46 protein-coding genes, 4 pseudogenes and 2 CRISPR repeat arrays are annotated in these 57,671 nt (G+C 71.1%); of the genes and pseudogenes, 27 read left to right on the forward strand and 23 right to left on the reverse strand.

The genetic code is table 11. The features are described from left to right. Nucleotides 1-83, reverse strand: a pseudogene (locus ACIBCM_RS32985) (electron transfer flavoprotein subunit beta); the annotation flags it as partial. A gap of 202 nt (nucleotides 84-285) precedes the next feature. On the opposite strand from ACIBCM_RS32985, the gene ACIBCM_RS32990 reads away from it, so the two are divergent. From ACIBCM_RS32990 to ACIBCM_RS33000, 3 genes are all read left to right on the forward strand, one after another. Continuing rightward, complete coding sequence (locus ACIBCM_RS32990; RefSeq protein ID WP_399249864.1) at nucleotides 286-1,119, forward strand: TetR family transcriptional regulator; 834 nt, start codon at nucleotides 286-288, stop codon at nucleotides 1,117-1,119. 140 nt (nucleotides 1,120-1,259) lie between these two features. Then, entirely contained in the window at nucleotides 1,260-1,643 is a 384-nt protein-coding gene (locus ACIBCM_RS32995; RefSeq protein ID WP_399249753.1) for a Zn-ribbon domain-containing OB-fold protein, read from the forward strand. A gap of 24 nt (nucleotides 1,644-1,667) precedes the next feature. Continuing rightward, a complete protein-coding gene (locus ACIBCM_RS33000; RefSeq protein ID WP_399249754.1) occupies nucleotides 1,668-2,534 on the forward strand; it encodes a 3-hydroxybutyryl-CoA dehydrogenase in 867 nt (288 codons plus the stop codon). 270 nt (nucleotides 2,535-2,804) lie between these two features. Here ACIBCM_RS33000 and ACIBCM_RS33005 read toward each other — a convergent pair whose 3' ends face one another. The 5 genes from ACIBCM_RS33005 to ACIBCM_RS33025 all read right to left on the reverse strand — a co-directional run bounded on the left by ACIBCM_RS33005 (nucleotide 2,805) and on the right by ACIBCM_RS33025 (nucleotide 8,034). Further along, the gene (locus ACIBCM_RS33005; RefSeq protein ID WP_399249756.1) at nucleotides 2,805-3,332 is read right to left on the reverse strand and encodes a hypothetical protein; all 528 of its coding nucleotides are present in this window, start codon (nucleotides 3,330-3,332) and stop codon (nucleotides 2,805-2,807) included. Nucleotides 3,333-3,700: 368 nt separating this feature from the next. Then, on the reverse strand, nucleotides 3,701-5,773 hold the full coding sequence (locus ACIBCM_RS33010) for a hypothetical protein (RefSeq protein WP_399249758.1): 2,073 nt from the start codon (nucleotides 5,771-5,773) through the stop codon (nucleotides 3,701-3,703). Nucleotides 5,774-5,791: 18 nt separating this feature from the next. Beyond that, a complete protein-coding gene (locus ACIBCM_RS33015) occupies nucleotides 5,792-6,241 on the reverse strand; it encodes a hypothetical protein (RefSeq protein WP_399249760.1) in 450 nt (149 codons plus the stop codon). A gap of 565 nt (nucleotides 6,242-6,806) precedes the next feature. Further along, nucleotides 6,807-7,208, reverse strand: coding sequence for an SHOCT domain-containing protein (locus tag ACIBCM_RS33020; protein WP_399249762.1), 402 nt, complete (start codon nucleotides 7,206-7,208; stop codon nucleotides 6,807-6,809). A gap of 328 nt (nucleotides 7,209-7,536) precedes the next feature. Then, the gene (locus ACIBCM_RS33025) at nucleotides 7,537-8,034 is read right to left on the reverse strand and encodes a hypothetical protein (protein WP_399249764.1); all 498 of its coding nucleotides are present in this window, start codon (nucleotides 8,032-8,034) and stop codon (nucleotides 7,537-7,539) included. Between the two features lie 347 nt (nucleotides 8,035-8,381). On the opposite strand from ACIBCM_RS33025, the gene ACIBCM_RS33030 reads away from it, so the two are divergent. Then, the gene (locus ACIBCM_RS33030; protein ID WP_399249766.1) at nucleotides 8,382-11,108 is read left to right on the forward strand and encodes a collagen binding domain-containing protein; all 2,727 of its coding nucleotides are present in this window, start codon (nucleotides 8,382-8,384) and stop codon (nucleotides 11,106-11,108) included. A 622-nt stretch (nucleotides 11,109-11,730) separates the two neighbouring features. Here ACIBCM_RS33030 and ACIBCM_RS33035 read toward each other — a convergent pair. Beyond that, nucleotides 11,731-13,995, reverse strand: coding sequence for an MMPL family transporter (locus tag ACIBCM_RS33035; RefSeq protein ID WP_399249866.1), 2,265 nt, complete (start codon nucleotides 13,993-13,995; stop codon nucleotides 11,731-11,733). 532 nt (nucleotides 13,996-14,527) lie between these two features. Continuing rightward, on the reverse strand, nucleotides 14,528-14,893 hold the full coding sequence (locus tag ACIBCM_RS33040) for a PH domain-containing protein (RefSeq protein WP_399249768.1): 366 nt from the start codon (nucleotides 14,891-14,893) through the stop codon (nucleotides 14,528-14,530). Nucleotides 14,894-15,277: 384 nt separating this feature from the next. On the opposite strand from ACIBCM_RS33040, the gene istB reads away from it, so the two are divergent. The 3 genes and pseudogenes from istB to ACIBCM_RS33055 all read left to right on the forward strand — a co-directional run. Beyond that, complete coding sequence (gene istB / locus ACIBCM_RS33045) at nucleotides 15,278-16,606, forward strand: IS21-like element helper ATPase IstB (protein WP_399249770.1); 1,329 nt, start codon at nucleotides 15,278-15,280, stop codon at nucleotides 16,604-16,606. Nucleotides 16,607-16,996: 390 nt separating this feature from the next. Then, on the forward strand, nucleotides 16,997-17,203 hold the full coding sequence (locus ACIBCM_RS33050) for a DUF397 domain-containing protein (protein WP_399249867.1): 207 nt from the start codon (nucleotides 16,997-16,999) through the stop codon (nucleotides 17,201-17,203). 57 nt (nucleotides 17,204-17,260) lie between these two features. Continuing rightward, nucleotides 17,261-17,401: pseudogene (locus ACIBCM_RS33055) on the forward strand (GNAT family N-acetyltransferase); the annotation flags it as partial. A gap of 86 nt (nucleotides 17,402-17,487) precedes the next feature. Here ACIBCM_RS33055 and ACIBCM_RS33060 read toward each other — a convergent pair. Together ACIBCM_RS33060 and ACIBCM_RS33065 are read right to left on the reverse strand one after the other, a co-directional pair. After that, a complete protein-coding gene (locus ACIBCM_RS33060; protein WP_399249772.1) occupies nucleotides 17,488-17,865 on the reverse strand; it encodes a DUF6193 family natural product biosynthesis protein in 378 nt (125 codons plus the stop codon). Between the two features lie 205 nt (nucleotides 17,866-18,070). After that, nucleotides 18,071-18,820: an NAD(P)H-binding protein gene (locus tag ACIBCM_RS33065; RefSeq protein WP_399249774.1), complete on the reverse strand. Its 750-nt coding sequence runs from the start codon at nucleotides 18,818-18,820 to the stop codon at nucleotides 18,071-18,073. Between ACIBCM_RS33065 and ACIBCM_RS33070 the strand changes: the two genes are divergently transcribed. From ACIBCM_RS33070 to ACIBCM_RS33080, 3 genes are all read left to right on the forward strand, one after another. Beyond that, on the forward strand, nucleotides 18,792-19,361 hold the full coding sequence (locus ACIBCM_RS33070) for a helix-turn-helix transcriptional regulator (protein WP_399249776.1): 570 nt from the start codon (nucleotides 18,792-18,794) through the stop codon (nucleotides 19,359-19,361). The two genes, ACIBCM_RS33065 and ACIBCM_RS33070, sit on opposite strands and share 29 nt — an antisense overlap. A 167-nt stretch (nucleotides 19,362-19,528) precedes the next feature. Beyond that, nucleotides 19,529-19,975, forward strand: coding sequence for a hypothetical protein (locus tag ACIBCM_RS33075; protein ID WP_399249778.1), 447 nt, complete (start codon nucleotides 19,529-19,531; stop codon nucleotides 19,973-19,975). A gap of 337 nt (nucleotides 19,976-20,312) precedes the next feature. Beyond that, complete coding sequence (locus ACIBCM_RS33080) at nucleotides 20,313-21,008, forward strand: pyridoxamine 5'-phosphate oxidase family protein (RefSeq protein ID WP_399249780.1); 696 nt, start codon at nucleotides 20,313-20,315, stop codon at nucleotides 21,006-21,008. 95 nt (nucleotides 21,009-21,103) lie between these two features. On the opposite strand, the gene ACIBCM_RS33085 is transcribed toward ACIBCM_RS33080, so the two are convergent. The 5 genes from ACIBCM_RS33085 to ACIBCM_RS33105 form a co-directional block, all read right to left on the reverse strand. Beyond that, entirely contained in the window at nucleotides 21,104-22,174 is a 1,071-nt protein-coding gene (locus ACIBCM_RS33085; RefSeq protein ID WP_399249782.1) for a hypothetical protein, read from the reverse strand. Nucleotides 22,175-22,447: 273 nt separating this feature from the next. Continuing rightward, nucleotides 22,448-22,867, reverse strand: a complete 420-nt coding sequence (locus ACIBCM_RS33090) for a hypothetical protein (RefSeq protein WP_399249784.1) — start codon at nucleotides 22,865-22,867, stop codon at nucleotides 22,448-22,450. A gap of 12 nt (nucleotides 22,868-22,879) precedes the next feature. Next, nucleotides 22,880-27,520 (reverse strand): putative T7SS-secreted protein, encoded by a 4,641-nt coding sequence (locus ACIBCM_RS33095; protein ID WP_399249786.1) that lies wholly within the window; start codon nucleotides 27,518-27,520, stop codon nucleotides 22,880-22,882. 3 nt (nucleotides 27,521-27,523) lie between these two features. Further along, complete coding sequence (locus ACIBCM_RS33100) at nucleotides 27,524-28,168, reverse strand: hypothetical protein (RefSeq protein ID WP_399249788.1); 645 nt, start codon at nucleotides 28,166-28,168, stop codon at nucleotides 27,524-27,526. Beyond that, a complete protein-coding gene (locus tag ACIBCM_RS33105) occupies nucleotides 28,168-28,653 on the reverse strand; it encodes a hypothetical protein (RefSeq protein ID WP_399249790.1) in 486 nt (161 codons plus the stop codon). Before ACIBCM_RS33105 ends, ACIBCM_RS33100 begins: the two co-directional genes overlap by 1 nt. Nucleotides 28,654-29,585: 932 nt before the next feature. Here ACIBCM_RS33105 and ACIBCM_RS33110 point away from each other — a divergent pair. The 4 genes and pseudogenes from ACIBCM_RS33110 (at nucleotide 29,586) to ACIBCM_RS33125 (ending at nucleotide 34,011) form a co-directional block, all read left to right on the forward strand. After that, complete coding sequence (locus tag ACIBCM_RS33110; protein WP_399249792.1) at nucleotides 29,586-31,220, forward strand: alpha/beta hydrolase; 1,635 nt, start codon at nucleotides 29,586-29,588, stop codon at nucleotides 31,218-31,220. 167 nt (nucleotides 31,221-31,387) lie between these two features. Next, nucleotides 31,388-32,118, forward strand: a pseudogene (locus ACIBCM_RS33115) (ferritin-like domain-containing protein). 225 nt (nucleotides 32,119-32,343) lie between these two features. After that, a complete protein-coding gene (locus ACIBCM_RS33120; protein ID WP_399249794.1) occupies nucleotides 32,344-32,550 on the forward strand; it encodes a hypothetical protein in 207 nt (68 codons plus the stop codon). A 648-nt stretch (nucleotides 32,551-33,198) separates the two neighbouring features. Continuing rightward, nucleotides 33,199-34,011 carry an IS5 family transposase gene (locus ACIBCM_RS33125; RefSeq protein WP_399249796.1) on the forward strand — a complete coding sequence of 271 codons (813 nt, stop codon included), beginning with the start codon at nucleotides 33,199-33,201 and terminating at the stop codon, nucleotides 34,009-34,011. Here ACIBCM_RS33125 and ACIBCM_RS33130 read toward each other — a convergent pair. Next, nucleotides 33,977-34,495, reverse strand: a complete 519-nt coding sequence (locus tag ACIBCM_RS33130) for a hypothetical protein (protein ID WP_399249798.1) — start codon at nucleotides 34,493-34,495, stop codon at nucleotides 33,977-33,979. The genes ACIBCM_RS33125 and ACIBCM_RS33130 overlap by 35 nt on opposite strands. 124 nt (nucleotides 34,496-34,619) lie before the next feature. Further along, nucleotides 34,620-35,196: a CRISPR direct-repeat array (repeat unit 28 nt; unit sequence GGAACACCCCCGCCTACGCGGGGCCGAC). A 423-nt stretch (nucleotides 35,197-35,619) separates the two neighbouring features. Here ACIBCM_RS33130 and cas3 point away from each other — a divergent pair. From cas3 to ACIBCM_RS33190, 12 genes and pseudogenes are all read left to right on the forward strand, one after another. Beyond that, complete coding sequence (cas3, locus tag ACIBCM_RS33135; RefSeq protein WP_399249800.1) at nucleotides 35,620-38,706, forward strand: CRISPR-associated helicase Cas3'; 3,087 nt, start codon at nucleotides 35,620-35,622, stop codon at nucleotides 38,704-38,706. Between the two features lie 234 nt (nucleotides 38,707-38,940). Further along, nucleotides 38,941-40,659, forward strand: coding sequence for a type I-E CRISPR-associated protein Cse1/CasA (gene casA, locus ACIBCM_RS33140; protein ID WP_399249802.1), 1,719 nt, complete (start codon nucleotides 38,941-38,943; stop codon nucleotides 40,657-40,659). Between the two features lie 129 nt (nucleotides 40,660-40,788). Further along, complete coding sequence (gene casB, locus ACIBCM_RS33145) at nucleotides 40,789-41,406, forward strand: type I-E CRISPR-associated protein Cse2/CasB (RefSeq protein ID WP_399249804.1); 618 nt, start codon at nucleotides 40,789-40,791, stop codon at nucleotides 41,404-41,406. Nucleotides 41,407-41,608: 202 nt separating this feature from the next. Beyond that, a complete protein-coding gene (gene cas7e / locus ACIBCM_RS33150; RefSeq protein WP_399249806.1) occupies nucleotides 41,609-42,760 on the forward strand; it encodes a type I-E CRISPR-associated protein Cas7/Cse4/CasC in 1,152 nt (383 codons plus the stop codon). A gap of 149 nt (nucleotides 42,761-42,909) precedes the next feature. Further along, on the forward strand, nucleotides 42,910-43,767 hold the full coding sequence (gene cas5e, locus ACIBCM_RS33155; RefSeq protein ID WP_399249808.1) for a type I-E CRISPR-associated protein Cas5/CasD: 858 nt from the start codon (nucleotides 42,910-42,912) through the stop codon (nucleotides 43,765-43,767). A 5-nt stretch (nucleotides 43,768-43,772) separates the two neighbouring features. Next, nucleotides 43,773-44,603, forward strand: coding sequence for a type I-E CRISPR-associated protein Cas6/Cse3/CasE (gene cas6e, locus ACIBCM_RS33160; RefSeq protein WP_399249810.1), 831 nt, complete (start codon nucleotides 43,773-43,775; stop codon nucleotides 44,601-44,603). 3 nt (nucleotides 44,604-44,606) lie between these two features. Next, a complete protein-coding gene (gene cas1e / locus ACIBCM_RS33165) occupies nucleotides 44,607-45,692 on the forward strand; it encodes a type I-E CRISPR-associated endonuclease Cas1e (protein ID WP_399249812.1) in 1,086 nt (361 codons plus the stop codon). After that, complete coding sequence (cas2e, locus tag ACIBCM_RS33170; RefSeq protein ID WP_399249814.1) at nucleotides 45,689-45,967, forward strand: type I-E CRISPR-associated endoribonuclease Cas2e; 279 nt, start codon at nucleotides 45,689-45,691, stop codon at nucleotides 45,965-45,967. The genes cas1e and cas2e overlap by 4 nt, the downstream gene beginning before the upstream one ends. 83 nt (nucleotides 45,968-46,050) lie before the next feature. Then, nucleotides 46,051-46,687: direct repeats of the CRISPR family, unit length 28 nt; unit sequence GGACCACCCCCGCATGCGCGGGGCCGAC. Nucleotides 46,688-47,436: 749 nt separating this feature from the next. Then, nucleotides 47,437-48,281, forward strand: a pseudogene (locus ACIBCM_RS33175) (response regulator transcription factor). 5 nt (nucleotides 48,282-48,286) lie between these two features. Continuing rightward, complete coding sequence (locus ACIBCM_RS33180) at nucleotides 48,287-49,537, forward strand: sensor histidine kinase (RefSeq protein ID WP_399249816.1); 1,251 nt, start codon at nucleotides 48,287-48,289, stop codon at nucleotides 49,535-49,537. Between the two features lie 118 nt (nucleotides 49,538-49,655). Further along, a complete protein-coding gene (locus ACIBCM_RS33185) occupies nucleotides 49,656-50,801 on the forward strand; it encodes a D-alanyl-D-alanine carboxypeptidase family protein (RefSeq protein WP_399249818.1) in 1,146 nt (381 codons plus the stop codon). A gap of 97 nt (nucleotides 50,802-50,898) precedes the next feature. Next, entirely contained in the window at nucleotides 50,899-51,189 is a 291-nt protein-coding gene (locus ACIBCM_RS33190) for a helix-turn-helix domain-containing protein (RefSeq protein ID WP_399249820.1), read from the forward strand. Nucleotides 51,190-51,283: 94 nt separating this feature from the next. Here the strand turns inward: ACIBCM_RS33190 and ACIBCM_RS33195 are convergent, their stop codons facing one another. From ACIBCM_RS33195 to ACIBCM_RS33220, 6 genes are all read right to left on the reverse strand, one after another. Further along, a complete protein-coding gene (locus tag ACIBCM_RS33195; protein ID WP_399249822.1) occupies nucleotides 51,284-51,742 on the reverse strand; it encodes a type II toxin-antitoxin system VapC family toxin in 459 nt (152 codons plus the stop codon). Then, nucleotides 51,732-52,001, reverse strand: coding sequence for a type II toxin-antitoxin system Phd/YefM family antitoxin (locus ACIBCM_RS33200; protein ID WP_399249824.1), 270 nt, complete (start codon nucleotides 51,999-52,001; stop codon nucleotides 51,732-51,734). Before ACIBCM_RS33200 ends, ACIBCM_RS33195 begins: the two co-directional genes overlap by 11 nt. A 314-nt stretch (nucleotides 52,002-52,315) precedes the next feature. Then, a complete protein-coding gene (locus ACIBCM_RS33205; protein ID WP_399249826.1) occupies nucleotides 52,316-53,110 on the reverse strand; it encodes a hypothetical protein in 795 nt (264 codons plus the stop codon). Nucleotides 53,111-53,485: 375 nt separating this feature from the next. Further along, complete coding sequence (locus tag ACIBCM_RS33210; protein WP_399249828.1) at nucleotides 53,486-53,806, reverse strand: hypothetical protein; 321 nt, start codon at nucleotides 53,804-53,806, stop codon at nucleotides 53,486-53,488. A 5-nt stretch (nucleotides 53,807-53,811) separates the two neighbouring features. Continuing rightward, nucleotides 53,812-54,906: a DUF1152 domain-containing protein gene (locus ACIBCM_RS33215; protein WP_399249830.1), complete on the reverse strand. Its 1,095-nt coding sequence runs from the start codon at nucleotides 54,904-54,906 to the stop codon at nucleotides 53,812-53,814. Between the two features lie 351 nt (nucleotides 54,907-55,257). Next, nucleotides 55,258-55,578, reverse strand: coding sequence for a hypothetical protein (locus ACIBCM_RS33220; protein WP_399249831.1), 321 nt, complete (start codon nucleotides 55,576-55,578; stop codon nucleotides 55,258-55,260). Between the two features lie 295 nt (nucleotides 55,579-55,873). Here ACIBCM_RS33220 and ACIBCM_RS33225 point away from each other — a divergent pair, with 295 nt between their 5' ends. Continuing rightward, nucleotides 55,874-56,047, forward strand: coding sequence for a hypothetical protein (locus tag ACIBCM_RS33225; RefSeq protein ID WP_399249833.1), 174 nt, complete (start codon nucleotides 55,874-55,876; stop codon nucleotides 56,045-56,047). Nucleotides 56,048-56,818: 771 nt separating this feature from the next. Here the strand turns inward: ACIBCM_RS33225 and lepB are convergent. After that, nucleotides 56,819-57,484 (reverse strand): signal peptidase I, encoded by a 666-nt coding sequence (gene lepB, locus ACIBCM_RS33230; protein ID WP_399249835.1) that lies wholly within the window; start codon nucleotides 57,482-57,484, stop codon nucleotides 56,819-56,821. Nucleotides 57,485-57,671 lie beyond the last annotated feature (187 nt).

The raw sequence follows: 57,671 nt of genomic DNA on the forward strand, positions 1-57,671 counted from the left end.
TCCACCGTCAGATCATCCGCGAAACGCCGCTCACCAGAAGCGTCGGGCACATACTTCACACAGACAACGATCCTCAAGCTCACGACGGCTCTCCTACGGATGGAGGGTTGGTCCGGCCGAGACTATGGCACTGGGTACCCTCTGTAAAGGTACCCAGTGCCAAAAGGGCCGGTGCGGTGTTACGTTCCCCGCATGACTGAGGTGCGCAGGCGACGCAAGCCGGAACCCGGCCCCACCGCCGGGACCGGCCCTGCCGGGACAGCCGGCCGGGCCGCGAAGGTGCCCATGCGGGAGGCCCTCGCGGAGGCTGCCTTCCAGCTCTTCCTGGAGCGCGGATTCGAGCGGACCACGGTGGACGACATCGTGGCGCGGGCGGGTGTCGGCCGACGGTCGTTCTTCCGCTACTTCCCGTCGAAGGAGGACGCCGTCTTCCCCGACCACGAGAGCTGTCTGGACGAGATGACCGCCTTCCTGGAGGCGAGGGGCGGCGGCGACGGCGGCGGAAACGGTGAAGGCCGGAGCGTTGGGGAGGGCGGCGGCGATCCGGTGGCGACGGTGTGCGACGCGGCGCGGATCGTGATGCGTATGTACGCCGCGAAGCCCGACTTCTCCGTACAGCGCTACCGCCTCACCCGTGAGGTGCCGGGGCTGCGGACGTACGAGCTGTCGGTCGTACGCCGCTATGAACGCACCCTCGCGAGCCATCTGCGTGCCCGCTACCCGAAGACCACGGACGGGGCGCTGCGTGCGGAGGTGATCGCGTCGGCGGTGGTCGCCGCGCACAACAACGCCCTGCGGGGCTGGCTGCGGTCGGGTGGCGAGGGCGATGTGGCCGCGGCGGTGAACCACGCGCTCGGCCTCGTCCAGCGGGTGTGGGGCGCGGCCCCGGATTCACCCCCGGCGCCGGACCCCTCCGCTCGCCCCGCCCCCGGAACCGGCAAGGGCTCCGGTGCGGGAGGCGAGGGCTCCGGGGCGGTGCCCGTCCCCGGGGCGGAGGACGACCGCGGCCCGGTCGGCACGCTCGCCGAGGACGACGAGGTCATCGTCATGGTCGCCCGCAAGGGCACCCCTGTGTGGCGGGTCGTCCAGGGGATCGAGGCGGCACTCGAAGGCGCCTGAGTTTGACGGGAGTCGACAAAAACCGGCCACCCAAAGATGTGGCACTCAGTACCTATACACCTCGACACTGAGTGTCATATGGTGCGAAGGCGCCAACGCGAGAGCGGGGCGAGTCCGAGCCGAGTGCAGGGGGTCGTGCCATGTCCCAGCCCGGAACCGACACCGTGCCGGAGGTACGGGAAGACGTCGGTCTCATCTATCAGCGGTGCCGCTGGTGCGGTACCGCTTCCTTCCGCAAACTCCTCTGTCCCGTCTGCGCGTCGAGCGATCTGGAATCGGAGCGCAGTACGGGTGAGGGCATCGTCATCAGGTCGGCGGTGGTGCACCGGTACACCCGGATCGCCCGCAACGAGTCCCTGGTCCGCTTCCCCGAGGGCTTTATGTTCCGCTGCCGGGTCATCGGGGCGGCGCCGCATCTGGTCTGGATCGGGGCCCGGGTACGGCCCGTGGCCGCCGCCGATCTCGACGCGGGCGAACTCGTCGTCGAACTGTGCGACACGGTCAGGCATACCGACTGGCGGTGAGAGCCGCGTGAAAGGGCAGGTGCCATGAGGCAGTTCAGCAGAGTGGGCGTCGTGGGCTGCGGCCTCATGGGGGCCGGGATCGCCGAGGTCTGCGCACGGGCCGGACTCGACGTCCTCGTCGCGGAACGCGACGAGGCGGCCCTCGCGGCGGGCCGGGAACGGCTGACCACCTCACTCGACCGGGGGGTGCGCAGCGGCAAGTTCACCGAAGCCGACCGCGAAGCCGCCCTCGGCGGACTGTCGTTCACCCACTCCCTCGCGGACTTCGCCGACCGGGATCTCGTCATCGAGGCGGTCGCCGAGCGGCGCGAGGTGAAGACGGCGGTCTTCAAGGAGCTGGACCAGGTGCTCGGGGCGGGCGCGGTCATCGCCTCCAACACCTCCTCGATCCCCATCACCGATCTGGCCGCGGTCACCGGCAGGCCCCAGAAGGTCGTCGGGGTCCACTTCTTCAACCCCGTGCCGGTGCAGCGGCTGATCGAGATCATCCCCACCCAGCTGACATCCGTCTCCGTGACGGAACGGGTGGTGACCTTCGCAGAGGAGACGCTCGGCAAGACCGCCGTACGCGCCCGGGACCGGGCCGGGTTCGTCGTCAACGCGCTCCTCGTCCCGTATCTCGTCTCCGCCGTGCGCATGCTGGAGTCGGGCGCCGCGTCCGCCGAGGACATCGACAACGGGATGGTCCTCGGCTGCTCCCACCCGATGGGCCCGCTCCGGCTGCTCGACCTCATCGGGCTCGACACCGCGCAGTCGATCGCCGAGTCGATGTACGAGGAGTTCAAGGAGCCGCTGTACGCACCGCCGCCGCTGCTGCGCCGGATGGTCGCGGCGGGCGCGCTGGGCCGTAAGTCGGGCCGCGGGTTCTACACGTACGACACACCCGGCTGACCCGGACCGGGCCGCACCCGCCCCGGGGCCGTGCCGGGGCCTTTCCCCGGGGCGCAGCACACAGCGCCCCGGAGCTGCATTGGACCGGGCGGCCGGTGAACCCTCATGCCCGCCTGCCCGTCCGGGGCCCACACACCCGGGGGTTGTGCCGGGGCCTTTCCCCGGGGCGCAGCACACGGCGGCCCGGAGCTGCATCGGACCGGGCGGCCGGTGAACCCTCATGCCCGCCTGCCCGTCCGGGCCGCACCCGCCCCCGGTAGTGCCGGGCCCTCACCCCCGGGCGCAGCCCGCCGCCGTGGACCACTCCACCAGCGCGGACGCCAGGAACTCGCCCAGTCTGCGCCGCCGTTCCCCCGTGTCCGGGGGGACCTCGTACGACAGGTCGACATGGAGGACGAACCGCATCGGTACGCCCTGCCGCTCACAGGCGATCAGGGCCGCCGCGCCGTCGTCCCCGAGCCGGGAGTCGATCCCGATGCCCGGCTTCCCCGGGTTCTCGAACCGGTTGACCAGACCGCGCGGGTTGTCGAAGGGGTTGAGCCCGGCCGGGACGACATCACCGCTCAGATACACCGCCAGCTCGTCGTCGACGTAGAGCCGGCAGCGCGGGCCGCCGGGCCGGGAGGCGCGGTCCGACTCCCGGTAGGAGCCGCCGGGAGGCAGCAGGGGTCCGAGCGTCCCCGGGGCGACGGGTGTTCCGCAGATCCTCGTGGGGACCGCGTAGCCCCGCTCCGGTCCGGTGCAGACGGCGACGGCGACGGCGGCCAGCGTGCCCGCGGTGGCGGCTCCGGCGGCCACCGCCACGGCGATCCGGCCCCGGCCCCCGCCCGGCCGCCGGACCCGGCCCGGACGGCGCAGCAGCCGAAGACGGCGAGAGCGGTCCTGAGGCCGGGGACGATCCGGAGGCCAGGGGCGGCGGTCTGGACGTAGGTGATGGTCCGGAGGCCAGGGGTGGTCTGGACATAGGCGATGGTCCGGAGGCCGCGGGCCGTCCGTATGCCCGGGACGGTCCGCCGGGAAGAGCCCGCCGGAAGAGGCGGCGCGGTCCGGCGGGGAGAGCCCGCCGGGAGGGGAGGCACCGCCCGGCGGGGGCGGGCCGGCGGGCGGCGAGGGTCCGTCCCGGCGGGAAGCGCGGTCCCGAGGAGAAGGGCCGTCCGGCGGGCGGGTCACTGGTCGCCCGCCAGGCCCTTCGAGCGGGCGTTCCCGTCGTTGGCCGCGCCGTTGATCCGGTCATGGGCCGTGTACGAGCTCTCCGCCAGGCCCGGGTTGATCGTGTGCCACTCCCTGGCGAGCGCCCCGAGCTGCTCCTCGCGCACCTTGAACACCTTCGCGTTGTCCTCGCCCGCCCGGTCGTTGATCCGGCCCTGCTCCTCCAGCTGCCAGGCGTAGGTGATGGCGTCGACGCTGCGCTGGGCCGCGTCCCCGACGACGGGCAGGAAGTTCACGATGCCGCCGCCGATGTGATAGGCCCACTTGGCGTTCCAGGACGGATCGTTCTTGTCGGTGGCGAGGGCCTGGTAGCGGGCCTCCTCCAGGAAGCCGACGGTCTGTCCGGCGCGCAGCAGGGGTTCGTTGCTGCCCCGGTCCTGGTGGATGTCGTGGACCAGTTCGCGGTTGAGGGCCTCGTTGAGCATGCCGTACGCGTTCTGGTCGCGGGAGACCTGTTTGGCCACCTCCAGGAGCTGATCCCGGTCGAGGGGGCTGGTGGTGGCGTCGAGACTGCTGGCGGACCGGTGCACGGCGTCGCCGTGGTTGCCGAGGATCTTCGCCATGTCGTCGCGCAGTTCGGGCGGGAAGTCGTCGCCGGCGCGGGAGAGCTGTTCCAGGGAACGGTCGAGGACCTGGCGGTGCTCCACGGTGTGTTCGGTGAATACCGCGTTCTTGTCGTCGGGGTTCATCCCGGTGGCGGCGGCGACCAGCGCGGAGCCGAGGGCGTCCCGGTTGGCGTGGGGTCCTTCCGTCTTCATACCGTCGGCGAACCAGTCGCGTTCGCCGAGCACCCAGGCGGCGTTGTCCTGTGGCTGAGTGGTGTTGAAGAACTGGGTGGACGCCTCCGGGTTGTGGGCGAGCGCCTTCATGAAGCCGGTCATCGGGTCGCGCCCGAAGTCGTCGTCGGCGTCCTGGAAGTTGAGATGGGTGTCGGCGTTCAGGGGCCCGTGCCAGTACTTCTCCGGCAGGCGCATGTCCTTCTCCGTCGCGACCAGGGCGGTGCCGTAGTCGTTCAGGAACTTCTTGTCGTACACGCCGTCGCGCATCAGATTGCTCATGACCTGGAAGCCGAACGGGCGGGAGCCGCCGTTCAGTTCGAGCGGCTTCGGGCCCAGCTCGATGACGTCCTGCTTCCACTGCCGCATGGCCGGGGAGTCGCTGTGGCTGGCCTGGGCGAGGACCAGGCCCAGATTGCGCTGGGTCTCCGCCAGTTCCCCGCGCCGGGCGTCGGTGACGGCGGGCACCTGGCGGGGATCGGTGAGGCCGGCGTAGAGGCCGAGGGTGCGCTCCGCGCCCAGGCTCGCCGTGAAGCGCTCCGCGAAGACGGGGTTGTCCCGGTTGTCGGCGAGGAGGTCGTTGAGGCGTACGAGTTCGGCGTCGGACATCCGGGGGCCCCGGGACGCCAGACCGATCGCGGTGTCCGCGTCCCTGAAGGACTGGGCGCGGTCCTGGCCGCGGTAGTCGTCCAGCCCGGCGTAGCTGTCGTCGCCGAAGTCGTACGGATGCTTCTCGGTGAGGTCGCGCAGTGCCCGGGCCACGGTCTCGTCGGCGTCGCTCGCGGTTTCCAGGGCGCGGGTGATCCGGTCCCGTACGGCGTCCAGGCTCTGGGCCGACGGGCCGGGGTCGGTGGTGCCGGTGCCGGCACCGGTTCCCCGGCGGTCGGGGTGCACGGAGCGGGCGACGACCCCGTCGGGCCAGATGGTGACCCCGGCGGGCGGGCTGTCCACGATCCGCCGCAGTTCGTCCCGGGCGGACTTCAGGGCGCTGTGTCCGTCCCGCAGGATGTTGCGGACGCTGGTGGCCTCGGTGACCGCGTCCCGGAACTCCTTGGTGGTCTTGTCCACGAACGGCCGGGTGACTCCGGCGTTCTCGCCCTGCCAGCGGGCGGCGTCGGACTTGGCCTTCATGTTGTCGCGCGCCTCGTCGGCCAGCCGTTCCAGCTTGGAGATCATCGCGGTCCAGTCGGTGACGGCCTGGTCCAGTTTGCCCAGCCGTACGTGGAGCACGTCCTCGAACGTCAGATGTGCCATCTCGCGCTCGCCCCCCGCCTAGTGGAAGTACTCGGACAGCCGGGAGGCGGTCATCGGCAGCTTCTCCGTGTTCCTCATCGATGTCTCGATCCGGCGCTCGTCCTCCCCGTGGACCTTGGTGGTGAAGTCGAGATGGTTGGAGATATGGGCGCATGCCTCCAGCAGGGCCTTGACCTGGTTGTCCCAGGCACCGGCGAGCCCCGTCAGCGCGGGGCCCGTGGTGAAGCGGCCCCCGCCCAGCTCACCGGCGGCGCCCCGGGTGGCCTCGGCCGCGTGCTTGCCCGCCGACGCCAGACCGCCGCGCAGCCGGTACGCCGCCCGGCCGATCAGCCCGAGATCGTCCCCCCGGACGAGCAGATCGCCGGAGCCCCCGCCCGGCCCCCGTGGTACGCCCGGCTCGTCGGGGACCCTGTTCAGCCGCATCGCCGCATCGGCCTTGGCCTGTGCCCATTCCGCCTCGAACGACATGGATGTGCCCCCGTGCAGTCTCTGATCGCCTTCTGTGAGATCCGACCGTAGGAGCGGCGGAACGGGGCACGGAGCCGATGAAGGGATCCCTTGCGCGTCACATACGGATCGTTGACGCGATGACGACGTGATAGCGGGGCGGGGGCGGGAGGGGCGCCCGGGCGGGGGCGCCGGGCCGGGGTAACGGGCCCGCACGGGTGTGGGCGCACCGGCCCGGCCCGGGGAGCCGGACCGCCAGGGCCGGTTGCCGGCTCTGCTTCGGCGCGGGGTCCGTGTGTGTCCCGATCCCCCGGGGCCGGGGGAACGGGCATGCCGGCCCGCCTCGTGGCGCGGGCGTGCGGCCGGGCGAATCCGACCCCGTCCGGGCGTGCCGAGTGAGGTAGGGGGCGGGCACAGCGCACCCGGTCGTACGGGCACAGCGCGCCGAGCCGCACGGAGCGGGCCAAGGCGTACGGAGCGGGCAAGGGGTACGGAGCGGGCCGGGCGGTCCGGAGTAGGCCACGGCGTACGGAGCGGGCAAGGCGCGCGCGGCGCCGCAGGAGGTACCGGGCCGCGCGCCCGCGGCTCACGTCAGGATCTTCTCCTTCGCGCGCTGGAACTCCTCGTCCGTGATCGAGCCCTTCTCCTTCAGCTCGGCGAGCTTCGCCAACTGGTCGGCGTGACTGCCACCGGCCCCGCCACCCGTGCCCGCGGTCTGGCGGATGTACGACTGGAACGCGGCCTCGCGCTGTTCGGCGGCGGCGACCTCGCGCTCCCCCATCGATCTGCCGCGGAAGATGACATAGATGAGCACGCCGAGGAAGGGCAGCACGATCACCAGGATCAGCCAGCCCGCCTTGGCCCAGCCGTTCATGGTGTGGTCACGGAAGATATCCGTGATGACCTTGAAGAGCAGGAACAGCCACATGATCCAGAGGAAGAACCAGAGCATGGTCCAGAAGAGGTTGAGGAGAGGGTAGTCGTCCACGGTGGGCTCCCTTCACCGCACCGGTGCTCCGGTGCGGGCTCGCGCGGTACGGGGTGGGTCTTCCGGCGCCGGTCCGCAACGGATACGGACCGGCGGTACGGGCCATGGGCCATCGGTACAGGCCATCGGTACAGGCCATCGGTACGGGCCATCGGGTACGCGTGGGCCGGGGCCCGTTCCGCGTACCCGTGTGTCCGGGGGCGCCGGGCGAACCTGTGTCCAGGGACGGCCGGGCGGACCTGTGTCCTCGGGGGCGCCCGGCGGACCGTACGTCCAGGGGCGCCGGCGGGCCTTCCGCGCCGCCCCACGGACCGTGTCCATCGGCCGCTCAGTACCGGAGCGCGGTGCCGACCTCGGTCTTCACCTGGCCGGAGAGCTTGCGGTTGCTGAGGGCCGTGGCCGTTTTCGATCCGGAGGCGGGTACGCCGGAGACGGTGACCACGGTCGTGTCCTGGAGGTTGCCCTGCTGGTCGCGGTAGTTGACCTGGACGGCGAAGGACTTCGTGGAGTCGGCGGTGTTGCGGACCGTGACCGCGACGGCGGTCTTGCCGTCGCTGCCGGTCCTCGGGGTGCCGAGGGTCACCTCGCCCTTGGCGTCGACGCCGTTCTTGATCTCGCCGAGCTTCTGCCCCGCCGACGCGGTGGCGGAGGCGATGGCCGCCGTCGCCTTGGCGCCCACCGAGTTCACGGCGGACACGGCCTTGGACGTGACGGCACCGGAGGGGCTTTTCTCGTTGGAGCACCCGGCCGCTCCGGCGGCCGTCGCCGTCGCCAGGACCACCGTCGCCGCCGCACTCGCGACGGGCCGCTTCCACCGACCGCTCATGCGACCCGCCTCCTTGCCCTGTTCACGCTCTGCTCTCCGGTCCCGCGCGGAAGTACGCGGGTGGTACGGCCAGTGAATGAGCGGCCGGGGGTCGTCGCACGCCCGTGAACTCCGTACGGATGAATGCGCCCGCAGCCGTGGGGCGACCGGGTGAATCGCCGGGCGAATATTCGAGGGGGCCGGTGCGTACGGCCTCGTGAAAATCAGGTCATAGGTCTGATATCGCCATGTTCATCCATGGCGGTGTCGGAGCCGCACACGAGGAAGCGACGCCGCCGGTCGGCCGGTCCCGTCGCGACGGGGGGAGACCCGGCCGGCTGCTGCGGTCATGGGCCGTGGGGGCCTGTGTGACCCTGCTGGCGTTCGCCGTGCCCGCGGCCGCGGCACAGCAGGAACCGGTGTCCACGGCGGCCGGAGAGACCGCGGGCGGGACGGCGGCCGGAGAGACCGCGGGCGGGACGGCGGGCGGAAGCCCGGGCAAGGCCCCGGGTGAGACGGCGGGTGAGACGGCGGGCGGAGCCGCGGTCAGGGCGGCGACGGGAAAGCTGAGGCTGTGTGCCAACCGGAGCGTGGACGGCGGCCCGTTCACCACCGGCCACACCAGCACCGAGCAGCCGCTACCGCCCGGCCATGTCGCCTACGCGGCGGTCTACGACGCGGGTGTCTCGCCGGGCGAGTTCGCCGGGGAGGTCCACCGGGGCCTTACCGGAGTACCCGCCGCGGCCCGGCTGGCGGAGGGCCTCGAAGACGCCGGAGGGCTGCTCGACCCGGCGAGCGCGAGGCTCCACAACGGCGAACTCCACCGGATCGACGGCGGCTCCTGTACGGATGTGGCGGTGGCCCCGGGCCGTACGTACTACGTCGTCCCGTACGGCAAGGACTACGACGCCGAGGGCCGCTTCCTCGGCTACCGGGACTTCAGCCGGTTCGGGGCCGGGCCGGGCTGGACCCACGGCTACTGGATCGGCGGCGGCTACCCGGCCGGCTCGCACTTCGACGGCTCCGGGCTGTTCGTGACGCCTGCCGGGGACCGCGCCTTCTTCAGTGGCGGCACCGGCGGTCATCTGGGCGGCAGGGTCATGCCCATCACGGTCGAGCCCGGCGGTACCCGCAGGATCTCCACGATCGTCAGGCACTTCTCCGTGACGATCACCAAGAAGAGCGCGCCGGGCGGGAGGGTTCCGGTGGCGAACCGCACCTTCCTGCTCACGGACAGAGGGCTCGGCTCCCATCCGGGCAAGGCCGGCAGGAGTTCCGGCAAGAGTTCCGGCGAGGGCTCCGGCGGGGACTGCTGTACGGCGGTCCACGCCCGGACCACCGGCAGCGACGGCACGCTCTACACCACCGACCCGCTCGCGGGTCGGCGGCTGACGGCGTACGAGTACATCGGCCCGGCCGAATGGGCCGGGGGCCTGCGGGCGGACCACACCGCGCAGGGCGTGCGCCCGCAGGACGTGGCGTACCACCCGGTCACCACGGCGCTCAAGGAATCCCTGCTGAGCGAGCCGTATCTGGAGGAGTACGACAGGGACCTGCTGTCGCGGATCGAGACGGGTGGATTCTTCGCGGGCGGCGGTCCCGTCCTCGACGACGTCGACGGCGGCCCCTACCGGGCGCGGCCGGTCGTCTTCACCGGCTCGCGTTCCCCCGCCCCTGCGATGACCGCCGCCGTCACGGTCACCGGTACGGACACGGCGACCGGCGCGCCGCTTGCGGGCGCGGCCTTCGAACTGTGGCGGGAGACCAACGGCCGGACCGGTCTCCAGACCGGCGGAGCCGACCCCGACACCGGTATCGGGTCACCGTGCACGACCGGACCGGACGGCGTCTGCTCCCTGACGGTGACTCAGGGAACGTACTACTGGAGGCAGTCCGCGGCTCCGGTCGGGTACGACCTCCCGGCCGATCCGGTCCTCCCGCTCACCCTGACAGCCTCCGGCGGGGGCCGGGGCGCCGCTGTCACGGCCCGGTCCGCCAGAACCCCGGTGCCGCCCGTCAGCGGCAGGGTCACCGTCGTGCAGGCGGACGCCGAGTCGGGCGCCAGGCTCGCGGGGGCGGTGTTCGAGCTGTGGCGGGAGACCAACGGCCGGGCGGGTCTCCAGTCCGGCGGAGCCGCTCCGGACGAGAGGACCGGCCCGGACTGCGTCACCGACCGGACCGGCCGGTGCACGCGCACGGTGGGAACCGGCAGGTACTACTGGCGGCAGACCGCGGCCCCCGCCGGGTACGCCCTCCCGGCGGTCCGGGACCTCCCGCTCACGCTGACCGACGAGGGCGCATCGACCGGTGGGAACGCGGGCGCCTCAAACGGTGGGAACGCGGGCGCCGCCACGGGCGCCGGTGTCACCGCCCTGAGCACCAGGATCCCGCCGGCACCCGTCTCGGGTGAGGTACGGGTCGTGATGAAGGACGCCGAGTCGGGAGCGACGCTCGCGGGGGCGGAGTTCGAGCTGTGGCGGGAGACCAACGGCAGGCTCGGTCTCCAGACCACCGGAGGCGCCCCCGACACCGGCGGCCCGGACACCCGGGTGGGCGCCGGGTGCGTCACGGGCGCGGACGGCCGGTGCGCCCGTACGGTGACGGCGGGCACGTACTACTGGTACGGGACGGGGGCACCCGCCGGGTACACGCTGCCCGGCGACCGGGTCGCCGGACCGCTGCCGCTGTTCGCGGTGAACGCCTCCCAGGGCGTCACCGGCACCGCGGAGAGCACCCGGACCGAGGGCGCCGTCATGGTCCGTACGGTCGACGGGGCGAGTGGCCGGACGCTCACGGGTGCGGAGTTCCGGCTGTGGCGGGAGACGAACGGCCGCGCCGGTCTCCGGACGGCGCCGTCCGACGGCATCCGGTCCGACACCTTGGTGCGCCGGGGCTGTTCGATGGACAGCGCGGGCTACTGCGTCTTCGACGAACTGGGTGCCGGCACGTACTGGCTCCAGGAGACCCGTGCGCCGAAGGGGTACGTCCTTCCCGGGAACCCGGTCACCGGACCGTATGTGATCACCGCGGCCGACGCGGACGAGCCGGTCACCGTGAAGATCGCCAACAAGCGCGGCGAGCCCGGAAGGGCATGAGCGAGGGCGGCGAGGCTGATCCCTTTCGCCGGTGTCCCTCGATCGCGCCGGGGGCTCGGACACCCCACAAGGGAGCCCGCGCCCCCGGCGGTTGGCTCACCGCGGGTCTCCTCGGCCGTCCGGGTCCTCGCCCGGGGCCGTACGCGCGTGGCGGTCCGCCCTCACCGTTGGGGTGGTCCATCTGCCGCCGGTTCCCCGGCCGGGCGCGCTCCCGGCCGGGCCGGTCCCGCCGGGCCGACCGCTTCCGACTGCCGGGGCGCTCCCGGCCCTTCGCCGTCTTGGCGGCGGCTCCGACGGAGACCGTCGTACACCTCTCGTCCGTACGCACCCGACCGTACGCCTACGGCCATACACTCCTGAGCCGTACACCCCTCGGCGGACAGCGCACTCCCGTACGACACCGGCTGTACGCCTCGCCGCCGTCCGCCGCCGGGCCGACCGCCCCGAGCACACCTTCTGCGGCCGGGCGCGCTCCTGGCCCGGCCGCTCCCGCCGGGCCGACCGCCCCGGGCACACCGTCTCTGCCCACCCGCCTCCGGGCCGGCCTGGCTCCGGCCACCCGCCTCCGGGGGCCGGCCGGGACCCGTTCGCCCGCCGCCGGCCCGGGCCTCCATCCCGCCGGTCACCGTCGCGAGGGCCGTGACCGCGGTGGGGCCGAGGCCTCGCCCTCCGCCGCCAGGTGCGGCATGATCCGGTCCAGCCACCTCGGCGTCCACCAGGCCCGCCGGCCGAGCAGGGTCATCACGGCGGGCACCAGCAGCAGCCGTACGACCGTCGCGTCGATGAGGACACTCGCCGCGAGCCCCAGACCCAGCATCTTCACCACGATGTTGTCGCTGATGATGAACGACGCGAAGACGCTGACCATGATGAGCGCGGCACAGGTGATGACCCGCGCGGTGATCTCCAGGGCGTGCGCCACACTCGCCCTGGCGTCGCCCGTCCGCAGCCAGGCCTCGTGGATACGGGACAGCAGGAAGATCTCGTAGTCCATGCTGAGCCCGAAGACGATGGCGAACATCATCATCGGCACATAGCTCTCGATGGGCACCTTGCCCGAGACCCCGAGCGCCGGACCACCCCAGCCCCACTGGAAGACGGCCACGACGACGCCGTACGAGGCCGCGATCGACAGCACGTTGAGGACGGCCGCCTTGACCGCGACGAGCAGCCCCCGGAACACGGTCAGGATGACGAGGAAGGCGAGCCCGACCACGACCGCGATGATCAGCGGCAGCCGGGCGGCGACGATGTCGAGGAAGTCGACCTGCGCGGCGGTCGTACCGGTGACATAGCCGTGCGCGCCCGTGCCGGACACCGCCTGCGGCAGGACGTCGTCCTTCAGCCGGTCGACCAGGCCCCTCGTCCGCCCGTCCTGCGGACGGGCGACGGAGTACGCGGTGCCGACGAGCGCGGCACCGTCGGCGGTCGGCTTGAGGGGGGTGACGGCGGCCGCGTCCGGCACGTCCGTCAGCGCAGTGCGGAGCCGGTCCGCCAGCCGGGGCCGGTCGGCCGGCGGTACGGAGGTCTGGTCGACGACGATGGTCAGCGGACCGTTCGAACCGGGCCCGAAGGCCGACGACATGAGGTCGAACGCCCGCCGGTCGGTGAAGGACGTCGGATCCGCGCCGTCGTCGATGTGCCCGAGCTGGATGAAGAAGACGGGGAACGCGAGGACCGCGAGTACGACCACACCGCTGATCAGATACCGCCAGGGGCGCCGTTCCACCCGCCGGGCGTACCGGTGCCAGCCGCCTTGCGCCTCCTCGCCGGGCCCGGCGTCCGTCTCGGCGATCGGGGTGCGCACCCGCAGTCTGTCGATGTGCCGTCCGATCAGGCCGAGGACGGCCGGGACGAGGGTGATCGCCCCGAGGACGGCCGTGACGACGGTGACGGCGGCGGCCAGCCCGAGTTTGCCGATGAAGCCGATCCCGGAGACCCACAGCCCGGTCAGCGCGATGATGACGGTGCAGCCGGAGAGCAGGACCGCGTGGCCGCTGGTGGCGGTGGCTTTTCCGGCGGCGGTCACCGTGTCCTCGCCGTTCATCAGGTTCTGGCGGTGCCGGGTGACCAGGAACAGCGCGTAGTCGATGCCGACGCCGAGACCGATCATCGTGGCGAGCGTGGGCGAGACGGTGGCGAAGGTGAAGGCGGCGGCCAGCAGTCCCAGCAGGGCCAGTCCGCCGACGACACAGAGCAGCGCGCTCACCAGCGGCAGCACGGCGGCCACCACACTGCCGAACCCGATCAGCAGGACCAGGATCGCCACCGCGAACCCGATGGCCTCACTGGCCCGGTCGTTGGTCCTGGGCCGGGCGAGTTCGCCGAGCGACCCGCCGTACTCCACCTGGACGCCCGAGGCCCGCAGCGGCTCGACGGCCGAGTCCACCCCGTCGAGGTACCCCGACCCCAGTCTGGACGGCTGCACCGAGAAACGGACGGTGATGTACGCGGTCCTGCCGTCGGTGGAGAGCGGTCCGGTGTCGGGGGTGCCGGGCGGGGTGGGCGGCGCGGTGAGCGGATTCTGCGCGGACAGGACGTCCGGCAGCTTCTGGAGAGCGGCGACGGCGGCCGCGACCTCGCCGCTCTCGGCGCCGAGCGGTCCGGTCGCGCTGTGCAGCACCACCTGGCTGCTGTAGCCGCCCGCGGCCGGCTCGTGCGCCTGGAGGACGTCGAGGCCGTCCTGCGACTGGGTGCCGGGGAGGGAGAAGTCGTCGGAGTACTCGCCGCCGTAGGTGTGGTGCAGCACCTGGAGTACGGCGAGGGCGGCCAGCCACAGCACGATGACGAGCAGCCACCGGCGGGCGCACCACTCGCCCGTACGGCGCAGGGTGCCCTTGCGCGGCGGGGCCGTACCGGAGCCGTTCCGGGGTGGCGGCATGGGCATGGACACGCGTACTCCCGAACGGCCGGGGCTCGGACACCTCGCAGTCAAGGCCGCCCGGGGCTCGGCGGCATGCCGGGACGGGCCGTTGGGGCGCGGGCTGTCGGGGCGCGGGCCGTTCGCGTGAGCCGCGGGGGTTGCCTGGGGCGTGGGGAGCCGCGGGGGTTGCCTGGGGCGTGGGGAGTCGCGAGGGTTGCCTGGGGTGCGGGTGAGCCGGTCGGGGTGCGGGTGGCGTGAGTTGTCGGGGTTGCCCGGGGTGCGGGTGCGTCGGCTGAGGTTTCAGGGGTCGTGGGGGTCGCCTGGGGTGCGGGTGAGCCGCCCGGGCGCGGGTGGGCAGAACCGTCCGGCGCACGTCCGGCGCACCCTCGCCCCCTCCGGCGCACCCCGGCCCCGGACCCGCGCCCTGACCCGGGGCGCGGGCACCCGTAACCCCGGCCCCGCCTCCCGGCCCGGGCACGCGCCCCGCCCCCGGAACGCGCCCCGGTTGCGTACCCCCGCGCCGCCCGAGTCCCGCGACTCCCCGAGTCCAGGCCCGCTACCGCGCCACGAACTGCGTGAGGATGGCCTGCACCTCGTAGATGTCGACCCCCTTGGTAAAGGTCTTCTGCACCGGTACGGAGTTCCCGGACACCCAGATCTTCAGCTCAGCGTCCAGATCGAAGGTCCCGGCCGTCTCGACGGCGAAGTGCGTGATGCTCTTGTAGGGGATCGAGTGGTACTCGACCTTCTTGCCGGTGATCCCCTGCTTGTCGACCAGGAGCAGCCTGCGGTCGGTGAACAGGATGGTGTCCCGGATCAGCAGATACGCCGCGAACACCTGCTCGCCCTGGCCGAGCAGCCGCGCGTACTCCTGTGCCGCCGCCGCAGGATCGATCGGGTGCGCGTTTCCGAACAGAGCCATGTAAGCCCCCCTGAAGTCGATGAAGTCTGACGATATGGTCACTCTAACCGGAGTGTTCCGGCCATCTGCCGGGCACCGGCGGGAGTCCTTACCCGCCCCGCCGGCGCCGACCGGTCCGCGGTCTCCCGGGACCCGCGTCCACGGCCTCCCGAGGTCCGCGCCCCCTCGGCCCCGGGGTCCGGACCCGGCCCCGGGCGCGGGACGTCCGGACCGCCGCCCCCAAGGGTCGGATACGCCCCTCGTCATGGTGTCCGGATCCGCCGATCGGCTCCGGCCCGGTGGGGTCCCACCCGTACCGGGTCCGTGACGCCTTCCCCGCCCCGGCCGTTGAAGGCGTGTACACGGGCTGTGCCCGTCCGCCGCCAAGCCACCCTTGGAGAGCCGTTGCTCGGTCACGCCACGCCCGCGTCGCCCAAACCGGACATCAGGAGCTACGCGGCTCCCTCGCTCGGATACGCCCTCTTCGCCACCCGCTGGCTCCAGGCCCCGCTCTACTTCGGGCTGGTGGCCGCCCAGGGCGTCTATGTCTACAAGTTCTTCAACGAGTTGCTGCATCTCGTACAGCACGTGGTCTCCGGACAGGCGGACGAGACACACGTCATGCTCGCCGTGCTGAAGCTCGTCGACGTCGTGATGATCGCCAACCTGCTGATCATGGTGATCGTCGGCGGTTACGAGACCTTCGTCTCGCGCATCGGACTTCAGGGCCACCGGGACCAGCCCGAGTGGCTGTCGCACGTCAACTCCAATGTGCTGAAGGTGAAACTGGCGACCGCCATCGTCGGTATCTCGTCGGTCCATCTGCTCCAGATGTTCGTCGACGTCGACCACACCGCCCAGCACTCGCTGCTGTGGGGGACGGTGATCCATATGGCGTTCATCCTCTCGGCCGCGATCCTCGCGTATATGTCGGGCCCGATGGAGTCCCTCGCTCACTCGGCCCACGCGGCCTCCTTCGGGGGCCCGCGCGGCGGGGGACCGGACCGGACCGCGGAGGACGAGGAGTTCAGGGCCTCCAACGCACCCACGGCGCTGCGGGAGTTCATCCCCGCGCAGGACACGGGTGCCGGCCGGGAGAACTCCGGGAACTCCGGGAACTCCGGGGCCGAGTCGCGTGTGCGCGCCGCGGGTTTCCCCACCCGTAAGTCGCTGGAGGAGTTCGACGCCGACCGCCAGCGGCCCGGCGACAGCGAGACCGTCACCCGCCTGTCCACCATGGACTTCGTCACCGCCCACCGCAACGCACTCCTCATCGGCCCGCCCGGCACCGGCAAGACCCATCTGGCCATCGCGCTCGGCATGCGGGCCTGCCGCACCGGTCACGAGGTCCGCTTCGCCACCGCCACCGAGTGGGTCGCGCGTCTCGGCGAGGCGCACCACACCGGCCGGCTGTCCGAGGAACTGGCGGAACTCGACCGCTGCGCCCTGCTGGTCATCGACGAGATCGGCTACGTCCCCTTCGAACCCGAGGCGACCAACCTTCTGTTCCGGCTGGTCTCCCACCGCTACGAGCGCGCCTCCGTCATCGTCACCAGCGACAAGCCGCTCTCCCGGTGGACCGAGGTCCTCGGTGACTCACCCGTCACCCTGGCCCTGATCGACCGCGTCGCCCACCACGCGGACATCGTCAGCCTCAAGGGCGACAGTTACCGGCTGCGCGGCCATGGCGTGGACCACGGGTTCGCCACCGCGGACCCGGCCGCCGGACGGTGATTTACGGCCTCCTTCGGATCCCGCCGTCATCGGAGGCGTCCGCCGGCCCCGGCGGAACCCCTCGCACGGGGCGGGGCGTCCGTACGGCGCGCGGGGCCCGGGCGGGCGGCACGCCTGTGTGCCTTCGGGCCGGTTTGGGGGAACGGGGCTCGCCGACACCCGCCGGGCGAGGGCGGAACATTGCGGCAGCGAACACCCGGGGACAGTGGTGGGCGAGCCCGGAAACCGTGTCTCAATAAGGGCGGTGGGCGCCGGGCGCGGGTACCGGGCGGGCCCGGACTTCGCAATCCTTGATCCCGGTGGGCCGGTCGGCACACGTCCGGACCGCCTCAGGAATCCACCGAAGTCCGTAACAAACTAGCCAAAGGTAGCGGAGCCATCAACACTCACATTCCGGCCACTGAGACGGCCACCGAAGACGCCTGGTTCAAGTCCTCGTACAGCAGCGGCGCGGGCAACAGCTGTGTCGAGATCGCCGACCTGACCGATCGGGTCGGCATCCGTGACTCGAAGGACAAACAGGGCGCCGCCCTTGTCGTTCCGGCGGCCTCCTGGGCCCGGTTCGTGGCCTTCGCGAGCGAGTCCGCGGTCGGCTGACCGGGCGGGTGAACCAAGGGCCAGGCCGTCGGGCCTGGCCCATTTCTCTGCCCGGAAGCCGGCGCCTTCTGGGTGCCGCCGGAGGCGCGGGCGACGGCCGTTCCCGACGCGGAGACCATCGAGACGGCCGCCAAGCACACACCCCGGAAGCCGCACTGGTATCTGGCGCTGATCGGCGCCGACCCGGCCGCCGAGGGCCACAACGCATTCCCGCGCCCGGCAGGAACAGACGGCAGGCCGACCGCCGCCCCTGGAGCTCCAGGAATCACCTTCGGGGCCTGCCCTCACTCGGCCCCTGCGGATTTCTGGTCCTCCATCAGACGAACCATGCATGCCAACGCCGCCGCCGGATCAGAGGTTTCAAGCACTGTATGGTCCAGTCCCCATGGATGCGTCATCACGACAAAGCCCCTGGTCGACGCGGCGATCGCCGGGAACGGCTCCACGGTGTAGTCACGGAAGTCACCCGTCGCCGACACATGCAGCTCGTTCATGCTGGTCCACACGAACAGCCTCCGCAGCACCGGCTCCTCCGCCGCCAATTGCAACACGGCCCACATGGCAGGACTGGCCCAGTCCCCAGGCCGATGCGGCGGTCGCCAAGCTTCCAACGTCCCCTGCCACGTTCTGTCGCACTCGCTGTCCCTACCTGAGATCGCCATGCCCCGACCATCGAGCCGGTCCTTGCCCGCTGTCAACGCCGGGCACTGCGGGAGATCAGCGACCTGCGCGAGTGCTCTCCCGACCACATACGTCTACCCGTCGTCACAGACTGTGCTCCCGCCTGACATGAGATGAGCGGGCTGTGGAGCCTCAAGCTCGCTTGGCTGGCCCGCCAGCGCTCCGCCTCGTAGAGGCCGAGGTCAGTTACTCGGCGCTACGGCTCCGGGCTCCGACGCGCCACGCGTCGACCGACGCTTTCACATACTCGGTGAAGTCGCGCGGCTCCCGGCCGAGCGCGCGCCGCACTCCGTCGGAGAGATGGGCGTCCATTCCGCGCCGGATCGGGCCCACCGCCTCCGCGAAGTCCTCCGCCTCGGCTGCCGCCCATCCCTGACCGGTCAGTTCGGCGACGAACTCATCGTGGGACAGCGGGACATAGCGCAGGTCGCGGCCGGTGGCCGCGGAGATCTCGGCGGCGGCCTCGGCGATGGTCAGGGCCCGGGGGCCGGAGAGTTCGTACGTCTGCCCGCTGTGGCCCTCCCCGGTGAGCGCCTCGACCGCCACCGCGGCGATGTCCTCGGTATCGACGAAGGAAGCCGCGCCGTCCCCGGCAGGCAGCCTCAGCTCACCGGCGAGGACCGCGTCCAGGAAGATGCCCTCGCTGAAGTTCTGCGCGAACCAGGCGGGTCGCAGGATCGTCCACGCGACACCGCCGTCGCGCACGGCACTCTTACCGTCGATATGGGTGGCACCGGCGATGTTGGCCTCGCCGGAGTACCCCGGCACATCCACACCGCGTCCCGACAGCAGCACGACGCGCTCGACGCCGAGTTCGGCGGCGCGCTCGACGAAGGGGCGGGTGAGGAGTTCCCCGTCGTACGGCACGAGGAACACCGCCTTCACACCCTCCAGCGCCGCGTCCCAGGTGGCGCGGCCAGTCGAATCGCGGTTCACCGGAGCGCGACCCCACCCGGACCGGAGTCCCGGCGCCGACCGTCACCGCCCGCTGCTGGACCTGGTCGACGAGGAGGTCGCCGGCGACCGGCCCGCCCAGCAGGTCATGCGCGACCGGCTGCTGGACCTGCTGCTCCTCTCCACGCTGCGGACCTGGTTCGACCAGTCCGAAGCGCACGCGCCCGCGTGGTACCGCGCGGTGGACGACCCGGCGGTGGGCCAGGCCCTGCGGCTGCTCCACGGCGATCCGGCCCGCCCCTGGACCGTGGCGAAGCTCGCGGCAGAGTCGGGGCTGTCCCGCGCCGCGCTCGCCCGCCGCTTCACGGCACAGGTCGGTGAACCACCGATGACCTACCTCGCCTCCTGGCGTATCGACCTGGCGGCCGACCTGCTGCGCGAGACGGACGCCACGGTCGGCTCCGTCGCCCGGCAGGTCGGCTACGCCAACACCTTCGCGCTCAGTGTCGCCTTCAAGCGTCTCCGCGGTATCACCCCGACCGAGCACCGCGCCGCACCGCCGCCCCCGGAGCTCGGACGCTGAGCGTCGTACGGAGCCGGTGCCGTCCGCGACGCCGTGACCGTGTGCTCCCCATCCGCGACACTCACGGAGTCATAGAGCCACGGAGCCACAGAGGGCCGTGGCCGTGGGGCGGCCTCCGGCACGGTCGTGAGCGGTGGGCTGTCGGTGCCGGGTGCGAGGATCACCGCATGGTGATGTGCGACTACTTCTCGGCGTCCGACGACGACGCGGCCGTCTCCGTCCTCGACGAGTACGGCGGACCGGGCATGGCGGGGTTCGACGCGGTACCGCTGAAGGGGATCGACCCGGTCGTCGTGATGGCCCAGCTCGAAGCGATCCTGACCGGCTGCACCTATGACGAAGCGCTGGACCGCCCCCGCTCGGGGCAGCTGCTCTCCTCCCCGGAGGCGGAGAGCGCGTTCATCGTGAGTGTGTCCGACACCCTCCAGGAGGCGCTGGCGGGGGCCGCGGGCGCCACCCTCGCCGAGGCCGCGGGGCCGTGGTCCGAGACCGATGAACTCCGGTCGTCGGAGATCGCCCCTGAAACCGCGGCCGAGGTGCTGGTTCTGCTGTCGGAGCTGGCCGGTCGCGCCCGGTCGGCCGGTCACCGTCTGTACTGCTGGTGGGCTCTGTGAGGTAGATGTGCTGTTACGGAACGGAGGGGAGCGGCTCTCGGCGAGATCCGGACGGAGGTATCGGAACCACTGCGCAAATGATTCCGTACCTCATGAGGGTCCTGGCAACTGATTCCGCTGATCTGTGGCGAAACGGCCGCGATATCGGTAGCGTGCAACGAAGTCGGGCGCCGGTCCCGAAGGCCGGGCGAGGTCTCCGGCCGCGTCGGTTCCGGCTCCGGATCCCGTGACCGCCGACCTGTGACCACCGGATCCCCGGCCACCGAACACGGCAGCGTCCGAACCTCGAATCCCGAACCCCGGCACCTGCCTCCCGGGGCCCGTCGCAGGAGCCGATATGCAGCAGAGCCCGCGCCCGACCCCGCTGTCCGGGACCGAACGCACCCGCCACCGCCGTCTGCGGGAGCAGGGGCGCGACGACCGTGCCGCCCTGGACGCGATCCTGGGCGCCGGGTTTCTGTGCCACCTCGGCGTGGTCGTCGACGGACACCCCATGGTCGTGCCGACCGTCTACGGCACCGACGGGCACAGCCTCTACCTCCACGGTTCGGTCGCCAGCCGCAGCCTGGTCGCCTCGCCGGACGCGACGGTGTGCGTCACGGTCACCCATGTCGACGGACTCGTCCTCGCCCGCTCGGTGTTCGAGCACGGGGTGAACTACCGCAGCGCCATGATCTACGGCACCCCCCGCCTCGTCACCGACCCGGAGGAGAAACTCACCGGCCTGGCCCGCCTCACCGAGCACGCCACCCCGGGCCAGTGGGACTACGCCCGCCGCCCGAGCCGCAAGGAACTGGCCGCCACCGCGCTGCTCGCCCTGTCCCTGGACGAGGCCTCCGTCAAGATCCGCACCGGCCCCCCGGACGACGGCGACGGCCCCGACGCCGCCCTCGGCATCTGGGCGGGCACCCTCCCCATGACCCTGTCCTTCGGCGAACCCGTACCCGACCCCGTACTCCCCGAGGGCATCGACACGCCACCCCACATCGCCTCCCGCGCGGGTACTCCGGCGACCCTCCTCCCCGAAGCCTGAGCCCCGCCGCCCCACGAGCCGCCCCTTCCACGAGCCGACCGCCGAACGGGGGGACGACCGCCGAGCCGTCCACCGCCCGCCGGGTCACGCGCGTTCTACCCGGCGTCGTGGTCCCGCCAGGGCAGTACCCGGACCTCCGCGACGGGCCACGCCGCCTCCTCGGCGTCGGGCGCCCGGTTCAGGAACTCCCTCTGCTGATCCCGGTACCAGAGCGTCTGCTTCGCGTGCAGCACCGGCGCCGACAGCCGCCCCACGCCCGGGAAACAGGCGCCGACGACATACGCGAGGGCCAGGGCCGCCTCGGCGTCGCAGCGCGGATCGCCGGGATGGTCGTACGGCGTCCGGCCGGAGCCGTGCGGTACGCCGTACCACTCGGTCACGGCCTCCAGGGAGCGCCCGCCCAGGCGGGTGCGGTCGGCGCGCCGGTCCAGTACGAGGGGGTCGCAGACCGGTGTGATGCCGTGCGGGGCGCGATCGGCGAGAGAGGCGAGCCCATGGCGCCGCAGCTCCGCCTCCAGGGAGGTCAGTACGAAGGGGGCGAACCAGGCCACCAGTGGTTCCCCCGAGGCGAACTGCCCGGTCAGCACCTCCGCCAGCTCCTCCAGCGCCCGGGCCGCCGGAACGCCCTCCGCCCGAGCCCGCTCCACCGTGAGGCGATGGTTCTTGCGCGGTGAGACGGACACCGCCTCGGGGCCGGGGTCGACCAGCCACCACCGGGCGGGCCCGTCGGTGACCCGTACCGCGGCACCGAGAATCCGGTCGACGCCGTACCGGTTGCCCGTGGTGGCGATGTCGAGCGCCATCAGGCGCCCTCGGTGCCAGCCGGGGTTCCCGCCCCTCGGGGGCGGCGCTGCCTCGCGGACGTGCTCGCGGTGGGCCACCCGCCACTTCCCGTGCCCGTGCCCGGGCAGGGCGAGCACCAGGACGCCGGTGCGGGCCGCCACGGACCCGCCGCACGCCTCGCACTCCCCTTCCCGCTCGTTCACCCGCAACGCGTCGACGTCCGAGGTCATACCACCCGGCTCGGCTTCCGGCGCATGCTCCGGGTGATACGTCACCCAGCTCCCCGAACGGCTCCGCAGCAGCACCCCGGCCCCGGCCGCCACCGCGCCCGCACACCGTACGCAGGCCGCTTCCCGCCAGTTCACCCGCGCCGGTCCCGGCATGAGCCCACCTCGCTCCCGTGCTCGCCCGTGAGGCTACCGAGGATCCGGGCACGCCTCACCGGGTCCGCCTCACCCGCCCGGCCCGGCCCGGGCCACCTTCGCCGGGTCCGCCTCACCGGTACGGCGTGCACGGGACTCCTGGACCTCCGGGCCTCAGCAGCCCTCAGTGGCTCAGGAGACCTCAGGAGACCTCAGGAACCCCCGGCCGCATTCAGGCGCGCCCTGCGGGACGACCCCTCACGGGAAAACCTCACGGGAATCTCACGGGAACCCTCAGGAGAACGAGAAGCGGCCCAGCGCCGTTTCCAGTTCCTCGTGGGTCCGGCCCGTGCGGTAGAACAACTCCCGTTCTCCGAACGCCGTGAAAGCCAGCCCGGCCATCGCTCTCCACAACTGCCCCGTCCGGGGCGGGACCCGGACCTCCAGCAGCCGCTCGTCGGCGCCCGGCTCAAGGACGGGAGGCGCCGAGGGAGGAAGCGCCGGATCGGCCGAGAAGCCGACGGCGGTGATGTCCTCGGCCTTCAGCCGTTGCTTCAGCTCACGCAGCGCCGCGCGTGTGGCGGCGAGTTCGCCGGGACCGCAGCCGATGTCGGCGAGGGTCTCGTCGCGCAGTTCCATCGCCTGGTGGAGCAACTGCATCAGCGCCCCCGTCTCGTCCGAGGACAGGCGCGCCGTCCCTACGTCCCCCGACACGTCCGTACCCCATCATTCGAGAACATCGTCGAACCAGGCCTTTCCGCCTCGTGGTGTGAAGACGGTACCGCCGTCGCCGTCCTCGATGACCACGACTTCCTTGTCCGGATCCCAGTATCCGACCCGCCCGTTTCTGAGGTCGTACCGTACCTCCACATTCGGCACATCGCCGTTGATCACCCCGTCCACGTAGTACCTGATCGCCTCGGGGTGCACGCCCCGCACATAGTGCGTGCCGTTTCCGTCCGGGCGGATCGCCTCCTCGTTCGCGTGCCTCGCGATCTCCTCGGCGAGCGGGTCCGCGGGCGGATAGTCCGGAGTGAGCCCGAAGGGATCCGCCCAGGTGAGCGGATTGACGACATAGGTGACCGGGTTGGGGGCCGGGACGAGGCCGAGGGGGTCGGGGGAGAAGTACCGGGCGGTCTCGGGGTCGTAGGTGCGGAAGTAGTTGTAGTGCAGCCCGGTTTCGGGGTCGTAGTACTGGCCGGGGAAGCGCAGAGGTGTGTACGCGGTGCTGGACGCCGCCCAGGTGGTGGAGCCCCAGAGGGTGGCACGGGTGCGCCAGGCGACGTCGCCGTTCTCGTCGACCAGTTCCGTCGGTGTGCCGACGAGATCGCTGACGATGGCGAAGAAGCGCTCGTCGACGGCCCCCTGACCGTCGGTCTCGTGGATGCGTTCCGTCTGGGTCAGGGGGTGCAGCCCGTCGTGGTCCCAGGTGAGGCTGACCGAGTGCCGGGGGTGGTCGGGGGAGGCGGTGGTCTGTTCGCAGAGGGTGGAGCCGTCCCAGGTGAAGTCGGTGCGCTCGACGGCGGTGGAACCGTCGGGGCCCATACGCGTCTTCGCGATACGGCGGCCCAGGGGGTCGTATGCGTACTGCCACCGGGTGCCGTCGGGGGTGGTGACGGCGCTCAGCCGGTCTTCGGAGTCCCACTCGTAGCGCCAGATGTCGGGCCTGCGGGACAGCCGGGTCTTCCGGCGGAGCGTGACGCGGCCGAGGGCGTCGTGTTCGTAGCGGACGTTCCCGGCGCGCGTGATCGTGGTGCCGCTGTACGTGCGGGGGCCGGTGGCCTCGTGGCCCGGGTGGGTGGACGGCCACTCGGCGGTGGTCTGGTTGCCCGCCTCGTCGTAGGTGTAGCGCTCGGACCAGCCCGCCGCGTGGACGGCCGTGACGCGTCCCGCGCCGTCGAGGTCGAAGGTGCGGGTGCCGCGCAGATGGTCCTCGATACCGGTGACACAGCCGTCGGCCCGGTAGGCGTACGCGCGGCGGGAGACCGTTTCCCCCGAAGGCCCGGCCAGATGCTGGGACGCCGTACGCCCCACCTCGTCGAACACCTGCGTCAGGGTGAGGGATTCACCGATCAGACGGACCGTCTCCCGGCCGGCGGCGTCGTGCTCGAAGTCCAGGGTGCGGCCGGAGGCGGTGAGCCGGGTCGGGTTGCCCGTCGCGTCGTACTCCCACGTGCTGACCGCCCCCGACGGCGTGGTGCGGCTGATGCGGCGGCCGAGGACGTCATAGGTGTAGCTGGTCCGCCGGCCGTTGACGGTCTCCGAACGCAGCCGGCCGTGACGGTCCCGCAGCAGCGTGAGCACGCTGTCGGCGTTCTCCGCCCGGGCGAGTCGCCCGCTGTGGTCGTAGACGTACGTCGTGGCCCGCCCGTCCGCCTCCTTGCGGACCACCCGCCCGGCTCGATCACGCTCGAAGACGGTCGTACGGCCGAGGGCGTCGGTACGGGAGCCGAGCCGTCCCGCCGCGTCATAGGCGTAGGTGAGGGTCCGGCCGTCGAAGTCCGTCTCCCGCACCGGGTTGCCCGCCGGATCGTAGGCGTAACTCCAGGTCAGACCGGCCGGGTTGTGCACACTGACGAGGCGCAGCTCGGCGTCGTGACGGAACTCGTGGCGAGCGCCGTCCGGGCCGGTGCGGGCGGTCATCAGGTCGAAGTGGGAGTACTCGAACCGGGTGGTCAGGCCCATGGGGTCGGTATGGCTTGTGCAGTTGCCCTCACCGTCGTAGGTCCACGACTCCCCGGTGCCGTCCGGGAAGACGCGCCGGGTGAGCCTGCCCTCGGCCGTCCGCTCCAGCCGGGTCGTCGCGCCGAGCGGGTCCGTGACGGCGATCGGCCGTCCGTACGCGTCCCGTTCGTAGCGGGTGATCCCGCCGAGCGGATCCGTGACCTCGACGGGCAGTCCGGCGCGGTCGCAGCGGACGGCGGTACGGTGGCCGAGCGGATCGGTGACCGAGGTCAGCCTGCCGAGGCCGTCGTAGGTGAAGCGGGTGGTCCGGCCGGTGGACTCCGTCACCGAGGTGCGGTTGCCGCGCTCGTCGTAGGTGTGGCGCCGGACCCGGCCGTCCGCGCCGGTCTCCTTCACGGGCAGACCCAGGCCGTTGAACTCCGTCCGCGATTCACGCCCGTCGGGGCCGGTGATCCGGACGATCCGGCCGTTCTCGTCGTACGCGAACCCGGTGCGGTGCCCGAGCGGGTCGGTCCGGGACAGCAGACGGCCGCGCCGGTCGCGTTCGAAGCGGGTGGTGGCACCGAGCGGGTCGGTGCTCGCGACGATCTGACAGTCCCTGTCGACGGTGAACCGGCGGACATGGCCTTCGCCCGTGGTCGTCGTGGTCGTGCGCAGCCCGGTCGCCGGGTCGGGCTCGCCGTAGGAGAGCCGCAGGGTCATATGACCGGCCTCCCCGCCTTCGGCGATCACCCGGTCCCGGTCGTCGTACGCGTAGTCGTAGCGGCGCCGGTTGGAGTCGATCCAGGCGGTGACCCGGTGACGGTCGTCGTACTCGAAGGTGAGGGTGCCGCCGGACGGCCCGGTGACCTCGGTGAGGTCGCCGTCCGTGTAGCCGTACGCCATCAGCGGCAGGACCGCCCCGCCGTCCGCGGGCGCCAGCGCCAGGGCACTCACCCGGCCGTCGGTGACCGTCAGCGCCAGCCGGTGGCCCGCGGAGTGGGCGAGCGCCAGGGGACTCCCGTCGTCGGTCCGGTCGACGGTGATGGTGTGGCCGTTGCGGTCACTGACCTGTACGAGCCAGGCGTCGCCGTCCTCGCCGGGATCGGCCCCGGGCGGTGCGGCGAAGTGGCGTACCAGACCGGTGGCCGGGTCGGTGACCGTGTAGTCGCCCGTCCCGTCGCGGTCCAGCGGTGAGAGCGCCGCACCGGACTCCGGCAGGGTCGGCACCCCCGGAACGGGATGCGGATAGGTCAGCAGAAGCCCGTCCGCGGTGACATGGACGACCCCCCGCGCGTCGATCTCCAGACGCTCGTCGACGGTGGACGACCAGGAGGGCCCGAAGAGGCGGCCGGCGGTGTAACCGGACTCCACCCGGCGGGTGAAGACGAGCGGCAGCGCGCCCGGCAGGGAGGCGTCCGTCTGCGGCAGGAACATCCGCCCGGAGGCCAGGTCCACCGGGTCGGTGCCCGTCGTGACCCGGCGGCCGTCGGAGCGGTCGTACGTACCGTTCCCGGCCTCGTCGGCACCCCTGCGCGCCCGGTTGGCGTCGACGGCGAGGTCGGCGGCCTCCCCGGCCACCCGGACACCCTTGACGGCCGCGCCGGCGCCTCCGGTGGCGGCGGTCAGCAGCGCGTCGGGCGCCAGCCGGCCGAAGCCCTCCGCCGGGTCCTTCATAAAGCCGTCGACGATCTGCTTGCCCGCGCCCCAGGGGTCGTTCGCGACCTGGACCAGACCCGCGCCCATGTTGTTCAGCGCGAGGCCGTACTCCGCGGGGTGCGTGATGTTGTACGCGTCCATCGGATTGACGCTGCGTACGAAGGAGAGCAGATCGGCCGTGCCCTTGATGATGCCGCCCCCGAGGTGCGTCTGCATCACCTCCAGCTCGGCCATGCCGTCCTGGAACTGCTGCGCGTACGACGGCTTCGGCGGGGCCGTGTCCCGGGCCGCCCGCACCGCGGAGCGCGCCGTCTCCGCGGCCGTGTTGCGCTGTCTGCGGGCCTCCGCCAGGATCTGCTGCGCCTCCTCCATCCGGGCCTTGCCCGGATCGGTGAACGCGCCCGGCTTGGGCGGCAGTGTGGCGGGATCGCGCTGGTCGGCGGGCTTGGCGTTGTACGCGTCGGCCGCCTTGTTGTAGGTGTCGACCTGGGACTTGTGCGCGTTCAGCGCGTCCTCGGACGCCTTGGTGCCCGCCTTCCACTTGTCGATCGCGAGCTGCGCCTGACCCTGCGCCCACTCCACCGTCGACGCGAAGGTCTCCAGCGCGCCGGCCGCCTTCCCGAACGCCTCGGAGCCCTTGACCCACTTCGGCGGCTCGATCGCCACGGTCGAGCGGAAGGCGTCGGCCGCCTGCCCCTTCAACGCCGAGGAGTCCAGGCCCTTCAACCCCATGGCGACCTTGTTGAAGGACCGCTGGAGATCCTTCAGATTCGTCGCCGTACTCCGCAGCTTGGACGGGGAGCCGTAGACCAGCTTCGTCTTGTCCTCGCTCTGGCCGAGGTCCATCTCGTCGACCTCGGCACCCATCCGGTTCGCCAGCGAGCGCGACTGCTCACGCACCCAGTCCGCGCCGGAGTCCCAGCCCACGTCCTCCAGCCGGTCGGCGGTCCAGTCCCCGGCGTCCTCGACCCGGTCGCCGACCCACTCGGTCGCGTCCTCGACCTTGTCCTCGATCACATCCGGTACGAAGTCCCCGATGCCCACCGGTCAGTTCCCCCCGCCGTCGTTCTGCTGCTGCCGGGCCCGCTCCTCCGGAGACGGCCCGAACGTCTCGTCGACGGCCCGGTCGAAGTCCCCCTGGTCCACGCCGATGAGATCGTTGAGCGCGCTCGTGCGCTGACCGCCCATACCCTCGGTCACCAGGGCCCGGCCGGTGTCCTTCCAGGTCTGCTCCGCCTCCTCACCCGCCCGCCGGAACGACTCCTGGCTGTAGTCGGGGTTCAGATAGTCCGGGGTGAACACATCGCCCCAGCCCTGTTTGACGACCTCCTCCTCGGAGGCGTGGGGATTGCCGACGACGGAGTTCACGGCGACCTTCAGCGTGCCCTGGACGTACTGGTCCTCCTCCCAGAGCAGCCCCGCCGCGAGGCCCAGTTTCGCCGCGATGGTGTTGGCGTCCTGGATCAGGGCCCGTACGCCCCACTCCCAGCGCTCGCAGTAGTCCTCGAAGTCGGTGGAGAGGCCGTGGTGACCGGCCTCCATCCCCGTCATCGAGAGGTCCGAGAACCCCTTGCCGAGGACCGAGCCCGTACCGGTGCCGGAGTCCCGCAGTTCCGACACCGCGTCCCGCAGACCTTGGGTGATCAGCCGCACGCTCGCCTTGCTGACGTTCAGATCCTCCGCGCCACCCATCAGCCCCGCCCCCCGTGCGGCTCATCGGCGTCGACGGCGACCGCGTCGGGCACGATGCCCTTCACCGGTGGAAACACCATCGATCCGTCCGGATCGGCGATATCGACGGCGATCCCGGCGGGTTCGCCCATCGCCGGGATGATCTCGTCCAGCAGCCGTGCCCCGCGCAGGGCGGCGTACTCCCATGACCGCACGGCACCTGCCGGGCCGTGTCCGTGCCCGTGGTTCTGGCCGCGTCCGTAGTCGTCGGGGGCGGCGCCCTCGGTGCCCTGGTGAGCCAGCGCGAACCGGGCCAGCGCGCCCTCGTCGGTGAACCCGCAGATCCACCGCACCCCGCCGGACCGGGCGGTCCAGAGCCCTCCGCCGTCCAGTGGTACCAGGAGCAGGGTCCGTCTCAACTCCCCGACGAGCGCCCGGGGATCACCGCTCCCCGCCCGCTGTTCGGCGATCCGCCCCTGAAGCCCGGCTCCCGTGCCTGCGCCCACCGGGGATCCCCCTCCGCGTTGCACCCGTGCAGTACTAGCACCGTAGAACACGGTCCGCTGGACTGGCCAGTCATCTCCAAGTCGGTTACGGACAGGGCACATACGGCTGCCGTGGGGCCGGTTGCCCGTCCTGACCGGGCGCGCTCCGGACCTCATGCACGGCCCCCCGGAGAGCTTGACCGGGGGCCGGAGCACCGAACGCGCGCTGGAATGAACATTCCATCCAGCGGGCCGGACCCTCCATGCGCGGGGACCACGGGTTCCGACCCCTGGTCTCCATCCGCAGGGGCAACTGCCGTGCGGAATGGGGACTTGTCAGGCAAAGGGCGGGACAGCATCGTCAGGGACTGAGTTCGCCCGGCCGGCGGATTGACGGGGGCGTCCGCCTCAACCGCGTCACCGGCAAAGCTCACTTCGGGCCACTCCAACAGCCGGGTGCCCGGGCATATGGCCGACCGCGTCGGAGAACTGACGGGGACGGACGGGCGGCCGTGCCCCGTCCGTCGTGGTGCCGTCTGTCGTGGTCGCGCCCGTCGTGGTCCTGTCTGCCGTGGTGCCGTCTGTCGTGGTCGCGCCCGTCGTGGTCCTGTCTGCCGTGGTCCGGGTCCGTCGTGGTCGCGCCCGCCGTGGTCCGGCCGCCGTCGTCGCCCGTCACCGGCCGGAGGCCCGGCCCGTGCCATCGGATCCGGTCCCGTACCGGAGTCCGGGCGGCCGCCGCCGGACACCGTCGCCGACAGGCCGCCGTCACCACCGCCTCCGCCCCATCGGCGTAAGCCGTTCCGCCTCCGCCCCACCGGCGTAAGCCGTTCCGCATTCGGCCGTCGCCGGATTGCGCGGCCCCCCGGATCACGGTGGTGTGGATGCGGATGCGTGCCGGCGCCCAGGACATCGGCGCATCCGACACCCGACCCATGAAGGAGGAGGGATGGCGTATGCGCATATCCGGATTCCCACCCGCCCGCCGCCATTACACGGCGGCCGCCCTCGCGGCAGCGGTGATCTGCTCGACGGTGTTCGCCGAGCCGTACTTCGCTCCCGCCGGAGGCAGGCCGGCTCCCGCGGGGCCCGTACCGCGGCTGAACTGGCGGCCCTGTTCCGCCGGCAGCCCGTTCGACTGCGCGACCGCGACGGTGCCGCTGGACTACGCCGACCCCGGTGGCCGGACCATCGATCTGGCGGTGATCAAACGGAAGGCGACCGGGCCCGGGCGGCGTATCGGCACGCTGTTCTTCAACCCCGGAGGCCCGGGCGGGCCCGGAACGGTGCAGATGCCGGACCGGTACGAGTTCTTCCCGCGAGAGGTGCGGGAGCGGTTCGACATCGTCAGCTGGGATCCGCGCGGGATAGGCAACAGCACCGCGGTCCGCTGCTTCGACACCCCTGAGGCGGCCGACGTCTGGGCCTCCGGCAAACCGGCGGGCTTCCCCGTGGGCGAGCAGCAGCGGGCGGCCTGGATCGCCGCCTACGCCGAACTGGGCCGGCTCTGCGAGAAGCGGGACCCGGAACTGCTGCGCCATGTGTCGACCGCCGACACCGCACGCGACCTCGACGGGCTCCGCCAGGCGGTGGGCGAGCCGCAGCTCAACTACCTGGGGACCTCCTACGGGTCGTTCCTGGGCGCCACCTACGCCAATCTCTTCCCCGGCAAGGTCCGCGCCATGACCCTCGACAGCAATATCGACCCCCGGGCATGGACGGACAACGGCTCGGACATCGACCCCGCGCTTCCGACTTTCCTGCGCATGGGCACGGACGTCGGCGCCGCCGAGGTCCTGGACCGGTTCCTCACGCTGTGCGGCTCCACCACGACGGACCGCTGCGCGTTCTCCGCGGGCAGCCCGAAAGCGACCCGGGACAAGTTCGACCGGCTGATGCGGCGCCTGCGGGACCGTCCGGTGGGCGCCTGGACCTACGCCAAGACGGTCGCCGACACGGTGAACGGCCTCTACACCGTCCACCCCGGGTGGACGGAACTCGCCGGCAGACTGCAGGAGCTGTGGCGGGGCCGCGTCCCGGGACCGCCCCCGCCCTCGACCTCCCCGGTCCCGGTCCCGGTTCCGTATCTGGGCGAGGAGCAGGCGGGTGCCGTGTTCTGCTCCGACAGCCCCAATCCACAGGACGTCGAGGTGTATCACCGGGCGGAGGAGATCGCCGCCGCCCGTGCGGGGGACGCCGGTCGCTTCTGGGCCTGGGCCTCGGAGCCGTGCGCCACCTGGCCCGCCCGGCCCGCCAACCGCTACACCGGCCCCTGGGACAGACTCACGTCACCCACCGTCCTGGTGGTCAACCCGCTCTACGATCCCGCCACCGCCTACCCGAACGCGCAGGCCATGGTCCGGGAACTGGTCAACGCGCGTCTGCTCACCCTCAACGGGTACGGGCACACCGCGCTGGGCAATCCCAGCAGCTGTGTCCAGGAGTACGAGAGCCGTTACTTCATCGACGGCACCCTCCCGCCGGCCGGCACGGTGTGCGACCAGGACACCGCTCCGTTCCCCTCGCCCGGCCCGCCCGGCGGCCAAGACGCGCCCGCCGTCCGGCCCGTGGTGCCGGGGGCGGTGTCCTGAGCCGGCCCCGCGTACACACCCCGCCTCCCGTCGCCGGGCGGGCGGCGGTCCGCGCGGGCTGCGACCAGGCGTGATATCCGCTCCGGTGGAACGGCTGAATTCCCGTTGACGTCCCCCTCTCCAGGGCACGGTGGCGTGCCCTGGACGGACGGGGAGACGGGGAACAGGTGCCTGGGGACGGATTCGCCACGTGGACACGACGGTTCGAGGACGAGCGCGAGCGCCGGAACACCCAGGGCGACCCCGACTGGGGCCGGGGCGCGACCCTGCATCCGGCGGTCTGGCGCAGCATCCAGCGCTTCCAGGTGGGTGAGGACGGTGACGGCGCCAACCTCATCCCCAAGGCCGACGAGGCCGGGGACCCCGACTACGCGCGAGCGGTCCGGCTGTTCGTCGCCGAGGAACAGAACCACGCCCGCGTTCTCGCGCTGCTCCTGTCCACGGGTGGCGTGCCCACGCTGAACAGCCACTGGACCGACGAGGTCTTCCTGCGGCTGCGGCGCCTGATGGGCCTGCGTACGGAACTGCTGGTGCTGATGATCGCGGAAGTGGTGGCGCTGCGTTTCTACCGGGCCCTGCGGGACGGCGCCGACGACTCGCTCACCTCGGAGGTGGCGGGCCGGATCCTGGCGGACGAGGAGCGCCACGTCCCGTTCCACTGCGAGCGCCTGCACGCCGCGTTCGCGGAACTGCCCCGCCCCCTGCGCCGCCCGCTGACGGCCGGATGGCGGCTCCTTCTCCTCGCGGTCTCCGCCGTCGTCGCCGTCGACCACGGCCCGGCCCTGCGCAGGCTCGGCGTCGGGCGCCTGCGTTTCCTGGGCGACGTCATGGCCTCGTCCGGCACGGTGGTCTCCGAGATCCTCGCGCCCGCCGGGACGTGTGGTCGAACGCGGCCTGATTACCGACGGTGAACCTCCGCTCCGGGTGAACCCCTGCTCCGGGTGTGCGCCTGCACCGGGTGAACCCCTGCTCCCGGTCCGGCGGCCGGGGTCCGGTGCGAACACTGCTGGAACCCGATGAGCGTTGTCCCAGGTCACGGCGGATATCTCGCCCAGCCGCCGCGGGGACCGCCGTGAGTACGGGTACTCATGTGCGAACGGTGGGCGCGGCATATTTTCGCCCTATGTCCGACATCCCGACGAGGCAGCCGTCCACCGCCGGCAGAGGCGGCCGGTGCTGCTGCCTGATCTTCGCCGTCCTCCCCCTCGTCTGGTTCATCGCCGCCCCCGTCCTGCCGGAGGACGTGTTCTGGTTCCCGTTCTGGCTGGCGTCCGCGGTGTGGAGCGGACCCGACGGCCACGGCGGCATCGGCACACTGTTCGGCCAGTAGCGGTGCCCGCCGCGTTACGGCGGGAACCCCGGCGCGAACCGGGGGCGCCCGTCTCGCTTCGCCCCTGTGCCTGTCATCGCGGGGAACACCCCGCCGGGGCGGGGCCGACCCCCTGATGCCGAGCCGTGGCCACACCTCAGCCGGAACACCCCCGCCTACGCGGGGCCGACAGCGCGGTCGGGCGCTCGGGGTCGTACGCCAGCGGAACACCCCCGCCTGCGCGGGGCCGACACACCCACCCCCGTCCCGGCTGTGCAGGAGCGGGGAACACCCCCGCCTACGCGGGGCCGACCTCGGCGTACCCCAAGCCGCCAGCCTCACCTGCGGAACACCCCCGCCTACGCGGGGCCGACGGACGTGGGCGGCGGCCGTTTTGCTCAGTGGCCGTTGTCCTTTCGAGCGTGTGGTCGTTCGTGATCGAACAGGGTGCTGGATCGGGTGGTTTGGCTGCCGTGGGCGCATGCAGGAAGGGCCTCTTGGTAGCTCGCGGTTGTTGAAGCCGGCGAGGAACAAGAGGCCCTGGTGTCGCAGTTTTGCGTAGTCACGTCTTCGGAGTCCAGTTCGTCCACCCTCGGGTGTGACTGTCTCGCCCACAGGTTCGGGAACGCGGCTGATCGTCCGGGCCGGGAGCCCCGCTACGGCTCGGACATGAGCGATGTGGAGTGGGCGGTGGTCCGGCAGGCGTTCCCGACGCCGGCGTGGATGGAGAGCCGGGGCGGGCGGCCTGAGGGCTACTGCCACCGTCAGATACTCGACGCGGTCCGCTACCTGGTCGACAACGGCATCAAGTGGCGTTCCATGCCTGCGGACTTCCCGCCCTGGGACCGCGTCTACGCGTTCTTCCGCCGCTGGCGCGATCACGGCCTGATCCGTGAACTCCACGAACGGCTCCGCGACCAGGTGCGCCGCGCGGAGGGCCGGGACACCGGGCCGACGGCGGCCGTCGTGGACTCGCAGTCGGTGAAGGCGGACGCCACCGTCAAGGGTGCTTCACGGGGTTACGACGGCGGGAAGAAGATCAACGGCCGCAAGCGGCACCTGGTCACGGACTGCCTCGGCCTGGTGCTGACGGTGCTGGTGACACCGGCGTCAACGACGGACCGGGACGCCGCCCGCACGATGCTGCCCGCCCTGCGGGAGGACTTCCGGAAACTGCGGCTGGTCTGGGCCGACGGCGGCTACACCGGCCACCTCGTCGACTGGGCCGCCCGGAAACTCGGTCTCGTCCTGGAGGTGGTCAGACGCGGCGACGACACCAGCGGCTTCCTCGTGCTGCCCCGCCGCTGGGTCGTCGAGCGCACGTTCGCCTGGCTCATGCGCAGCCGGCGCCTGGCCCGCGACTACGAGACCCTCCAGACCAGCAGCGAAGCCCTGATCCTCTGGTCGATGACCATGGTGATGAGCCGCCGCCTCGCCCGCCGCACCACTACACGGCACCAGGCTTTGGCACGGGCAGTGTGAACCGGCCCGGCCTCTGCTCGACCAGCCAGCCCCGCTCCACCAACCGCTTCAGCCTGCCACGCGCACCCTCGACCCGGGCCGGCGGGCCGGTGTCCCAGCCCAGTGCAACCGCCGCCTGCCGCGCGGTCAGACTGTCGCCGCCCGTCTCCTCGAAGACGGCCATGATGTGCCGGTAGTCCGGGCCAAGGACCCTGATCGACACCCCGTCCGCTTTGCGGGCCACCGTCCTGCTCGGCCCGGTCCCCGACGCAGGCTCCTCCACGGCAGTCCCGGCCACTCCCGGCCCGGGGACCACCGCCGTGGTGGTCCCGTCCTGCTCGGTCAGCGCCTCGAGATACTGCTCCAGGCCGATCACCCGATGGTTCAGCACCTCTTCCGCCTCCGCCAGTGCCGCCCGCACCAGCTCGAACTCGGCCCGCAGCTCCTCCACCCGCACCAGAGCGGCCTTCTCACGGCGCTCGAGCACCGCCCGCATCGACGGCATCCGCCACCTCCACACCACGGGAACGAACACGACGGCCGAAGACTGCCTCAACAACCCGGACATCACACCTGACCAGCGGAAACCCACACGTCAGATCCGGAAAGACAACAGCTTCTCAGGCCCTGGAACACCCCCGCCTACGCGGGGCCGACGGTGCCGAACGCCTCCACCAGGGCGGCGTCCACGGAACACCCCCGCCTACGCGGGGCCGACTCCAGCGAGCCGAGGAGCAGGCCGGCCTGCCGGGGAACACCCCCGCCTACGCGGGGCCGACGCAAGGACCTTCTGCGCGGTGGACGCCGCCACCGGAACACCCCCGCCTACGCGGGGCCGACCTCCGTGCTGGCAGCCTCGGCCCGGCGTAGCAGGGAACACCCCCGCCTACGCGGGGCCGACCCGACTTCGCACGAGAACTCCGCCGAGATGACCGGAACACCCCCGCCTACGCGGGGCCGACCCGGTCAGCGTCCGCGTCTGGTCGTAGGTCTGCGGAACACCCCCGCCTACGCGGGGCCGACGGGGAGACACTCCTGCCCCGTCCATGCGGGCACGGAACACCCCCGCCTACGCGGGGCCGACTCGCCCGGAAGCCCCTCGCCGGCCTTTTCCAGAGGAACACCCCCGCCTACGCGGGGCCGACAGCGCGGGGGCGCCTCGGGCAGCTCGCCGCTGGGGAACACCCCCGCCTACGCGGGGCCGACACTTGCTGACCTGGGGTTCTTTCAGCGATCTGCGGCCATTTCATTTAGTTGGCGCAGATAGCCACGGCTGCCCTTCCGACTCGCGCGGCGAGGATGGAGCATCACCAGGGTCATAACCGTGGAGGCCCTATGTGTGAAGAAGATCGATCTGTCTCCCATGGTCCCGACGTTACCCGTTCCCGCGCAGCCTGCGGTTGCGTCGCAGGAAGCGACGGGAAGCGACCAGCTCAACGCTATGTGCCGGGCGCGCAGTTGAGCGGCAGGCACCCGGCTCACGTGGCGCGCAACGACTTCTGTCGGGATTGAGGCCCGCGTACCCCGGCTCATGATGTGGTCAAACAAGATCAAAACCTATCAAAGTGTCGGCGTTGTCAGTGGGGCACTCTAGGCTGCCGATCAGTTCATCAAGGGGGGAGAGACACCATGGCGGAAGCCCAGTTACGGCCCAGTGGCAGTGGCAGTGGCGACGGCATTGACGCTCTCGGCGTGCTGTGGGGCAAGTCCGAGGACAAGGCCGGCGGGACGATGAACCTCCTGCTGTCGCATCTGCTCGATACGGCAGCGGTCGCCGAGTGCATCTGGGACGGGTTTCTGGCGCCGTCCACGAAGTGGATGGTCGACGACGTCGCCGGCGGGGCGGGCAAGGGGCGGCGGTTCTTCGCGTGGCTGTGCGGGATCCACGACTGCGGCAAGGCGACCCCTGCTTTTCAGCGGATGTGGCCGAAGGGCGCGCAGGCGGTCCGCGCGGCCGGGCTGGAGTGGCACGAACCCACCCTTGCCAGGGCAAGGCTCAAGTGGCGCCATGACAGGGCGGGCGCGTTCGTCTTGCGTACGGTCCTCGGGGATGCCGGCTGGAGCGACGAGCAGATGAGCTGGCTGTGGCCCCTGGTGGCCGGTCACCACGGTGCGTTCCCCGATGAGAGTGCCACGTACGAACCCCGGGGCAGCAGGGGGCAGAACATCGGTGGCCCTCGCTGGCGGCGGGCGCAAGCGGACCTGGTCGAACGCTTCGGCGCGGAACTCGGCTTCGGTGACGTCCTACAGGTCGAGCCGGTACGGGCGCCGTCCCGGGCGGCCCAGCTGCATCTGAGTGGGCTCATCGTGATGGCGGACTGGATCGCCAGTGACGAGAAGCACTTCATCGGTCTGGACACCTTGGCGATGGTGAATATCGCCAAGGCCCGGGAGCGGGCCGGTGCCGCCTGGGGGAAGCTCCGCCTCCGTGGCGGTTGGGGGCGACTGGCGGAGCCGGGGCCGGAGACGTTTGGTGACCGGTTCGGGCACGGCCCCCGCCTCTCGCAGGCTTTGGTCATGGACGCAGCGCGGCGCATGGAAGCCCCCGGGCTTCTGGTGGTCGAGGCGCCGATGGGGGAAGGCAAGACCAAGGCCGCTTTGATGGCGGCCGAGATCCTGGCCGCCAAGTTCGGCGCGGACGGCGTCTTCGTGGGGATGCCGACCCAGTCCACCAGCGACCCGATGTTCGGACAGGTCAGATCGTGGGTCGGCGGCATCGACGAGGAACTGGCCGGCCAGGTCGCGTTGCTGCACGGCAAGCGCATGTTCAACAAGGAATGGCGTGACCTTCTCGGCGAGACCGGAGGCGGGGACGATCCGGAAGCCCGGTACGGCGGGATCGACGAGTACGGCGAATGCGGGGACGACGATCTGTACGGCCCCGGGGTGGCCGCCTTCCACGGAGGTTCCGCTCAGCCGGTGGCCCGCGGCCCGGCCGAGTGGTTCCTCGGCGCCAAGCGCGGACTGCTGTGCCCTTTTGTGGTGGGCACGATCGACCAGTTGCTGTTCGCTGCGACCCGTACCAAGCATGTGATGCTCCGGATGGCGGGCCTGGCGGGCAAGGTCGTGGTGCTGGACGAGGTGCACGCCGCAGATGTCTATATGTCGCAGTTCCTGGTGGAGGGCCTGCGGTGGCTCGGCCAGGCCGGGACGCCCGTAGTGCTGCTGTCGGCGACGCTGCCTCCCAGCCAGCGCCAGGAGCTGATCGATGCCTATCTCGCCGGTGCGGCCGGCCGCGAGGAGTTCACGGCCGAGGGGCTTCCTGATCCCGGGGGCTATCCCTCGGTGACCTCGGCATGGCAGTCACCTGATGGCTCCGGGCCCCGCTTCGACGTGACGTCGTGCGACTCCTGGCGCGCTTCCCTCGACGTCGCACTGGAGTTCCTGCCGGAGCGGGTGCCCGCAGCGAGATCTCGACGGGAGCAGAGGGAACAGGCTCGGGATGTGGCCGATACAAAGGAGCAGAAGGAGCAGGCGCGGCAAGAGGCCGACGCATCGGTCGCTGCCTTTCTCGGCACCGCCCTTGCTGCCAACGGATGCGCCTTGGTCATTCGTAACACCGTCGAGCGAGCGCAAGCTCTCTACACCACGTTGTGCGCCCAATTCGGCGATGACGACGTGCTGTTGTTGCATGGACGGATCGCCGTGGGGCCTCGGGCGGACCGGATCGAGGAGTGTCTACGGCGGCTCGGCCCTCCGAGGGCGGCGGAGAAGCCGAAGGGCCCCCGACCCCGGCTGATCGTGGTGGCCACACAGATAGCGGAGCAGTCCTTCGATGTCGACGCCGACATCCTCATCACGGACGTGGCCCCGATCGACCTCCTGCTCCAACGCATCGGGCGTCTGCACCGCCATGACGGCGTTGTCCGCCCCGAGGGACTTCCTGACCCACGTGTGGTGATCACCGGATTCGACGGCCGGGACGCTGAGGACGATGGGGGAAACGACGGCGAGGGAAACGACGACGTCGCGGCGACCGCGGGTGTCACCCGTACCACTGGAGTCTTCCACCATCAGTCCCCGCGCTTCCTCGGCGCCTCCGAGGCCATCTATGGACGGCATCTGCTGCTGCGTACCGCCGCTCTGTTGTCCCAAGCCGTCGACGACAAAGGGAAATGGAGCGTTCCCGGTCAGGTGCCCGAGCTGGTCGCGGCGGGCTACGGGACCCCGGACGACATACTGCCGGCGACATGGCGCGAGGACGCGGCGGCGGCGCGGCGGCGGTGGGAGGCCGAGGAACGGGAACGAGCCGAGAAGGCCGCCGACTTCGTCCTGACCCGCCGAGGTGACAGGGAAGGCGGCACCCTCGCGGGACTGCATTTCGCCCGCCTGCCCGGCGGCGGCCGGGACAAGGACCTGGACGCCGTCGTCCGCGACGGCGAGTTCAGCGCGGAGGTCGTTCTCGTGATCCAGGACGGCACCACGTACCGCACCCTGCGGGGCCGGAGCCTGACGGTCAACGGTGACGTCCCCGACGAACTGCTGGACGAGGTGCTCGGCGGTACGGTGCGGCTGCCGGCCAAACTGTCGGAGGAGGCCGTACGAGGGCTGGGCCCGCTGCCCGGCTGGCTCGGACATCCGAGGCTGAGATACAGCCCGGCTCTCGTCCTGGACTCCGGGCGTGGTGCCGTTCTCGGCGAGCGGCGGCTGCACTACGACGACAAGCTGGGGCTGGTGGAAGGCGTGGCCGCCGAGGCCCGATCCGCCGCGGGATAGGGGGTGCGCGGGGCGGTGGGGACAGTTCCCGCACCGACCCGCTGTCCCCCGCTCGGAGCGGGGCCGATCCGTCGGACAGACGGAAAAGCGGAGCATCCCCGTCGGTGCGAACGGTGCGAACACCTTGATCGCGAGGGGCCTCGGTCATCTTCTCATTTCCCCTGCACGGGAGGTGAGGGTGTGCGACGCTATCGCCGAACGACGTAGACGTAAAAGCTTTGGGGGATACGCAAGTTGTTCAATCTGCTGGATGAACCTTGGCTGTCCGTGCGTCCCGCGGACGATGTCGTGGGGGACGGCGGAGAAGCCGGCAGTGTGCGGGCGGTCGGCTTACGCCGACTGCTCCTGGACGCCGACCGGTTCCAGGATCTCGTGGTCGAACTGCCCACACAGAAGCCCGCGATCTTCCGTCAGCTGCTGCTCCCCGTCGTCGTGGACGCGCTCGGGCGCCCGGCGAACGCCACCGAGTGGATCGCGATGTTCCGGGCCGGTGCCTTCACCGAGGAGCAGCGGCAGCGACTGACCGCCTATCTCGACACATACGGGCACCTCTTCGACCTGTTCGATCCCGTCGATCCCTTCGCGCAGGTCGCCGGTCTCCACACGGCGAAGGGCGAGACCAAGGGATCCGCCCTGCTGGTGGCGACCGCCGCCACCGGAAACAATGTGCCCCTGTTCTCGTCCCGTACCGAGGGCGATCCACTGGAGCTGACTCCGGCACAGGCCGCCCACTGGCTGCTCCACACGCACTGCTGGGACACCGCCGCCATCAAGACGGGTGTCGTCGGTGATCCGCAGGCGAAGTCGGGGAAGACGACCGGAAATCCGGTGGGTCCGCTGGGACAGCTCGGCGTCATCATGCCCATGGGACGGACCGTCTACGAGACCCTTCTGCTCAACATCCCCTTCGATCAGGCGTTGTTGTCGGACGACCGCCCCCAGTGGCGCCGCCGCGCGAGGGAGGGCGAGGTCGAGGACACCCTCTCGTGCGCCCTGCCCGCCTGGCAGACCCGAGCCGCTCGCGGCCTGCTCGACGTATGGACGTGGCAGTCGCGCCGGATCCGCCTGATTCCCGAGGAGACTCCGGCCGGGCCGCGGGTCACCCGGGTCGTCGTCGCCGCGGGGGACCGGCTCACCAGCACCCCCCTCAGCGATCCGCACACGGCGTGGAACACGGACCGCCCCGCTTCCCGCGCGAGGAAGGGGGCCAAGGGCGGATCGGGAAACACACCTCGCCCTCGACGCCATCAGCCGGGGCGGGCCGCCTGGCGTGGACTGGAAGCCCTGCTGGCCATCGAAAAGGACAGCCGGGACGACGACGCGACCGCCGCGCGGTCCGGCTTCCAGACCAGTGTCCTGCTGGGCAGGCTCCGCGCGATCGGCGCACGTATGCCGCAGGCGTACCCGCTCCAGGTCGAGCTGACCGGGATCACGTACGGCAACCAGTCCGCCGTCATCGAGGACGTCTTCTTCGACGAGATCCCGCTTCCGATCACCGCTCTGGATCCGGAGGGAATCGTCTACGACTCCCTGCTCGGGGCCGTAGGACAGGCGGAGAACCTCGCCACCGCCGTCAACCACCTCTCCGGAGATCTCCGCAGGGCAGCCGGCAGTGAGCCGATTCCCTGGGACAAGGGGCAGCGCCCGGGGGACACGCTGCTGCACGCGCTCGATCCCGTGGTACGGCGGCTGCTGGCGGGTCTCCGCGACGTCGGCGAGGACTTCGACCGCTCGGAGCGCGGTCTTGAGGCGTGGGAGCTGAAGGCCGAGCGGATGACCTGGGAAGTGGCGGAACAGATCTTCTCCACCGCGGCGCCCGGGCTGTTCACCGGACGCACGGTGGTCAAGGACGGCAAGGAACAGGTCTACCGGCTCAGTACGGCCGAGCGTGCCTTCCGGAAACGACTCGACACGATTCTCACCCGCCGTGCCGCTGGGCGCGGCAAGGGCTGACGCCCCTCGTCCGGGCCCGGCACGGCCCGCGATGTACGGCCGCGCCCTCCCCGGCCGCGCCCGGTGGCCGCCCTGCCACCTCACGACCGACCGCCCCGCTCCATCGAATCTCACCGAAGGGGGACCGCCGTGTCCACCACCGCGCAGCCGGACCCCGCTGCACCCACCGCCGCCCGCCGTCGCTACTGGACCCGGCGAGTGGACGGCAGCGGCAACTGGCGTACCGATCACGCGAGCGGAACCGCGATGCGGTCACCGGGGGAGGACCTGGCCGCCATGCGCGCCGGGCTGGGGCGCGAGGCCGGGGCGGTCCCCGAACTCTGGCGCTTCTACACCAGCCCGATCGACGGACGGGTCACACCGGAACTGGAAGCCGAGCACGCGGCCCTCTCGCTCTACGGTCTTCATCAGCAGAGCCAGAGCCGGCCCATGCACCGGCCCGGGATCTCCATGGGTGCGGCACTGCGCACCCTGCACCACAGCCAGCGGTTCAGTGAGGAAGCCGTGGACCGGCGGGTGGCGGCCACGGTCCACACCACGTCCGTCTCCGCACTGGTCTACCGGCTGCGCGGACTGATCACGCAACTCCGTGCCGTGGAACAGCCGGTGGACTACGACCAGTTGCTCCTGGACATCCAGCGCTGGAAGTCCCCCGGCTCCCGGCAGCAGGTCCGCCGCGGCTGGGGTCTCGCGTACCACGCCTGGGGCGCCCGCCCGGGCAACGGCGCCTCGCCGAAGGACTCGTAACGACCGCCCCTGTGCCGAGGGGCTCGCACCTCCCGTTCCCGTGCTGAAGGGCTCGTCACTCCCGCTCCCGCGCCGACAGGCTCGTCACTCCCGCTCCGACCGTCACCCGATTCGTCGTTCAAGGCGGCTCGCCGAAGCAGCGTCCGGCAGTACCGGACCGTCGGCGCACCACACCCGCCGACCCCATCCACCGGAGGACCCCATGGCGCTGCCCGCGTCCCGTACGTATATCGACATCCACATTCTCCAGACAGTGCCGCCGGCCAACCTCAACCGCGATGACCAGGGCAATCCCAAGGAGGCGTACTTCGGCGGGGTACGCCGTTCCCGGGTCTCGTCCCAGGCGTGGAAGCGCGCCACCCGCACGCACTTCGCCGAGCGGATCCCCGAGCAGGACCTGGCGACCCGTACCCGGCGTATCGGTGCCGCACTCACCGAACTGATCACCGACGGCACCGGCCTGGACGACGAGGCGGCGGCCCGTCTGGCGAGCGCCCTGCTGGCGCGGCTGAAGATCAGTGCCGGGAAGAAGGAGGGAGACACCGCCTACCTCTTCTTCTACGGACGACGACAGCTCGCGGCGGTCGCCGCGCTGGTTCGGGAGCGTGCGGCGGAGCTCTCCGCTCTGGACGACGACCAGCTGGCGGAAGAGATCAAACTGATGCCGGTGCAGGAGCAGTTCAGCACCGGACACCCCATGGACGTCGCGCTCTTCGGACGTATGGTGGCGGACATCCCCGCCCTGAACGTGGACGCGGCCACACAGGTCGCCCACGCCCTGTCGACCCATGCGGTCGAGCTGGAGTTCGACTACTTCACGGCGGTTGACGACGAGCAGACGGAGGAAGAGACGGGCGCCGGCATGATCGGCACCATCGGATTCAACTCCGCCACGCTCTATCGCTATGCCACCGTGGGCCTTCACCAGCTCCGGGAGAACCTCACGGACGACGAGGCGGCCGTCACCGCCGTCGAGGAGTTCGTGACCTCGTTCGCCCGGTCCATGCCCACCGGCTACGGCAACTCCTTCGCACACCGCACGCTACCCAGCCTGGTCGTCGTCGCGGTGCGCCCCGACCAGCCGGTCAATCTCGTCTCCGCCTTCGAAGAACCGGTCAGCGTCTCGGCGGGCCTCGCGGAGGCATCCGCGCGGAACCTGGCACGTGAACACGGCAGGGCGATGCGCTGCTGGGGTGACGCACCGGCCTACACCGGACTCTGCCACACCTTCGCCGAGGCGGGTGACACGGCTGAGCTGCTCAAGACCACGTTCGGCGAACCCCTCGCCTTCCCGCAGCTCCTGCACGGCCTGCGGAGCCATCTCACCGACACCCTCAAGCAGGCCGCCCGATGACCTCCCCCACCCCCGGCCCTCCCGCCGGCGAGGGCACCGGGCACCCCTCGGACCTGGGCGCTGGCTCTACGTCCGGGCCGGGCGCCGGACGTTCCTCGGACCTGGGCGCTGGCTCTACGTCCGGGCCGGGCGTCGGCCTCGCGCCCTGCGTGGGCGCCGAACCGGCGTCCGGCCCGGAGGTCGGCAGCGACGCCGTACTTCTGCTGCGCCTTGCCGGGCCGCTCCAGTCCTGGGGCACCCGCAGTGCCTTCAACCGCCGGGAGACCAGCCCGGAGCCCACCAAGTCGGGCGTCATCGGTCTCCTCGCCGCCGCGTCGGGTCTCGCCCGCGAGGACCCGCTCGGGGAACTGCTGCCGCTGCGGCTCGGCATCCGCGTCGATCAGCCGGGAACCCTGCTGCGGGACTATCACACCGTCAGCGACTACCGGGGGCGGGCGCTGCCCCAGTCCGGTGTCAGCGCCAAGGGAGTCCAGAAGCCGACGTCTCCGGCCAAACACACGCATGTGACGACCCGCTACTACCTCCAGGACGCGGTCTTCCTCGCCGCGGTGGCCGGTCCGCGCGCCGTGCTGAGCGCGCTGGACCTGGCCGTACGGGCCCCTGCTTTCCCGCTCGCGCTGGGCCGCCGCTCCTGCCCGCCCAGCCAGCCGGTCTCCCTCGGCCTGCGGGGACCGGGCCTTGAGGAGGCGCTGACGGAGGAGCCCTGGCTGGTGTCCCGGCGGAGCCGTGAACAGTACGCGTCCCGGCTCGGCCGTGAGCGAGGGCTCGGGCGTCCGCTGTACCCGGCCCGCATCGACTGCTCGGTCACCCTGGAGGATCCCGACGGCGACGATGTCGCCCACGACGCACCGGTCTCCTTCGACCCGTACGCCCGCAGCTTCACCAGCCGACGTGTCCGACACCGTTGGCTGAGCATCCCGACCGGCTTTCCGAACGCCGAAGACGACTCCCCCGACAGCCCGGACGACGAAGCCGGACACGACCCCTTCGCCCTGTTGGGCTGGTGAGCGCCATGACCTATCTTTCCCGGATCCGCATCAACCCCCTCCGCGCCGAGAGCCGGAAGCTGCTGTCCAACCCGCGCGCCATGCACGGCGCCGTGATGGGAGGCATTCCCGGCCCACAAAACAGCGAGCGCGTCCTGTGGAGGCTGGACGCGGACGATCCGCGCCGACCGCACCTGTACGTCCTCACCCGGTCCAAGCCGGACTGGACCCATGTGATCGAACAGGCCGGCTGGCCCGCCGCCGAAGGTGACCACGCGGCGATCCGTGACTACGCCCCGCTCCTCGCCCGGATCGCGACCGGCAGGGAGTTCGCGTTCCGCCTGACGGCCAGCCCGGTCCAGAACACACAGTCGCCGCAGACCCCCACTCCCGCCCAGGCCGCGCGTATCGCCGCCAGCACGGACCACAAGCGGGTACGAGGGTTCCGGATCGGCCACCGCACCGCCGCCGCCCAGCTCGACTGGTTCCTCAGCCGTACCGAACGCTGGGGTTTCGCCATCCCCGCGTCCCGGACGGATCCCCCCGCTCCGGGCCTCGAACAGCCCACGTCCGCAGGTCTCCGGCCCGCCCCGGAATCGCCCTCTGAGCGGGAAACGCCGCCGGCGAGGATTCCGGACCCACTGCGAGAGGTACGCATCACGGCCCGGCACCGCCACTCCTTCCAGAAGAACGGCAAGGGGGCCGGTGTCACCTTCCGGAGCGCCACCTTCGAGGGGCGTCTTCGCGTCACCGACCCCGCGCTGTTCACCGCTCGCCTCCTCGGCGGGATCGGCCCGTCGAAGGCATACGGCTGCGGACTGCTCACCCTCGCTCCCCTCCCCGGCGGGAAGGGCTGAGCCATGGCCGACATCTGGTGGAAAGCCGAACCGCACGACCTCCATCGCATCGGCGACCGCGTGTCCAGTGTCTACGTGGAGCGAAGCCACCTCGACCGCGACGAGAACGCCGTCGTCGTCATCAACAAGCGTGAAACGGTCCGTATCCCGGCCGCCATGATCGCCGTCATGCTGCTGGGCCCGGGTACACGCGTCACCCACGGCGCCATGCGCCTGCTCGCCGACTCCGGCACCGCGGTCTGCTGGGTCGGTGAACAAGGTGTACGGATGTACGCGTCGGGCCTCGGCCCCAGCCGCGGTGCCGGCCTGCTCCACCGGCAGGCGTGGCTGGTCACCCGTCCCAAGGAGCGACTCGGAGTCGCCCGTGCCATGTACGGCATGCGATTCCCCGGCGAGGACGTCTCCCGTGCCACCATGCAGCAGCTTCGCGGCCGCGAAGGTGCTCGTATCCGCAAGCTCTACCAGCAACACTCCCGCCGTACCGGCGTCCGCTGGGACGGCCGCGTCTACAAAGCCGGAGACGCGTTCGCGGCGGGTGACGACCTCAATCGCCTGCTCTCCGCGGCCAACGCCGCCCTCTACGGCATCTGCCACGCCGTCATCGTCGGACTCGGTGCCAGCCCGGGACTCGGCTTTGTCCATACAGGCTCAGCGATCTCGTTCGTTCTGGACATCGCCGACCTCTACAAGGCCGAGTACACGATTCCCCTCGCCTTCGACCTCACCGCCCGAGGACTCACCGACGAACGGGACGCTCGTATCGGCCTTCGCGATCAGATGGCCGAGACGAAGCTGCTCAGTCGTATCGTGACCGACGTCAAGAGTCTCCTGAACCCACCCGGCGCGGATTTCGACACCCCGGAGACCAGCGAACTCTGGGACGAGCGCCTCGGTTCGGTCTCCGCTGGCGTCAACTGGGCTGCCGATGCGCCTGCACCGGGAGACAGCGATGACCAGGAGCCCTCTGGGGCCACCGCTTCCCTCACCCCTGCCGATATGGGGGAACGTCATATCGCCGTCATCGGGCCCGAATTCAAGGAATCCACACCTCCACAAGAGCCGGAGCAACCGCCGGAGCCGCCCGGATGACCGTCATCGTCCTGATCGCCGCACCCGACGGCCTTCGCGGCCATCTCACCCGGTGGATGGTCGAGGTGAACGCCGGTGTCTTCGTCGGCAACCCCAGCCGCCGTATCCGCGACCGGCTCTGGGAACTCCTCGCCACCCGCATCGGCGACGGCCAAGCCGTCCTTGTCGAACCCGCATCCAACGAGCAGGGCTGGGCCGTTCGCACCGCGGGCCGCGACCGCTGGCGCCCCGTCGACCTTGAGGGCCTGATCCTCTCGGCCCGCAACCGCCGCTGACCATCACTCCGGCCGGACCCTGCTCGCATGGCTGAGCCATGTAATTCCCATGCGGGTGCCGCTCCTCGGCTCGATCCGGCCGAGGGGCGCCGTCGCATGCGCGGGGCCGACTGCACGAACGATGCGTTGTACGGGCCGACCGGGGGACCACCCCGCATGCGCGGGGCCGACGCCGTACCCGGAGGCCGCCGCGACGGCGAGCGCGGACCACCCCCGCATGCGCGGGGCCGACCGCCTGCCTCATCCACTGAGCATGTCGAACTTCGGACCACCCCCGCATGCGCGGGGCCGACCCGGCCGGGGTCGACGACCTGACCCTCGCCGACGGACCACCCCCGCATGCGCGGGGCCGACCGGGGGTTACCGGCCACGGGCGCCTCCTGCTACGGACCACCCCCGCATGCGCGGGGCCGACACCGAAGGCCGCCTGCGCACGCTGTCCGGCCGGGGACCACCCCCGCATGCGCGGGGCCGACTTACCGGCACCCCCCTTCCTCGTCGTACGCCGCGGACCACCCCCGCATGCGCGGGGCCGACCTGCTGTACTTCGGCGGCAGCAGGGTGAACCCCGGACCACCCCCGCATGCGCGGGGCCGACTTCTGCGCGGCCGGGGTGTACTGCGCGTCGAAGGGACCACCCCCGCATGCGCGGGGCCGACCCGGCGCCCCTGACCGCTGGTGGACTGGATCAGGGACCACCCCCGCATGCGCGGGGCCGACACTTGTTGACCTGCGGTTTTGTCAGCGGTCAGGCGCTGGTTTGTTCAGTTGATTTCGAGGGCCAAGGCTGCTGGCCCACCTCGTAAGGCGGTGGGTGAGGACCTCAAGGGGCATGGTCTGTATGACCTCCGTGGAGGCGTGTGGCTGAACTACCGTATGCGAACGCAGTTGTGCCGGCGCAGTCCTGGCCGATCTCGTTACGGAGGGTGTGCCGCTTCAGCGACGCCTTGATCCGGGCACAGGCCGTGCGGGCCTGGTCGGACCGCACGCGATCGATTTCGCTCAAGGGGCCCGGACCCCGGCCTCCGGGTACGACGGCGGGGTCTGCCCCGGGAGGGCGGGCTCGGGCATCCCATAGGGACTCCGGAGACGGCTGGGCTCCGCCGTGTATCGGTATGTGGCGGGCGGTCCACCCCCGCTCGTGTGGGCCGCGCTCGGTCCACCCGTACTGGCGCGTGCCCGTACGTACACATGCCCGTACGTGCCCGCACGCCGACACCCACCTGAAACAGAGCTGCGCGGCAGCGGAAACACCCCCATGACCGGCTGGAAGCGCAGCTGCCGGAGGCTGTGGACGTACGTACCCGGTCCCGGTGTACGGGATGTGGGGAGACCTGTGCTGTGCCGAGCCCTCCGAAGGCTTCCGAGCCCCACAGACGCGGAGCCGGCCACCCTGCACGAGCACTCGCCACCTCGTGCGGCACCCGCCGCACCGCCGCCCGCCCGTCTGATTACGATGCGAGCAACGAATGCCCCTATATGACCAGGTAGGAAACGTGTCGGAAGCCCGGGTCCCGGACCCTGTCAGCGTGCTGGTCGTCGAGGACGACGCCCCCATCCGCCGGGCCGTCCAACTGGCCCTGGAACGTTACGGCTACCAGGTCGCGGTGGCCGGCGACGGGCTCAGCGGCCTGGAGGCATTCCGTGCGGGCGGACACGACCTGCTGATCCTCGACGTGATGCTGCCCGAGCTCGACGGGATCGGCCTGTGCCACCGGATCCGCGAGGAGAGCCTGGTCCCGATCCTGATGATGTCCGCGCGCGGCGACGCCCTCAACGTGGTCGCGGGTCTGGAGGCGGCGCCGACGACTATGTGATCAAGCCGGTCGACACGGCAGTCCTGGTCGCCCGGATCCGTACTCTGCTGCGCCGCGCCACCTTCCAGCCGCCCCAGCCGACCCAACCGCCCGCTACCGGACCGGCGCAGCCCGTCGTTCCCACCACCGGCACCACCAGCACCACCGGCACCACCGGCACCGTCAGGACCGTCGGAACCGGCCGGACCACCGACCGACCCTCCTCCGACGGACTGCTGGTCTTCGGGGACCTGACCGTGGACACCCTCGGCATCGAGGTGCGCCGGGCCGGGCGGACCGTCCCGCTGACACCCACCGAACTGCGCCTGCTCCTGGAGTTCGCCGCCGCCCCCGGAGTGGTCCTCGACCGCCGCCGTCTGCTGCGGGACGTCTGGGACTACGGCTGGGAGGGCGACACCCGCGTCGTGGACCTGTGCGTACTCCGGCTGCGCAAGAAGATCGGCACCACCCGTATCGAGACCGTCCGCGGCTTCGGCTACAAACTCGTCCGCGACTGACCGCCGTGGGATTCCTCGACCCCCACGCCCTGCGCTGGAAGATCGCCGCGCTGACCGCCGCCGCCTGCTGCGCGGTCGCGGCCGTGATCGGCGTCCTCGTCCACACGGAGACCCGGGACCGGGGGATGGATGTGGGGCGCGACCGGGTCGTCACCCTCCTGTCGGCGGCCGAGAAGGAGTACAGCCGTACGGGGAAGGCCCTTGAGGTCAGATCGCTGGACGAACTGCCCGGGCCGCTGGCGCGGGACCTGGCCGACGAGGCGAGGAGGGGCGGACGGTACGGCATCTGGTACGACGCCAAGGGCCCGAACTGGCACTGGATGTGGGGCGCGGTGGCCGTCGGCGACCGCGCACTGGTCGTACGGACCGACATGGTCGTCGAGGTACGCAGCCTTCAGCTTCTGGACCGCAGCATCGTCACGTCCGTACTCGCGGCCCTCGCCGTCGTCGTCCCGCTCACCGCCCTGGCCACGGAGCCGATCAACCGGCGTCTGCGTCGCGGGGCCCGTACCGCCCGCGTGATCGCCGACGGCGACCTCGACGCCCGCATCGGCCGTACCGGACGGGCCCGCGACGAGATCACCGAGATGTCGGCGGCCGTCGACGAGATGGCCGGGGCCCTTCAGCGCAAGCTGGAGAGCGAGCAGCGCTTCACCGCCGATGTCGCGCACGAACTGCGTACCCCGCTGATGGGTCTGGTCACCGCGGCAGGACTGCTTCCGGAGGGCGACGAGCCGGCCGAGCTGGTACGGGATCGGGTGCGGGCACTGAACGCGCTGGTGGAGGACCTGCTGGAGATCTCCCGCCTCGACGCGGGTGCCGAGCGGGCACGCCTCGACATGGTGCCGCTCGGTGAGCTGGTCGCCGATGTGGTGCGGCGTACGGGGACGGACACCCGGGTCACCGCCGGGGACGCCCCGGGGGTGGAGACCGACCCGCGCCGGGTGGAGCGGATCGTGGTCAATCTCATCACCAACGCCCACCGGCACGGCGCCGCTCCCGTCGAGGTCACCGTCACCGGTACGCGGATCGTCGTACGGGATTACGGGCCCGGTTTCCCGGCCGCGCTGCTCGACCGGGGCCCGCAGCGCTTCCGTACCGGCGCGAGCGAGCGGGGGCGCGGGCACGGGCTGGGGCTGACCGTCGCGCAGGGGCAGGCGGGGGTCCTCGGGGCCCGCTTGACGTTCGCGAACGCCCCGGACGGGGGCGCAGTCGCCACCCTCGAACTGACCCCCGGCGCTGCCCGAAGCGTCTGAAACGGAACCGAAACGCAGTCACGCGGCGGCGGAAACAGCGTCGCACCGGTCCGGAAGAACGACTCGTCGAAGGTGATCCAGGTACGGGAACCGCATCCGTCTTCCTGGAGGTGCCCTCATGTTCGCCGACCGCCGCCCCGGCCGCCCGCCCTCCCGCCCTGACCCGGGCCCGGCCGCTCACTCCGACTCCGGTCCGGCCTCCCGCCACCCCTTCCGTTCCGGCTTCCGCCCTGCCTTCCGTTCCGGGCTCAACCGCACGTTCCGCTCCGGCCTTCGCCGTACCTTCCGTCACTCCGTCCTCGTCCCCCTGTCCGCCGCCACCTTGCTCGCGACCGGCACGGGTGCCTGGTACGCCTACGGGGGCGACGGCCCGCCCGACCCGGGCACCGCCACGGTGGCTCCCGTGGCCCCCGTGGCGGAGCGGATGAACCTGCCCTGGCCCAGCGAGGGCCAGTCGAGCGTGGAGGTCGAGGGGATCGGCAGCCTCGGCACCACGGGCAAGCAGTCCCCGGTTCCGATCGCCAGCGTCACCAAGGTCATGACCGCCTACGTGATCCTGAGGAACCACCCGATGCGGGCCGGTGCGCCCGGCGCGAGGCTGGTCGCCGACCAGCAGGCCGCAGACGAGTCGTACTCGTCGGCCGAGTCGACCTTTCCGGTGCTGGCCGGGCGCGAGTACACCCAGCGCCAGCTGATGGAATTCATGATGGTGGCCTCCGCCAACAACGTGGCCCGTCTGCTGGCCCGCTGGGACGCGGGCAGCCAGGAGGCGTTCGTCGAGAAGATGAACAGGACCGCGGCCGGACTCGGCATGACCCACACCACCTACACCGGGGCGAGCGGCATCGAAACCAGTACGAAGAGCACCGCGGCCGACCAGCTGAAGCTGGCTCGCGCCGCCATGAAGGACCCTGCCTTCCGCCAGATCGTGGCCACCCCCACCATCACGGCCCCGGGTGTCGGCGTACCGACCCGCAACACCAACAAGCTCCTCGGCCGGGACGGGGTCATCGGCCTGAAGACCGGCTCCTCGACCCCTGCGGGCGGCAACCTGCTGTGGGCCACCACTCAGGAGATCGCGGGCACCCCCCGGCTGATCCTCGGTGTCGTCCTGCACCAGCGCGCCGACACCAACCCCGCCACGGGCAGCGCCGCCGCCCATGAGGCCAGCCGCACCCTGATCAGCGCGGTCCGCGACGTTCTCCCACCCGCCGTCGCCCAGGCCCCCCGCCCCCGGAAGCCGCCGCACCCCTCCACGGGGTGAGACACGGCCCCGCAAGGGCAGAGCAGGGTTGCTACGCGATGGGGGCCTACTGCCGGCTTGTGCCGCAGGACCTCGGGAGCGGCTTCTGAGCGGTTGGATGACGCCGGAGTCGGACGGGCTGTTGGTGCGCACTCCGGACGATCGGGAACTGGCTCTACCAGGAGAGTTGGTCCGCGTGCTTCTGGCCTCGGCCCGCGAGCCGGCCCGCGGGCATGCCGTAACAGTCCAGGCATCCGAGGTGCGGTTGTCGCCCACTGAGGTCGCTGAGCTTCTCCGCTTGTCTCGGCCGTTCGTCGGCCGCTTGCTCGACGCCGGCGACATTCCCTCGACGAACCTGCCCGGCAGCGGTCACCGAGTGGTTCGTCTTGAGCACTGCTCACCGCTGTGAGCGGCATGTAGTGGCACGGCCGACCACTACGGGCTCTTTCTGGTGCGAGGGATGTCCGGTCTTCCTTCGGCCGTGACGCCGGCATCCATGTCATTCACCGGTCGTGGAGCACAGTCGGCCGAGTGACGGGGACGATGGTGAGAAGGCTCTCCAGCCCCTTGAAGTCGTCGGGGTTCGTTGTGAAAAGGGGCAGGTCCGCGGCGATCGCGATCGCCGCGATCATCAAGTCGGCCACTCGGCGCCGGGGCTTGCGGCCCGCCCCGATCACGGCTGCGCACACCCTGCCGTAGATACGGGCTGCCTCAGCGTCGAACGGAAGGGGGTCGAATTCATTCTCGGCGCGCTGAAGGATGTCCAGTCGAGCTGCGCGTTCGGCGTACTCGTCGTAGTCGTCCTGTTCCTCGTTCCGCCGCACTTCGTGGGGTCCGGCAGAGAGCTCCGCGAGAGTGATGGCGCTGATCGCCACCTCCGCGGGCAGCTCTTCCGGGTCTACCCACCTGCGCAGGATGATGATGTTGGTGTCGAGCAGGCCCTGCTGATGTTCAGCGGGCATAGGGATCGTCCGGCTCCTGCTCGGCGGTGGCACGCTGATCAGCTCGGAAGGCATCGAGGGAGATATCGGACGCGGTGCGGGACATCGCCGCGAACTCGCCGCGAGGGACAAACCGCCGACGCCGCCGGAGGGGGATGAGTTCACCGATCTGGTGGCCGTCCCGGGTGACGGTGAAGGACTGCCCTCCCTGAACAGCGTCCATGATCTCTTTCGACCGATGACGCAGATCGCGCTGAGTGATCTCATGCTGGGCTGCCATGGCTACACGATAGCCCTATGTGCTATCAGGTGCTACACCGTGGCACGGCTCACGCGCGGCAGACAGGACAAGGCGAATCCGGACTGCACGGGCGCCCCGGGCGACGATCTGGTCCCGTGACCGGGGTGGCCCTCGGCAGGCGACGAGAACTGTCCTTGACCTCCTCTGGCCCTCTGACCAGGGCCTTTGTTCATGAAGCGGGTGACGGGAATCGAACTTGCGCTCTGAGCTTGGGAAACTGCGGGCATTTACCGCCAGTTCGATCGCTGACCTGGACGAACGGCGAGGGATGACCTCGTCGGTTCCGGCAGCGTTCACCGTGATCCCCCGCTGTTGCCCCTCTCGATCCGGTGCGGTTGTGGTCCGGCTGTTGAGACATGGCGACGAGGTCGTTGCTCGCGGCGGACGCACTCAGCCGGGCAGAGGGTGGACCTCGGAAGGGGCTCGGACGGCGTCTGCCCGAGTTGGATGTACGCGGCGCCCGAGGCGTCGGTGGTCAGCGCGTCGATCCACACGGCGGTTGTTGGTCGCTCGGACAGTGGGCTGTGCAGCTCGGCCTCGACGGGTGTTCCGAAGGGGGTGCCTTCGAGCGTGGCGAGGGCGGTCCGTGTGCCGTCGGGGTGGAGCTCTGTTTCCTCGATGGTCATCCACCAGTGAAGCTCTGCCTCTGCCCGGAGTCGCTTGCCGTGCTTCTGGTGGGCGAGCAGAGCGCTGCGTCGGCCGCGGATGTGGCGGGCGATGGCGCAGCAGAGCGGGATGCCGGTGCCGTAGGAAGTGTCCACCCGCTCGTAGCCGGTGAGCGGGAAGTAGGCCAGCGTATCTTCGAGGAGCCCGAGGGCTGCCTCCTTGATGCGCGGCCGCCGGCCGTGCTCGATGAGATCCAACAGGACCGGGGTGGCGGCGTAGGCGGCCGGAAACACCATGCCGGCGTGGCCCCTGACGAAGCCGCCATTGGCGAGGGCGGCTGCCGCGCTGCCTGTCTCGTTGGCGGTGGTCGACGTCGTCAGCAGCCGGAGGGCATGAGCGACGCCCTCCGGGTCGTCCCACTGCTGCTGCGTCGGGTTGGGTATCGCGGACCAGTTCACGGCATTGACGGCGTCGAGTGACACCCTCGCATTCTGCCGGAGCGTGCTACGGGTTGGGAGGGCAGGTCGTGGCCCGGTGACCCGGACCGTGATCGGTCCGGGGCCTTTGCTCCGGTATCCGTGGTTCCCCGCACGATGTCGCGCAACTGCGGCACAACTGTGTGCGATTGGTGGGGGTGGAGCTGCCATGGGGCGAGAGATCGGGCCCCTAGGCTCTCCGCGACCGGGCGGTCCCTGGACCTGCCCCGTAAAAGCCCGATGTGGCCCCGGCCCTGGAGGCGCGCCCCATGGCGGCTGCCTGAAGTCGCGGAGGCGAGGGCCCCGGCCACGTACTCGCTCGGCCGCTGGGGTCGGCCCGTGCCGTGCGCGGGCCCTTGAACGCGTAGAGACAGTTGTCGCTCAGGTTGAGTCCGGGCTGTTCTCCAGCACGATCACGGCCATGCGGCGGAGTCGCTCGTAGTACTGGGCTTCGCGTGTGTCGATGAGCATGGGCAGGACCTTGTCGAGTTCTGCGGCGCAGTTGCGCAGTGTCCTGCGGCGGTTCTCGTCGAGGCGGTTTCCGTTGTTCTGCCATGTCGACACGCAGCCGGCGGTGTCCGCGTCCAGCATCACCATGTCGATCCCCGCCGACTCTGCTCCGCGCAGCCTGTCGGGGAAGTCCGCGCGCATGTGTTCCTTCCACAGGCGCGCCACGGTTTCGTAGGGATTGATCCGGCTCATGGGCATCATTCTGTGCCGGGGATGTGCCAGAGCGGGGGCGCGTACTGCTCCGGGTGGGTCCTGAGAAGCAGGTCCTTCAGGGCGTCGCGTTGGGTACCGGGGAGGTTGAGGGCTTCGGTGAGGTGGCGGAAGGTGGTGTGGCTGATGTGTCGTGAGCGGGCGCGGTGTTCGAACTCGGCCACCTCGCTCAGGACAGCGTCCCAATCCAGCGGCGCAGGTGCTCTGGTGCTGAGCCGCAGCGCCTTGTCGCGTTCGTAGTCGATCTCCGAGAAGCCGCAGATCTCCCGGCTGAGGGCTTCGGCCTCAGTGAGGGTGGCTGTTGCCGCGATGGCGTGGGCGAGCCGGTTGCGGGTGAAGGTGGCGTCGAGGTCGACTTCGTGGACCGTGGGGCCTTCGTCGGTGAGGGGGACGGGAAGTCCTGCGTCACGGACCTCGCACAGCCCCCGGATGCCTCGGGCCGTGGCCGCGAGCATGGCCGTTGCCTCGGAGGGATGCCATTCCAGAACCCCGTCGACGGGGTCGATGTGTTCGGGTGCCAGGGTGAGGATGTTGCGGCCGAGCAAGGGGCGGAGGGTTCCGGCCGGCAGTTCGCCGTCGAGTCCGGGGCCTGCGACCAGGAGCCGTACGGGTGCGTCGAGTTGGCAGCAGGCGGCGAGGGTGAGGGCGTCGCCGAGCGGGCTGCGGAGGGTGGGTTCGTCGCCGTGGGCGAGGATGTCGCCGCCGACGTCCAGGAGGTCGATGGACTCGGGCTCAAGGTGCTCGACCAGCGAGGTGAGTTGAACCGCGATGCCCTGGGCTCCGTAGCGGGGATCGATCAGGGTGATCGTCTGCGGGATCTCCCGTGCCAGGCGGGGGAGTGTGGAGCCTGCTGGGGCGACGGGTTCGGTGTCGGCCGTGACCGCCGGTACGTGAGGGGTCAGGGGGCGGAGTCCGGTGAAGTCGTCCGGGCTCCGGGGCCCGGGTACCGGGTCGACCAGCAGGCGGTCCCACGCGTACGTGAGGATGACCGCCGGTTCCCCGGTGCCGTACAGGGCGGCGTCGAGCATCGAGGCGGCGACCGCGTCGCCCCCGCCGCCCGCTGCCACGATCAACCGCGTCACCGGGACAGAGTACGGGAGGCGGCGTTGCCCCGACTGCGACGACACCGGCCCGGGGAGGGGGCGTATGCGGGGCAAACACAAAGTTCGTACGCATGCCTTGGTGCGGGCGATGGACGGTGAAGGTCTCCGAACCGGTCACGGCCGTTGGGGGCAGCGCCGTACGGCCGGCTACCGGACGATCTGGTGCGGGACACCTGGGACGGGTCTGGACAACAATGCAGGTCACGGCCTCCGACCAGGGCCTTTGCCGGTGGAGCGGGTGACGAGAATCGAAGTCACGCTCTGAGCTGGGGAATCACCGTTGCTCGTAGAGAAAGGCACGGTCGGGGTCCGAGGTGCCGAGGACCGTCCTCACCCCCCGACCACCCACCGGATGGCCGCGATCGCGCCCAGAAGGATCGGCGGAACAAGCCACCAGGGACCCATCGCACGACGGATCGACGGCAGAAGAGTGATCAGCAGGGCGAACCCGCTCGTGGCGATGGCGAGGACGCAGGACAGGTTGATCCCGGCCTGTGCTTCGTCGTCCCAGCTTCCCGAGGGCCGGATGGTGAGGGCCGTGTACACGAACCATGCGGCGATCGCGTGGAGGAGTGCCAGGGGGACCGCCATGACCCACCGCAGACAGCCTTCATCACCGGTCGTCCCGGCGATGTCGGGCCGATCGGACATCACTGGAGAGCTCCCTTCGCGTCGTCGAGGTTCTTGGTGAGGGCCTGACCGTAAGCCTGAGCGTCATTACCCCGCCAGTACGGTCCACCGTTGTACCAGCCGGCCGACGCCGCCGAGACCACGCGAAGCGGGGGCAAGCCTGGCTCGGTCGACGAGGACAACGCGGGTACCACGACACGGCACACGCGGAGGGCACGCCACTTCTCAAGTGGTCTGGGCTGTCAACGCTCCCGCAGAACTGACCCCCTCGGGTCGGTTCGGTCGTGCAGCTTGGGCGGCCCGGCATGGTGGGCGCATGGACGACGATCTCCCGACGGTGGCGGTGCGCCTGTGGCGGGCGGACGCCATCGTGTTGTCCGACTGGCTGATGACGACGGATCTCGACGCGGTGCCGGTCACCATCCGGCCCGGAAGCAGGCCCTGGCCGATCTGCTGTCCCGGCTGGAGCGGGCCGTGGACTCCGATGTGACCGGGGTGACGGCCGAGGACACCGCTGCTGCTCAGAGCGAGGTCGCCCGGGACATGGGCTGGTAGTTCAGTCGTGGTGGGCGCGGTTCTCCTGGGCCAGCAACTCGCGTTGTTGGGCGGGTGCGGCAGGAGTTGCCGATGAGGGTGAGGACCTCGGCGTGGTGGACCGGGCGGTCGATCATCGCGACGGGCGACCACGTCGTCGGGGAAGGTTTTCGCGGGAGCATCAACATGGACAACAGGAAAGGCCCCGGTCTGCGACCTGGGCCTTCTTCATGGAGCGGGTGACGAGAATCGAACTCGCGCACTGAGCTTGGGAAGCAACGCCCTTCTGACGGTCGTTGACCGCCTGAACAGCGGTATCGGCTGCCAAGAGACGTCCTGGGGCCCGCCCTGGCACCGGCTGCTGACCGTGGCTCACCGGATTGACGGGTACGGATCGGGCCCGGGGCGAGCACCGCTTGAGGAGTCCGGGTCTGCGTCGCTTCCGGAGGACGCCGACTTTGGGCATTCAGACCGTCGGCGTCCACTGAACACTGCGGCTGGCTATGCCCGTTGATGCCGGCGGTGGATCCCAGCTCAGGGCCGCACCCTGTGCGGCAGTCCGGTGATCAGGTTGCGCTGGTGGACCGATGCGCCGGCTCGGCAGTCCAAGAGCCAGTGAGTGTGGGATGGCTCCGGTAGCCCCGGTAGTGGACGCTGGAGCCGATCGCGCGCTGACCGACGGAGCCGCCGCGCTCAAGCCGGCCACAACACGAATGCTCAGGATCGTTCAGGCCACGGGCCACGGCGGCACAGCCGCGAGCGACTGCCGGGCGCGCCGCCCGGCCGCGTACCCTCCGATCCCCAGGCCGATCCCGACCAGGGTCAGCACGATCCCGAGGCCCCCGAGCGCCACCAATGCCGCCGGCACAGTGAAACCCTTGTGCACTCGCCCGAGCACCCCGGAGGCCGCGACGCTGCCCGACTGCTGGTCGAGGAAGAACCGCGAGTCGTACGAATTCCCCCGGTGGTCACCCAGCAGGAACAACCGCCCGTCCGGCACCCTCACGTCGTACGGTCCGGTTGTCGGGTTCGCTTCGCCGCGCATCACATACGGTTCGTCGACCGGCTTCCCGTTCACCGTGATCCGACTTCCGTCGCTCACCACATGATCGCCGCCCATCCCGATGACCCGCTGCAGGACCGGTCTGCCTTGATAGCGATCGGGCACATGGACGAGTACGACGTCACCCCTGCGTATCCCGCCCGCGTCGATGCGCTCGATGACCAGCCGCTCGCCTGGGCGGTACGTGGGCTTCATCGACTCGCTCGTGACGGTGGCCCCTTGGTAATTCGTGAGGAAGTACCCGATGCCCCCCAGCGCCAGGATCAGCCCGAGCGGCACAAGTACCCAGGCCGCGACTCTCAACCCGCTGCCCACTCCCCGCTGCTGCATGAACACCCTCCCTTGAACCGGCCGAGGCCAGGCGGACCGGTAGAGGCTAAGCGGTCTCGGGGCGGGAACGCACAGCCGCCGGACTCGACCGGCTGGTTGAGGTGCAGCGCTGTGCGGCCGGCACAGGACGGTTTGGCACGGATCTGGTGCGCGATGCCTGAAATGGTCTGGACAACAACAAACCCCC

The organism is Streptomyces sp. NPDC051018, assembly GCF_044456085.1.
In the GTDB taxonomy this organism is placed as follows: Bacteria; Actinomycetota; Actinomycetes; order Streptomycetales; family Streptomycetaceae; genus Streptomyces.

Excerpts from the sequence above, each read along its gene's own strand:
- ACIBCM_RS33060 (WP_399249772.1), bottom strand. The coding sequence starts at position 17,865 with ATGGCGATCTCAGGTAGGGACAGCGAGTGCGACAGAACGTGGCAGGGG.
- ACIBCM_RS33000 (WP_399249754.1), top strand. The coding sequence starts at position 1,668 with ATGAGGCAGTTCAGCAGAGTGGGCGTCGTGGGCTGCGGCCTCATGGGG.
- ACIBCM_RS33220 (WP_399249831.1), bottom strand. The coding sequence starts at position 55,578 with ATGTCCGATCGGCCCGACATCGCCGGGACGACCGGTGATGAAGGCTGT.
- cas1e (WP_399249812.1), top strand. The coding sequence starts at position 44,607 with ATGGCCGACATCTGGTGGAAAGCCGAACCGCACGACCTCCATCGCATC.
- ACIBCM_RS33035 (WP_399249866.1), bottom strand. The coding sequence starts at position 13,995 with ATGCCCATGCCGCCACCCCGGAACGGCTCCGGTACGGCCCCGCCGCGC.
- ACIBCM_RS33185 (WP_399249818.1), top strand. The coding sequence starts at position 49,656 with ATGTTCGCCGACCGCCGCCCCGGCCGCCCGCCCTCCCGCCCTGACCCG.
- ACIBCM_RS33100 (WP_399249788.1), bottom strand. The coding sequence starts at position 28,168 with ATGGGTGGCGCGGAGGATCTGAACGTCAGCAAGGCGAGCGTGCGGCTG.
- ACIBCM_RS33120 (WP_399249794.1), top strand. The coding sequence starts at position 32,344 with ATGTCCGACATCCCGACGAGGCAGCCGTCCACCGCCGGCAGAGGCGGC.
- ACIBCM_RS33200 (WP_399249824.1), bottom strand. The coding sequence starts at position 52,001 with ATGGCAGCCCAGCATGAGATCACTCAGCGCGATCTGCGTCATCGGTCG.
- ACIBCM_RS33015 (WP_399249760.1), bottom strand. The coding sequence starts at position 6,241 with ATGTCGTTCGAGGCGGAATGGGCACAGGCCAAGGCCGATGCGGCGATG.
- ACIBCM_RS33025 (WP_399249764.1), bottom strand. The coding sequence starts at position 8,034 with ATGAGCGGTCGGTGGAAGCGGCCCGTCGCGAGTGCGGCGGCGACGGTG.
- ACIBCM_RS33190 (WP_399249820.1), top strand. The coding sequence starts at position 50,899 with ATGACGCCGGAGTCGGACGGGCTGTTGGTGCGCACTCCGGACGATCGG.
- ACIBCM_RS33195 (WP_399249822.1), bottom strand. The coding sequence starts at position 51,742 with ATGCCCGCTGAACATCAGCAGGGCCTGCTCGACACCAACATCATCATC.
- ACIBCM_RS33075 (WP_399249778.1), top strand. The coding sequence starts at position 19,529 with ATGGTGATGTGCGACTACTTCTCGGCGTCCGACGACGACGCGGCCGTC.
- ACIBCM_RS33085 (WP_399249782.1), bottom strand. The coding sequence starts at position 22,174 with ATGCCGGGACCGGCGCGGGTGAACTGGCGGGAAGCGGCCTGCGTACGG.
- ACIBCM_RS32995 (WP_399249753.1), top strand. The coding sequence starts at position 1,260 with ATGTCCCAGCCCGGAACCGACACCGTGCCGGAGGTACGGGAAGACGTC.
- ACIBCM_RS32990 (WP_399249864.1), top strand. The coding sequence starts at position 286 with ATGCGGGAGGCCCTCGCGGAGGCTGCCTTCCAGCTCTTCCTGGAGCGC.
- cas3 (WP_399249800.1), top strand. The coding sequence starts at position 35,620 with ATGGCGGAAGCCCAGTTACGGCCCAGTGGCAGTGGCAGTGGCGACGGC.
- ACIBCM_RS33080 (WP_399249780.1), top strand. The coding sequence starts at position 20,313 with ATGCAGCAGAGCCCGCGCCCGACCCCGCTGTCCGGGACCGAACGCACC.
- ACIBCM_RS33010 (WP_399249758.1), bottom strand. The coding sequence starts at position 5,773 with ATGGCACATCTGACGTTCGAGGACGTGCTCCACGTACGGCTGGGCAAA.
- lepB (WP_399249835.1), bottom strand. The coding sequence starts at position 57,484 with ATGCAGCAGCGGGGAGTGGGCAGCGGGTTGAGAGTCGCGGCCTGGGTA.
- ACIBCM_RS33225 (WP_399249833.1), top strand. The coding sequence starts at position 55,874 with ATGGACGACGATCTCCCGACGGTGGCGGTGCGCCTGTGGCGGGCGGAC.
- cas6e (WP_399249810.1), top strand. The coding sequence starts at position 43,773 with ATGACCTATCTTTCCCGGATCCGCATCAACCCCCTCCGCGCCGAGAGC.
- cas7e (WP_399249806.1), top strand. The coding sequence starts at position 41,609 with ATGGCGCTGCCCGCGTCCCGTACGTATATCGACATCCACATTCTCCAG.
- ACIBCM_RS33110 (WP_399249792.1), top strand. The coding sequence starts at position 29,586 with ATGCGCATATCCGGATTCCCACCCGCCCGCCGCCATTACACGGCGGCC.
- ACIBCM_RS33210 (WP_399249828.1), bottom strand. The coding sequence starts at position 53,806 with ATGAGCCGGATCAATCCCTACGAAACCGTGGCGCGCCTGTGGAAGGAA.
- ACIBCM_RS33125 (WP_399249796.1), top strand. The coding sequence starts at position 33,199 with ATGAGCGATGTGGAGTGGGCGGTGGTCCGGCAGGCGTTCCCGACGCCG.
- ACIBCM_RS33040 (WP_399249768.1), bottom strand. The coding sequence starts at position 14,893 with ATGGCTCTGTTCGGAAACGCGCACCCGATCGATCCTGCGGCGGCGGCA.
- cas2e (WP_399249814.1), top strand. The coding sequence starts at position 45,689 with ATGACCGTCATCGTCCTGATCGCCGCACCCGACGGCCTTCGCGGCCAT.
- ACIBCM_RS33130 (WP_399249798.1), bottom strand. The coding sequence starts at position 34,495 with ATGCCGTCGATGCGGGCGGTGCTCGAGCGCCGTGAGAAGGCCGCTCTG.